This window comes from Pseudoduganella sp. GW821-FHT11H04 (genome assembly GCF_058807935.1).
This window is the reverse complement of the sequence record NZ_JBXARE010000008.1, coordinates 223,811-276,083: the sequence shown is the minus strand read 5'-3', so window position 1 is coordinate 276,083 and position 52,273 is coordinate 223,811. Positions and strand designations below refer to the sequence as shown.

At 61.5% G+C, this 52,273-nt stretch carries 56 protein-coding genes (1 of these 56 only partly in view); 20 read left to right on the top strand and 36 right to left on the bottom strand.

The window, feature by feature from the left end; translation table 11 throughout:
* Window positions 1–86: 86 nt before the first annotated feature.
* From AC1RTP_RS19215 to hemC, 9 genes are all read right to left on the bottom strand, one after another.
* Complete coding sequence (locus tag AC1RTP_RS19215; protein ID WP_498609540.1) at window positions 87–2,141, bottom strand: NAD(+) synthase; 2,055 nt, start codon at window positions 2,139–2,141, stop codon at window positions 87–89.
* 65 nt (window positions 2,142–2,206) lie between these two features.
* Complete coding sequence (locus AC1RTP_RS19210) at window positions 2,207–3,331, bottom strand: GNAT family N-acetyltransferase (RefSeq protein WP_498609538.1); 1,125 nt, start codon at window positions 3,329–3,331, stop codon at window positions 2,207–2,209.
* A 13-nt stretch (window positions 3,332–3,344) separates the two neighbouring features.
* Complete coding sequence (locus AC1RTP_RS19205) at window positions 3,345–3,584, bottom strand: hypothetical protein (protein WP_498609536.1); 240 nt, start codon at window positions 3,582–3,584, stop codon at window positions 3,345–3,347.
* Between the two features lie 153 nt (window positions 3,585–3,737).
* Window positions 3,738–4,253 (bottom strand): hypothetical protein, encoded by a 516-nt coding sequence (locus AC1RTP_RS19200; protein ID WP_498609534.1) that lies wholly within the window; start codon window positions 4,251–4,253, stop codon window positions 3,738–3,740.
* 161 nt (window positions 4,254–4,414) lie between these two features.
* Entirely contained in the window at window positions 4,415–4,951 is a 537-nt protein-coding gene (ppa, locus tag AC1RTP_RS19195) for an inorganic diphosphatase (RefSeq protein WP_498609533.1), read from the bottom strand.
* 84 nt (window positions 4,952–5,035) lie between these two features.
* Window positions 5,036–6,232 (bottom strand): heme biosynthesis protein HemY, encoded by a 1,197-nt coding sequence (locus tag AC1RTP_RS19190; protein WP_498609531.1) that lies wholly within the window; start codon window positions 6,230–6,232, stop codon window positions 5,036–5,038.
* Window positions 6,232–7,404, bottom strand: a complete 1,173-nt coding sequence (locus AC1RTP_RS19185; protein WP_498609530.1) for a uroporphyrinogen-III C-methyltransferase — start codon at window positions 7,402–7,404, stop codon at window positions 6,232–6,234. Before AC1RTP_RS19185 ends, AC1RTP_RS19190 begins: the two co-directional genes overlap by 1 nt.
* A complete protein-coding gene (locus AC1RTP_RS19180) occupies window positions 7,401–8,165 on the bottom strand; it encodes a uroporphyrinogen-III synthase (protein WP_498609528.1) in 765 nt (254 codons plus the stop codon). Before AC1RTP_RS19180 ends, AC1RTP_RS19185 begins: the two co-directional genes overlap by 4 nt.
* A 94-nt stretch (window positions 8,166–8,259) precedes the next feature.
* Entirely contained in the window at window positions 8,260–9,243 is a 984-nt protein-coding gene (gene hemC / locus AC1RTP_RS19175; protein WP_498609526.1) for a hydroxymethylbilane synthase, read from the bottom strand.
* Between the two features lie 167 nt (window positions 9,244–9,410).
* Here hemC and ppc point away from each other — a divergent pair, with 167 nt between their 5' ends.
* Window positions 9,411–12,230 carry a phosphoenolpyruvate carboxylase gene (gene ppc, locus AC1RTP_RS19170; protein ID WP_498609524.1) on the top strand — a complete coding sequence of 940 codons (2,820 nt, stop codon included), beginning with the start codon at window positions 9,411–9,413 and terminating at the stop codon, window positions 12,228–12,230.
* Window positions 12,231–12,326: 96 nt separating this feature from the next.
* Complete coding sequence (locus tag AC1RTP_RS19165; RefSeq protein ID WP_498609522.1) at window positions 12,327–12,953, top strand: head GIN domain-containing protein; 627 nt, start codon at window positions 12,327–12,329, stop codon at window positions 12,951–12,953.
* Here the strand turns inward: AC1RTP_RS19165 and AC1RTP_RS19160 are convergent.
* Entirely contained in the window at window positions 12,937–13,608 is a 672-nt protein-coding gene (locus AC1RTP_RS19160) for a GNAT family N-acetyltransferase (protein ID WP_498609520.1), read from the bottom strand. The two genes, AC1RTP_RS19165 and AC1RTP_RS19160, sit on opposite strands and share 17 nt — an antisense overlap.
* A 10-nt stretch (window positions 13,609–13,618) precedes the next feature.
* Between AC1RTP_RS19160 and AC1RTP_RS19155 the strand changes: the two genes are divergently transcribed.
* The 3 genes from AC1RTP_RS19155 to AC1RTP_RS19145 all read left to right on the top strand — a co-directional run bounded on the left by AC1RTP_RS19155 (window position 13,619) and on the right by AC1RTP_RS19145 (window position 16,262).
* A complete protein-coding gene (locus tag AC1RTP_RS19155) occupies window positions 13,619–13,960 on the top strand; it encodes a zinc ribbon domain-containing protein YjdM (RefSeq protein WP_498609518.1) in 342 nt (113 codons plus the stop codon).
* A gap of 77 nt (window positions 13,961–14,037) precedes the next feature.
* Entirely contained in the window at window positions 14,038–15,147 is a 1,110-nt protein-coding gene (locus AC1RTP_RS19150) for an HAF repeat-containing protein (RefSeq protein WP_498609516.1), read from the top strand.
* Complete coding sequence (locus tag AC1RTP_RS19145) at window positions 15,144–16,262, top strand: HAF repeat-containing protein (RefSeq protein ID WP_498609514.1); 1,119 nt, start codon at window positions 15,144–15,146, stop codon at window positions 16,260–16,262. The genes AC1RTP_RS19150 and AC1RTP_RS19145 overlap by 4 nt, the downstream gene beginning before the upstream one ends.
* An 81-nt stretch (window positions 16,263–16,343) precedes the next feature.
* On the opposite strand, the gene rpoD is transcribed toward AC1RTP_RS19145, so the two are convergent.
* Window positions 16,344–18,809: an RNA polymerase sigma factor RpoD gene (rpoD, locus tag AC1RTP_RS19140; protein ID WP_498609512.1), complete on the bottom strand. Its 2,466-nt coding sequence runs from the start codon at window positions 18,807–18,809 to the stop codon at window positions 16,344–16,346.
* 347 nt (window positions 18,810–19,156) lie between these two features.
* On the opposite strand from rpoD, the gene AC1RTP_RS19135 reads away from it, so the two are divergent.
* Complete coding sequence (locus AC1RTP_RS19135; protein WP_498609510.1) at window positions 19,157–19,624, top strand: ProQ/FINO family protein; 468 nt, start codon at window positions 19,157–19,159, stop codon at window positions 19,622–19,624.
* Window positions 19,624–20,268 (top strand): 3'-5' exonuclease, encoded by a 645-nt coding sequence (locus AC1RTP_RS19130; RefSeq protein ID WP_498609508.1) that lies wholly within the window; start codon window positions 19,624–19,626, stop codon window positions 20,266–20,268. The genes AC1RTP_RS19135 and AC1RTP_RS19130 overlap by 1 nt, the downstream gene beginning before the upstream one ends.
* Here the strand turns inward: AC1RTP_RS19130 and AC1RTP_RS19125 are convergent.
* On the bottom strand, window positions 20,243–21,655 hold the full coding sequence (locus tag AC1RTP_RS19125) for an aminotransferase-like domain-containing protein (RefSeq protein WP_498609507.1): 1,413 nt from the start codon (window positions 21,653–21,655) through the stop codon (window positions 20,243–20,245). The genes AC1RTP_RS19130 and AC1RTP_RS19125 overlap by 26 nt on opposite strands.
* A 91-nt stretch (window positions 21,656–21,746) precedes the next feature.
* Between AC1RTP_RS19125 and AC1RTP_RS19120 the strand changes: the two genes are divergently transcribed.
* Both AC1RTP_RS19120 and AC1RTP_RS19115 read left to right on the top strand, forming a co-directional pair.
* Entirely contained in the window at window positions 21,747–22,457 is a 711-nt protein-coding gene (locus tag AC1RTP_RS19120) for a c-type cytochrome (RefSeq protein ID WP_498609505.1), read from the top strand.
* Window positions 22,454–23,737 (top strand): c-type cytochrome, encoded by a 1,284-nt coding sequence (locus tag AC1RTP_RS19115; RefSeq protein WP_498609503.1) that lies wholly within the window; start codon window positions 22,454–22,456, stop codon window positions 23,735–23,737. Before AC1RTP_RS19120 ends, AC1RTP_RS19115 begins: the two co-directional genes overlap by 4 nt.
* 129 nt (window positions 23,738–23,866) lie before the next feature.
* On the opposite strand, the gene AC1RTP_RS19110 is transcribed toward AC1RTP_RS19115, so the two are convergent.
* Together AC1RTP_RS19110 and AC1RTP_RS19105 are read right to left on the bottom strand one after the other, a co-directional pair.
* Window positions 23,867–24,979, bottom strand: a complete 1,113-nt coding sequence (locus tag AC1RTP_RS19110; protein WP_498609502.1) for a type IV pilus twitching motility protein PilT — start codon at window positions 24,977–24,979, stop codon at window positions 23,867–23,869.
* A 77-nt stretch (window positions 24,980–25,056) separates the two neighbouring features.
* Window positions 25,057–25,692 (bottom strand): class I SAM-dependent rRNA methyltransferase, encoded by a 636-nt coding sequence (locus tag AC1RTP_RS19105; RefSeq protein ID WP_498609500.1) that lies wholly within the window; start codon window positions 25,690–25,692, stop codon window positions 25,057–25,059.
* 146 nt (window positions 25,693–25,838) lie between these two features.
* On the opposite strand from AC1RTP_RS19105, the gene AC1RTP_RS19100 reads away from it, so the two are divergent.
* A complete protein-coding gene (locus AC1RTP_RS19100; RefSeq protein WP_498609499.1) occupies window positions 25,839–26,609 on the top strand; it encodes a head GIN domain-containing protein in 771 nt (256 codons plus the stop codon).
* Window positions 26,610–26,643: 34 nt separating this feature from the next.
* Here AC1RTP_RS19100 and AC1RTP_RS19095 read toward each other — a convergent pair whose 3' ends face one another.
* From AC1RTP_RS19095 to AC1RTP_RS19070, 6 genes are all read right to left on the bottom strand, one after another.
* Window positions 26,644–27,711, bottom strand: coding sequence for an Rpn family recombination-promoting nuclease/putative transposase (locus AC1RTP_RS19095; protein WP_498609497.1), 1,068 nt, complete (start codon window positions 27,709–27,711; stop codon window positions 26,644–26,646).
* Between the two features lie 89 nt (window positions 27,712–27,800).
* Entirely contained in the window at window positions 27,801–30,035 is a 2,235-nt protein-coding gene (locus AC1RTP_RS19090; RefSeq protein ID WP_498609496.1) for a TonB-dependent receptor, read from the bottom strand.
* 9 nt (window positions 30,036–30,044) lie between these two features.
* Window positions 30,045–30,431: a YcnI family protein gene (locus AC1RTP_RS19085; RefSeq protein WP_498609494.1), complete on the bottom strand. Its 387-nt coding sequence runs from the start codon at window positions 30,429–30,431 to the stop codon at window positions 30,045–30,047.
* Window positions 30,432–30,443: 12 nt separating this feature from the next.
* Complete coding sequence (locus AC1RTP_RS19080; protein WP_498609492.1) at window positions 30,444–30,893, bottom strand: copper chaperone PCu(A)C; 450 nt, start codon at window positions 30,891–30,893, stop codon at window positions 30,444–30,446.
* Window positions 30,894–30,927: 34 nt separating this feature from the next.
* A complete protein-coding gene (locus tag AC1RTP_RS19075) occupies window positions 30,928–31,332 on the bottom strand; it encodes a DUF2946 domain-containing protein (RefSeq protein ID WP_498609490.1) in 405 nt (134 codons plus the stop codon).
* 21 nt (window positions 31,333–31,353) lie between these two features.
* A complete protein-coding gene (locus tag AC1RTP_RS19070) occupies window positions 31,354–31,998 on the bottom strand; it encodes a M48 family metalloprotease (protein WP_498609488.1) in 645 nt (214 codons plus the stop codon).
* Window positions 31,999–32,068: 70 nt separating this feature from the next.
* On the opposite strand from AC1RTP_RS19070, the gene AC1RTP_RS19065 reads away from it, so the two are divergent.
* Window positions 32,069–32,938, top strand: a complete 870-nt coding sequence (locus tag AC1RTP_RS19065) for a lysozyme inhibitor LprI family protein (protein ID WP_498609487.1) — start codon at window positions 32,069–32,071, stop codon at window positions 32,936–32,938.
* A gap of 21 nt (window positions 32,939–32,959) precedes the next feature.
* Here the strand turns inward: AC1RTP_RS19065 and AC1RTP_RS19060 are convergent, their stop codons facing one another.
* Window positions 32,960–33,496 carry a YaeQ family protein gene (locus AC1RTP_RS19060; RefSeq protein WP_498609485.1) on the bottom strand — a complete coding sequence of 179 codons (537 nt, stop codon included), beginning with the start codon at window positions 33,494–33,496 and terminating at the stop codon, window positions 32,960–32,962.
* A 6-nt stretch (window positions 33,497–33,502) separates the two neighbouring features.
* Window positions 33,503–34,372 carry a formyltetrahydrofolate deformylase gene (gene purU, locus AC1RTP_RS19055; RefSeq protein WP_498609483.1) on the bottom strand — a complete coding sequence of 290 codons (870 nt, stop codon included), beginning with the start codon at window positions 34,370–34,372 and terminating at the stop codon, window positions 33,503–33,505.
* A 103-nt stretch (window positions 34,373–34,475) separates the two neighbouring features.
* Here purU and AC1RTP_RS19050 point away from each other — a divergent pair, with 103 nt between their 5' ends.
* The 3 genes from AC1RTP_RS19050 (at window position 34,476) to AC1RTP_RS19040 (ending at window position 36,514) form a co-directional block, all read left to right on the top strand.
* On the top strand, window positions 34,476–35,486 hold the full coding sequence (locus tag AC1RTP_RS19050) for an NADP-dependent oxidoreductase (protein ID WP_498609482.1): 1,011 nt from the start codon (window positions 34,476–34,478) through the stop codon (window positions 35,484–35,486).
* Between the two features lie 57 nt (window positions 35,487–35,543).
* Complete coding sequence (locus AC1RTP_RS19045; RefSeq protein ID WP_498609480.1) at window positions 35,544–36,089, top strand: hemerythrin domain-containing protein; 546 nt, start codon at window positions 35,544–35,546, stop codon at window positions 36,087–36,089.
* Between the two features lie 119 nt (window positions 36,090–36,208).
* Complete coding sequence (locus AC1RTP_RS19040; protein WP_498609479.1) at window positions 36,209–36,514, top strand: KGG domain-containing protein; 306 nt, start codon at window positions 36,209–36,211, stop codon at window positions 36,512–36,514.
* Between the two features lie 18 nt (window positions 36,515–36,532).
* On the opposite strand, the gene AC1RTP_RS19035 is transcribed toward AC1RTP_RS19040, so the two are convergent.
* From AC1RTP_RS19035 to modA, 8 genes are all read right to left on the bottom strand, one after another.
* Window positions 36,533–37,528, bottom strand: coding sequence for an alpha/beta fold hydrolase (locus tag AC1RTP_RS19035; protein WP_498609477.1), 996 nt, complete (start codon window positions 37,526–37,528; stop codon window positions 36,533–36,535).
* On the bottom strand, window positions 37,518–38,537 hold the full coding sequence (locus tag AC1RTP_RS19030) for a hypothetical protein (protein ID WP_498609475.1): 1,020 nt from the start codon (window positions 38,535–38,537) through the stop codon (window positions 37,518–37,520). The genes AC1RTP_RS19035 and AC1RTP_RS19030 overlap by 11 nt, the downstream gene beginning before the upstream one ends.
* A 1-nt stretch (window position 38,538) precedes the next feature.
* Window positions 38,539–40,737 (bottom strand): FAD-binding protein, encoded by a 2,199-nt coding sequence (locus AC1RTP_RS19025; protein WP_498609473.1) that lies wholly within the window; start codon window positions 40,735–40,737, stop codon window positions 38,539–38,541.
* 4 nt (window positions 40,738–40,741) lie between these two features.
* On the bottom strand, window positions 40,742–41,104 hold the full coding sequence (locus AC1RTP_RS19020; RefSeq protein WP_498609471.1) for a DUF805 domain-containing protein: 363 nt from the start codon (window positions 41,102–41,104) through the stop codon (window positions 40,742–40,744).
* A gap of 76 nt (window positions 41,105–41,180) precedes the next feature.
* Window positions 41,181–41,981, bottom strand: coding sequence for a TOBE domain-containing protein (locus AC1RTP_RS19015; protein ID WP_498609469.1), 801 nt, complete (start codon window positions 41,979–41,981; stop codon window positions 41,181–41,183).
* Window positions 41,974–42,654, bottom strand: coding sequence for a sulfate/molybdate ABC transporter ATP-binding protein (locus AC1RTP_RS19010; protein ID WP_498609467.1), 681 nt, complete (start codon window positions 42,652–42,654; stop codon window positions 41,974–41,976). Before AC1RTP_RS19010 ends, AC1RTP_RS19015 begins: the two co-directional genes overlap by 8 nt.
* Window positions 42,651–43,325 carry a molybdate ABC transporter permease subunit gene (gene modB / locus AC1RTP_RS19005; RefSeq protein ID WP_498609465.1) on the bottom strand — a complete coding sequence of 225 codons (675 nt, stop codon included), beginning with the start codon at window positions 43,323–43,325 and terminating at the stop codon, window positions 42,651–42,653. The genes AC1RTP_RS19010 and modB overlap by 4 nt, the downstream gene beginning before the upstream one ends.
* A 3-nt stretch (window positions 43,326–43,328) precedes the next feature.
* Complete coding sequence (gene modA / locus AC1RTP_RS19000) at window positions 43,329–44,063, bottom strand: molybdate ABC transporter substrate-binding protein (RefSeq protein WP_498609464.1); 735 nt, start codon at window positions 44,061–44,063, stop codon at window positions 43,329–43,331.
* 87 nt (window positions 44,064–44,150) lie between these two features.
* Between modA and cydP the strand changes: the two genes are divergently transcribed.
* From cydP to AC1RTP_RS18975, 5 genes are all read left to right on the top strand, one after another.
* Complete coding sequence (cydP, locus tag AC1RTP_RS18995) at window positions 44,151–44,363, top strand: cytochrome oxidase putative small subunit CydP (RefSeq protein ID WP_498609463.1); 213 nt, start codon at window positions 44,151–44,153, stop codon at window positions 44,361–44,363.
* Window positions 44,347–45,903 carry a cytochrome ubiquinol oxidase subunit I gene (locus tag AC1RTP_RS18990; protein ID WP_498609552.1) on the top strand — a complete coding sequence of 519 codons (1,557 nt, stop codon included), beginning with the start codon at window positions 44,347–44,349 and terminating at the stop codon, window positions 45,901–45,903. Before cydP ends, AC1RTP_RS18990 begins: the two co-directional genes overlap by 17 nt.
* The gene (gene cydB, locus AC1RTP_RS18985) at window positions 45,900–47,042 is read left to right on the top strand and encodes a cytochrome d ubiquinol oxidase subunit II (protein WP_498609462.1); all 1,143 of its coding nucleotides are present in this window, start codon (window positions 45,900–45,902) and stop codon (window positions 47,040–47,042) included. The genes AC1RTP_RS18990 and cydB overlap by 4 nt, the downstream gene beginning before the upstream one ends.
* A gap of 12 nt (window positions 47,043–47,054) precedes the next feature.
* The gene (gene cydX, locus AC1RTP_RS18980; RefSeq protein WP_498609460.1) at window positions 47,055–47,207 is read left to right on the top strand and encodes a cytochrome bd-I oxidase subunit CydX; all 153 of its coding nucleotides are present in this window, start codon (window positions 47,055–47,057) and stop codon (window positions 47,205–47,207) included.
* An 84-nt stretch (window positions 47,208–47,291) separates the two neighbouring features.
* Window positions 47,292–48,176, top strand: coding sequence for a PhzF family phenazine biosynthesis protein (locus tag AC1RTP_RS18975; RefSeq protein ID WP_498609457.1), 885 nt, complete (start codon window positions 47,292–47,294; stop codon window positions 48,174–48,176).
* Here the strand turns inward: AC1RTP_RS18975 and AC1RTP_RS18970 are convergent.
* Window positions 48,160–49,008, bottom strand: coding sequence for a Kelch repeat-containing protein (locus AC1RTP_RS18970; RefSeq protein WP_498609456.1), 849 nt, complete (start codon window positions 49,006–49,008; stop codon window positions 48,160–48,162). The genes AC1RTP_RS18975 and AC1RTP_RS18970 overlap by 17 nt on opposite strands.
* A 166-nt stretch (window positions 49,009–49,174) precedes the next feature.
* Entirely contained in the window at window positions 49,175–50,068 is an 894-nt protein-coding gene (locus tag AC1RTP_RS18965) for an endonuclease (RefSeq protein WP_498609454.1), read from the bottom strand.
* Between the two features lie 26 nt (window positions 50,069–50,094).
* Between AC1RTP_RS18965 and AC1RTP_RS18960 the strand changes: the two genes are divergently transcribed.
* Window positions 50,095–50,595 (top strand): YgjP-like metallopeptidase domain-containing protein, encoded by a 501-nt coding sequence (locus AC1RTP_RS18960; RefSeq protein ID WP_498609453.1) that lies wholly within the window; start codon window positions 50,095–50,097, stop codon window positions 50,593–50,595.
* On the opposite strand, the gene AC1RTP_RS18955 is transcribed toward AC1RTP_RS18960, so the two are convergent.
* The 4 genes from AC1RTP_RS18955 to AC1RTP_RS18940 all read right to left on the bottom strand — a co-directional run.
* Window positions 50,592–51,128 carry an LOG family protein gene (locus AC1RTP_RS18955; RefSeq protein ID WP_498609451.1) on the bottom strand — a complete coding sequence of 179 codons (537 nt, stop codon included), beginning with the start codon at window positions 51,126–51,128 and terminating at the stop codon, window positions 50,592–50,594. The genes AC1RTP_RS18960 and AC1RTP_RS18955 overlap by 4 nt on opposite strands.
* A complete protein-coding gene (locus AC1RTP_RS18950) occupies window positions 51,125–51,790 on the bottom strand; it encodes a TetR/AcrR family transcriptional regulator (protein ID WP_498609449.1) in 666 nt (221 codons plus the stop codon). Before AC1RTP_RS18950 ends, AC1RTP_RS18955 begins: the two co-directional genes overlap by 4 nt.
* Before the next feature lie 58 nt (window positions 51,791–51,848).
* The gene (locus AC1RTP_RS18945) at window positions 51,849–52,196 is read right to left on the bottom strand and encodes a phasin family protein (protein WP_498609447.1); all 348 of its coding nucleotides are present in this window, start codon (window positions 52,194–52,196) and stop codon (window positions 51,849–51,851) included.
* 61 nt (window positions 52,197–52,257) lie between these two features.
* On the bottom strand, window positions 52,258–52,273 hold the 3' end of the coding sequence (locus AC1RTP_RS18940) for an EAL domain-containing protein (RefSeq protein ID WP_498609445.1). The gene runs 3,608 nt beyond the window's last position; only the last 16 of its 3,624 coding nucleotides appear in the window; its start codon lies beyond the right edge, outside the window; it ends in the stop codon at window positions 52,258–52,260.

Here is a 52,273-nt window from a genome sequence, read left to right as displayed (position 1 = left end):
ATCTTCCTCCTGCTTTCCCTTTCCTGCCCGCTCATCGCTTTTCTGGCACTGGAGGGGAGGCGTCCATTTCATTCTCCTTATTGTGATTAGGCGTCGGGCACGGTCTTCAGGTTTTCCAGCCAGGCAGTCGCTTCCGAGTCGCTCGGTGCACGCCAGTCGCCGCGCGGCGACAGCGAACCGCCCGAGCCGACTTTAGGCGCGTTCGGCACGCAGCTGCGCTTGAACTGGGAAGTCTGGAAGAAACGCTTGAGGAAAATGCCCAGGTTGCGTTTGATGTCTTTCAGATCGTACTGGTTGCGCACCACGTGCTCGTCTTCCGGCCACAAGCCAGCCTCGCGGTCACGCCAGGCATGGTAGGACAGGAAGGCCACCTTGGACGGCGAGAAGCCGAAGCGCAGCGTGTAGTACAGGTTAAAGTCCTGCAGCTCGTACGGGCCGATAAAGTCCTGCGTGACTTGCGCCGGCGCGGTGTCGCCGGCCTTGCCGGGCACCAGCTCAGGGCTGATTTCAGTATTCACCACGGCCAACAGCACGCTGGAATTCACGTCGCCGAACTGCTCGCTCTCGGCCACCCAGCGCACCAGGTGGGTGATCAGTGTCTTGGGTACGCTGGCGTTCACGTTGTAGTGCGACATATGGTCGCCCACGCCGTAAGTGCACCAGCCCAGCGCCAGTTCGCTCAAGTCGCCGGTGCCGATCACGATGCCGTTGTGGTGGTTCGCCATGCGGAACAGGTGGCTGGTGCGCTCGCCCGCTTGCACGTTCTCGAAAGTGACGTCGTAATCTTCCTTGCCCTCGCTGTACGGGTGGCCGATGTCCTTCAACATCTGGATGCAGCTTGGCCGGATATCGACTTCCAGCGCTGTGCAGCCGACGAATTCCATCAGCGCGCGCGCCTGGTCCAGCGTGCGGGTGCTGGTGGCAAAGCCCGGCATGGTCGCTGCAATGATATTGGTGCGCGGCAGGCCAAGGCGGTCCATGGCTTTCGCGCAAACCAGCAGCGCATGGGTCGAATCCAGGCCGCCAGAAACGCCGATCACCACATTCTTGATGCCGGACGAGGACAGGCGCTGCACCAGCGCGCTGACCTGGATGTTATAGACCTCGTTGCAGCGCTTGTCGCGCAGCTGCGGGTTGGATGGCACGTAAGGGAAGCGCGCGACATTGCGTTCCAGCGGCAGCACGCGGTGCATTGGCAGTTCGACCGGGAAGCGCACGGTGCGGAACTGCGACACTTCCGCCTTGTGGCGGCGCGTGGACTGGCCGAAAGTCGTGGTGCGCATGCGCTCGCGCGACATGCGTTCCAGGTCCACGTCGGCGAAGACCATATGCGATTCTTCGGCAAAGCGCTCCGATTCGGCCAGCATTTCGCCGTTCTCGTAAATCAGCGCCTGGCCATCCCAGGCCAGGTCCGTGGTCGACTCGCCGCTGCCGGCGGAGGAATACAAGTAGGCCGCGATGCAGCGCGCCGACTGCTGGCCGACCAACTGGTGGCGGTAGTCGGACTTGCCGACCAGGATATTCGAAGCCGAAAGGTTGACCAGCACCGTGGCGCCGGCCAGCGCTGCGAAAGACGAAGGCGGGATCGGCACCCACACGTCCTCGCAAATCTCGATATGGAATTTGAACAGCGGCAGGTTTTCCAGCTCGAACAGCTGGTTGACGCCGAAAGGCACGCGCTGGCCGAGCAAGGTCATTTCATTGGAAATCGCCTCATCAGCCGCGCTGAACTGGCGCGCTTCGTAGAATTCGCCGTAGTTGGGCAGGTAGGACTTCGGCACCACGCCGCGAATCACGCCGCCCGATACCACGATCGCGCAATTGAACAGCTGGTGGTCGACGCGCAGCGGTGCGCCCACGACCAGTGCCGATGGAATGCGGCTCGACGCCTCCACCACGGACTGCAAGCTATCGAGCACGGCGTCCAGCAGTGCGCGCTGGTGGAAAAGGTCGTCGCAGGAATAAGCCGACAGGCCCAGTTCCGGGAACGCCACCAGCACCGCGCCCTTGCCTGCCGCCTGCTCCGCCAATTCAATCGTCTGCGCCGCGTTAAACAGCGGATCAGCCACCCGGCAGCGCGGCACGCCGACTGCTACACGAGCGAAATCATGGTGGTACAGATTGTGGAAGGAGTGCGACATAGCTCATCCAGGCCATTGGTGATGGCGAAGATTTTAACATCGCCATGGATTATCTGCGATGCGCATCAAGACTCTTGCCTGAATGGAGAACGGCTTTCGAGACCTTCCGCGTATTCATCGATCGCCACCGTCTCCCGCTCAAGGAAATCGGCAATCGCATCCGCGAACGAACCATTGGCGATCCAGTGCGCCGACCAGGTACGGGTTGGCGTGAGGCCTCGCGCCATTTTGTGTTCGCCCTGCGCCCCACCCTCGAACTTCTTCAGGCCATGTTCGATGCAGTATTTGATCGACTGCAGATAGCAGGTTTCGAAATGCAGGCCGGAGACAAATTTCGTGCAGCCCCAATAACGCCCATACACTGTATCGCCGCCCACCAGGTTCAGCGCCGCCGCTATCGGCTGCCCTTCGCGTGAAGCGACGATCAGCAGCAACGCGTCGGGCGAATCATGCAGCATCTGCTCAAAGAACTTCAGCGACAGATAAGGGCTGGAAAAATGTTCGTGATAAGTCCGCGTATAGCAATCGTAAAAGAAGCGCAGCAACTCGGCCGGGATCTCCGCACCGCGGAGGTGCTGGAACGTCACACCGGCATCGCGCACGCGCCGGCTATCCTGCTTCAGCTTCTTGCGCTTTTCATGTTTCAGCGAAGCCTGGAAATCTTCCAGGCTGCCAAAGCCCTGGTTCTCCCAATGGAACTGGACGCCCTCACGAATCATGTAGCCTGCATCGACCAGGGCGGCCTTGCTCTCTTCATCGGGGTAAAGGATGTGGAGCGACGATACGTCCATCTCCTTTGCCACCTGGAGCGCCGCCTGCGCCAGAAGCAAGCGATGCTCCTGCGTTTCGCCGAGCAGCCGCGCACCCGTCACCGGCGTAAACGGAATGGACGACAGCAGCTTAGGATAGTAGTCCAGGCCATGCCGAAGGAAGGCTTCCGCCCAGGCATGGTCAAACACGTACTCCCCTCGCGAATGCGTTTTGAGGTAAAGCAGCATACCGCCCATCAGCCGCGAATCTTCGCGCAACACAAGGAAATGCTGTGTCCAGCCAGTCTTCGGCGTCGCGCAGCCGGTATCGTGCAGCGCCTGTATGAACTCATACTTTGTAGTCGGATTGTCCCCGGCAAGCTGGTTCCAGCGAGCCGCATCGTTCGGATCCAAAGAACTGACAAGGAAGATTTCTAACACGGGGCGCTGGTCCTCACAGGAAGGTCAAGTCCAGGCCAAGCGTCCTGCAAAGGGCAAAGGTGACGAGCCCCAGGCCCAGGAGCGATAGCACGAAGATTGCGGTCACTTTGCCGCTCGCGCGTAGCACCGCGCGCCCCTCCAGCGCCTTCTCCTTTTGACCTTGATCGTAATGCCACTTAATGGCGAAGAACATGCCCGTGCCGAGCACGAGAAACTTGAACGTAAATAGAGCTACAGGGATCCATTCCATCATTTTGCGTATTTCCAGGCTATTACCAGACACTATCCTGACGCATACTACTTGAAATCGATTTGCATGCATTGGGACAAATTGTCCCAGTTGAAAGCCATACAAGAATAAAACCTGCCAAGCTGGTTGCCGCGATTGGCCAAGTCGAGCGACCTGTTAGAGCCCACCAGTTCCGTCCCCTTCGGAATTGGCTGGCGCGACTGCGTGCCTGGCAAAGGACTCAGGCTTTACGATCAGAACCACGGCGAGAGCGAGTTGAAAGGCGATAACGGCCATGTCCACCTTCGCATCCAAATTGAACGCCTCGATAGCCGGAGTCACGGTTGTCACGGCCACCATGCGAAAGATATACCACGCAACCGTTGGCAATGTTTTCACAAGCAGCCATAGTCCAAGCAAACAGGCACCCACGCGGGCGATCTCGAAGCTGCCAGCAGAAATCACATTTCGATGACTCGTTCGTGGTAAGAGGCGATGGGCCACCGTCATCGGTAGGACCCAGAGAAAAATCGCTCCGATTAGATAAGCACCCGCGATGACAATTCCCACGCCCTTTGGCGCCCCCTCCGGCATCGAAGTGCTAAAGAAGGTAACAATGGTGCCGACGCTCATTAGCCCCAACCAAAAGGCGAACAGTCGAACGCCAAGTCCTACGAGTTGTTGCGGTGTCATGTTGTGAGCTCTACCGTCTTAATTATTGGTGGTTATCAATATAACATTGATAGACTGCGGCGAATAAATTGCGAACTCCTATTGCGCCGCGGGCGAAGTTCGCAAAAAATAGGCGAAAAAAAAAGCACCCCGCAGGATGCTTTCTTTGATCAGGCTTGGGATCAGCCTTCTTGCTTGGCGGCTTGTGCCACGCCGTGCATGATTTCCTTCTTGGCTTCTTCCGGGCCGTACCAGCCGTCAACCTTGACCCACTTGCCTGGCTCCAGGTCTTTGTAGTGCTCGAAGAAGTGCTGGATCTGCTGCAGGCGCAGGTCTTGCAGGTCTTCCGGCTTCTGCCAGTGCTTGTAGATCGGCAGGATCTTGTCGACTGGAACGGCCAGCACTTTCGCGTCTTCACCGGATTCGTCGGTCATCTTCAGCACGCCGATAGCGCGGCAACGCACTACCACGCCTGGGATCAGCGGGAATGGGGTGATGACCAGGACGTCAACCGGGTCGCCGTCGTTGGACAGGGTGTTAGGGATGTAACCGTAGTTGCATGGGTAGTGCATGGCGGTGCCCATGAAACGGTCGACGAAGATGGCGCCGGATTCTTTGTCCACTTCGTACTTGATCGGATCCGCGTTCATTGGGATCTCGATAATGACGTTGAAATCGTTCGGCAAGTCTTTGCCGGCCGGTACTTTATTCAGGCTCATGATTTTCCTCGGGTTAATGCTTTTTTGGACAGTCTAACCTTGCAATTATAGCGAAGTGCGCGCCGTTTGTGCGGCGCAGCACTATCACAAAATAGTTGCCAAGGCGCACTGACGATAGTGGTTCGCCGCTTCTTCAGGCTGGGTCAGCGCTTCATGCAACTGTGCCAGCTTGAGGTGGGATTCGCGCACCATGCGCGCTTCGGAGGCATCGGACAGGGCTTGTTCCAGGTAGCGCTGGGCCTTGCCCCACAGTTTCTGCTTCAGGCACAGGGAACCCAGGGTGAGCGCCAGTTCCGCGTCGTTCGGGCGCTCGCGCACCCAGCCTTCGCAATGCTCGATCTGCACCAGCAGCGCGGCCGAACCGACCGGCGCGGCAGCGTCGCGGTAGGCGCGCAGCACGCGTTCATCCCAGTTGGCGGCCAGCGATTCTTCGCAGACCACGCGGGCTTCGTCGTGCAGGCCGCGCGCATTGAGGGCGGTGGCGGCGCGGCAGGCGACGTACGGCTTGAGGCGGTCGGCCGATGGAATGGTGGCCCAAACGCGCTGCAGCGATTCCGCATCGTGCGAGTTATCGGACAGCAGGTCGTCATAGGCCAGTTCGCGCAGGCGCGCGGACAGGGCTGGATGCAGGGCTTTGTGCTTGTCCAGCAGGCGCACCAGGCGCAGCACTTCCGGCCAGTTCTTGGCTTGCTGCTCGGCCTTCAGCGACCATTGCAGGGCGTGGATATGGCGGGTGCCGCTGGCATTCAGTTCACGCACGGCTTCCAGCGCCGCTTCCGGCTGGTGATCGTCGACCAGCAGTTCGGTCATGGTCATCAGGCGCGCGGTTTTCATGCTGTTGTCGCTGGCGATGCGGGCCAGCCACTGGTCGCGGCGGGCTTGCTGGCGCATGCGGTGGGCGGCACGGGCGCCGATCAGCGCCGCCACGCCGGCGTTTTCCGGCAATTCGGCGGCGCGCAGTGCGGCCTTCTCGGCGTGGCCGAAGCGGCCTTCGAACAGGGCCTTCAGCGCGTCGCGCAGGCCCTTGTTGCCGTCGCGTTCACGCTTGTTCTGGCGGTAGGCGGCCACTTTGCGCGGCATATTGACCGTGGCGTTGAATGCGCGCGCCAGGAAATACACCACCATGAACAGGGCCGCCAGCAGCACCAGGAAGAAGTTCAGCGACAGGTCGACCCGGTACGGCGGGTAGAACAGCACTACGTTGCCAGGGTTGAAGCGAGCCGTCACGGCGATACCGATGGCCGCGGCCATCATTACAACGAGCCAGATAAAGAGACGCATTATGGCTTCGCCTTGTAGTTACGTACCGCATTCAGGCTGTCTGCCAGCGTCGGCATTTCGATCGACAGGTTGCTGCCTTGCAGTTGGCGCAGCATTTGCTGTGCGGTCTTGGTCTGGCTGGTCTTGGCGTCGAAATACTTGGTCAGGGTTTCCTGGGCGGCCAGCAGGTCGGCGCGGAAGGCGGCTTCGTTACGCGACAACAGGGCCATGCGGGCGTTAAGCAGGCGCAGTTTCAGGTTCTCGCGCACGAAGAACGATTCTTCCGGGGCCAGCATGATGGCGTCCGGGGTATCGACGCGGCGCACACGGATCAGGGTCGAGACTTCCGACCACATATCGCTGCTCCACTCCTGCCAGACGTTTTTCACACGAGAGCCCCAGCTGTCCTGGTCTTCGACGACTGGCGCGGATGTGGCATCCTTGCCGGCGCCTTTGGCCTTGGTCTTGGCAGGCGCCGCGGCTTTACGCTCCGGCGCGGCCGGCGGGGTTGGCTTGGCGTCGGACATCATCGGCAGGCCATCGACCTGGGCGATCACGTTATCCAGGCGCACAGCCAGGCCGACCGAGTCGACGTTCGGCAGCGCCTTCAGCTTATCGATGTCCTTGGCGATAGCGCGGCGGATGGTGATGAATTGCGGCTTGTCGGAACGGGACAGGCTGCGGTCGGCGTTCTGCAGGGCGATCAGGGCGCCCGGCACGTTGCCGGCCAGTTGCAGCTGCTGGCTCGCGGTGGACAGCACTTGCTCGATTTCAGCCAGCGCCCACTCGTCGCGGTTCTTCGACATGTCCTGGTACAGCTGCTCCAGCGCCAGCTGCTGCGCTTGCGCCTCCTGCTGGCGGTTTTCCAGCACGCCTACTTTGAGCTGGATTTCCTTAGCGGTTTCCTGCACGCTCTTCGCGAGCTGGCTGGTCTGGCCATTCAGGGAGTCGCCCTGCTGCAGGCGGCGCGCCATCTCTTCACGCAGGCGGAACACCTGGTTCTTCGAATAAAAGGCTTGCGCTGCCAGCAGGATGCCGAGCACCACCACCGCGATCATCAGCGGCTGGCGCAGGGTATCGCGCTCCGGTGCCGGCGGGTTCGCTGGCGCAGCGGGAGTGGTGGTTGGAGTCTCGACGGCCGGAGCGGCCGGCGTCGTTGGCAAGTTATCAGTTTGGTTAGGCAAATCGTTCATGGACGTGATTGTAACGCGGCGAGCACCCGTTCGTCGCCTGATCCTGTCAGGGTCACATTCTGGAATCCCAACTCCCTTGCCGTCTCGGCGATCCGGGAATGGGGGACGATCAGGTGATGATGTTGCATGGTTGCAACGATTGTCAACTTGTTTAATTCATTTAACAGACCGGCAAGACCGCGCAGGGCTTCGGAACTTGTGATGATCCAGTCGGCGCCGTCGTCTGCGAGCGCGGTCAGACGGGCCGCCAAGTCAGGCGTCAGCACCGGAACGGCGCGGCGGTAGGCTGGCAGGACGGTGACTTTGGCACCGGCGGAGCGGAAGGAGTCGGCCATCAGCTCACGGCCCGACTCGCCGCGCACGATCAAGACCTTGGCGCCGCGCAGGGCTGGCAGGTCCAGCGCTTGCAGCAGGTGTTCGGTATCGCTGTGGGTCGGATCGACCGGGCTGGCAATTTGACTCGCCGGAACGCCCTTAGCGATCAGCGCCAGGCGGCTGCCCTCTCCCACAACAGCAGCCCGCAGGCCGATAGGCCAGGCAGGAATGTGCGCGAAGGCCGCATCAATTGCATTGGGCGATACGAAGGCAACGAGTTGATAGCCGGCCAAGTCAGCCAAGCCCGCACGCAGAGGTGCCTGGTCAGGCAGCGGCGATATCACCAACAGCGAAAGCACATCGACCTCGCGACCGAGCGCACGGATACGGCCAGCCAGTGGCTCAGCCTGGGCGATGGGGCGGGTAAGGACGACTCTTCTTGGCATTTAAACGCAGCGAAAGGCCGAGCCCGTGTCAACCAAAGAGCCTGACCCCAAGGTTGACACGGACTCGGCCGGGCGGTTGGCTTGCATGCCTGACTTAGGCCGAGGGGGCGGCGTTGGGCGTCATGCCTTCGGCTTGCTCAGCCTGGCAGACGGCAAGGATGGACTCGGCGTCCTGGGCGCGCAACTGCTCGGCGACTTGGGCGCCGAGGGACTCGCCATCGGTGGCGGCGCCAGTGATTTCGGCGCGGGCGACGCGGGTGCCGTCGGGGGTGGCGACCATGGCGCGCAGGTGCATCTGGCCGCCGTCGACGGTGGCGAAGGCTGCCAGCGGGACTTGGCAGGAGCCGCCGAATACTTTGGATACTTTGCGTTCGGCTGCTACGGCTTGCGCGGTCGGCAGGTCGTTCAGCGGTGCGAGGATGGCTTTCAGGTCCAGGCCATCCTTACGTTCGGCGATTTCGATCGCCATTGCGCCCTGCCCTGCGGCCGGCAGCGAATCTTCCGGCGCCAGCAGGGATTTGATGCGCTGCGGCAGGCCAAGGCGTTTCAGGCCGGCGGCGGCCAGGATAATCGCCGCGTAATCGCCGCGATCCAGCTTGCCCAGGCGGGTGTCCAGGTTGCCGCGCAGTGGCTTGATCACCAGGTGCGGGTAGCGCGCCGAGATCAGGGCCTGGCGACGCAGGCTGCTGGTGCCGACGATCGCGCCGGCTGGCAGGTCCGCCAGCGAGGCATAGTCGTTGGAAACGAAGGCGTCGCGCGGGTCTTCACGTTCCAGCACCGCTGCCAGGGCGAAGCCTTCCGGCAGTTCCATCGGTACATCTTTCAGCGAATGGACGGCCAAATCAGCGCGGCCCTCTTCCATCGCGACCTCCAATTCCTTCACAAAAAGGCCCTTGCCGCCCACCTTGGACAGGGCGCGATCAAGGATCTGGTCACCCCGGGTTGTCATGCCCAAGATCTCAATGCTGCACTGCGGATATAATTGAGACAAGCGCGCGCGAACGTGTTCGGCTTGCCACATGGCGAGGCGGCTTTCGCGCGATGCGATGACCAATTTGGAAGGGTGCTGTTGGGCCATTTCGGGAGTATTCAAAACCAGTATTCTTTCGCTGTTGCTAGCGCTAACCCGGCGTTCACCAGTGTATTGCGCATGATGAGGACCACAAATTCTAGCATGCGCGCCCCTATGCAGACTGCGGCCACAAGCCTTTTGCACGACCATTCTTATCTTTTGACTGATTAACTATGGCAAATCAAGTAAGTGCAACAGACGATGTAAACCAGAGCGCCGATAAAGACGCGCCGTTGAAAGAAGACATCCGCCTGCTGGGCCGCCTCCTGGGCGACGTCCTGCGGGAACAGGAAGGAGAGGAAGTATTTGCCGTTGTAGAAACCATTCGCCAGACGGCCGTCCGCTTCCGCCGTGAAGCCGATGCCGGCGCCGCCAAGGAATTGGACGGCATGCTGAAGATACTGACCCGCGAGCAGACCATTACGGTGGTGCGCGCCTTCTCCTACTTCTCCCACCTGGCCAATATTGCGGAAGACCAGCACCACATCCGCCGCCGCCGCGCCCACTTGCTGGCCGGCTCGGCTCCGCAACGTGGCAGCATCAGCTTTGCACTCGACAAGCTGAAAGAATCCGGCGTCGAACTGGACACCGTGACCAGCTTCTTCAAGGAAGCCTTGATTTCCCCCGTCCTGACCGCCCACCCGACCGAGGTGCAGCGCAAGTCCATCCTGGACGCGGAACACGATATCGCCCGCCTGCTGGCCCAGCGCGACCTGCCGCTGACGCCGAAAGAGCGCAGCGCCAACCTGCACATGCTGCGCGCCCGTATAGCGACGCTGTGGCAGACTCGCATGCTGCGCTACTCCAAGCTGACCGTGGCCGACGAAATCGACAACGCCCTGTCCTACTACCGCATCACCTTCCTGCGCGAACTGCCGGCGCTGTACGACGATATCGAGACCGAGATCGCCGAGCATTTCGGCCCGAAAGCGCCTGCCATCGACGCTTCGTACGTGCAGATGGGCAGCTGGATCGGCGGTGACCGCGACGGCAACCCGAACGTCAACGCCGGCACCATGCAGCACGCACTGGAGCGCCAGGCCACCACCATCCTCGACTTCTACCTCGACGAAGCCCACGCCTTGGGCGCCGAGCTGTCGGTGTCGACCCTGATGATTGGTTGCTCGCCGGCGCTGCAAGCCCTGTCCGATGCGTCGACCGACACTTCCGACCACCGCAGCGACGAGCCTTACCGCCGCGCCCTGATCGGCATCTACGCCCGCCTGGCCGCCACCGCGCGCGCCCTGGGTGCGACCAACATCCTGCGCAAGGAAGTCGGCCACGCCGAGCCTTATCCGTGCCCGGCCGATTTCTCGGCAGACCTGCAGGTGCTGATCGAGTCGCTGGATGCCAACCACGGCTCCGTGCTGGCCCGCCCGCGCCTGACCACCCTCAAGCGCGCGGCCGACATCTTCGGCTTCCACCTGGCGTCGCTCGACATGCGCCAGTCGTCCGACATCCACGAACGTGTGCTGGCCGAGCTGTTTGCCAAGTCCGGCGTGCAGGCCGACTACTCGGCGCTGGATGAAGATGCCAAGGTCAAGCTGCTGCTGTCTGAGCTGTCGCAGCCACGCCTGCTGTATTCGCCGTACATCGAATACTCCGAAGAGACCACCTCCGAGCTGACCATCCTGCGCACGGCGCGCGACATCCGCCAGCGTTACGGCAAGCGTGCGATCCGCAACTACATCATCTCGCACACCGAGACCGTGTCCGACCTGCTGGAAGTGTTCGTGCTGCAGCAGGAAACCGGCCTGCTGCGCCAGGGCGCCGACGGCGAGCGTACTTCGGACCTGATGGTGATCCCGCTGTTCGAGACCATCCCCGACCTGCAGCGCGCGGCCGGCATCATGGAAACCCTGATGGCCGTGCCTATGGTGCAGAAGCTGATCGCCAAGCAAGGCCAGATCCAGGAAGTCATGCTGGGCTACTCCGATTCCAACAAGGACGGCGGCTTCATGACCTCCAACTGGGAGCTGTATAAAGCCGAACTGGCCCTGGTGGAAATCTTCGCCAAGGCCGGCGTCAAGCTGCGCCTGTTCCACGGCCGCGGCGGTACCGTTGGCCGTGGCGGCGGTCCAAGCTACGAGGCGATCCTGGCGCAGCCGAAAGGCACCGTCAACGGCCAACTGCGCTTGACAGAACAGGGCGAGATCATCGCCTCCAAGTTCTCCAACGCCGAAATCGGCCGCCGCAACCTGGAGCTGCTGGTCTGCTCGACCCTGGAAGCGAGCCTGATGCCGCAGCCGGCCGACGCCTGCCACGGCCCGCGCCTGGCCGGTTTCGAAAAGGCGATGGCGGAAATCTCGGAGCTGGCTTACAAGGCTTACCGCAACCTGGTGTACGAAACCCCGGGCTTCACCGACTACTTCTTCGCGGCCACCCCGATTGCGGAAATCGCGGAGCTGAACCTCGGTTCGCGTCCGGCTTCCCGTAAGTCGACCCGTCGCATCGAAGATTTGCGCGCCATTCCTTGGGGCTTCAGCTGGGGCCAGTGCCGCCTGCTGCTGCCTGGCTGGTACGGTTTCGGCTCCGCCATCGGCGCCTGGATCGCGGCCGGAGACAAGGACGAACGTACCGCCCAGCTGCGCGACATGTTCCAGCACTGGCCGTTCTTCGCCACCCTGCTCTCCAATATGGACATGGTGCTGGCCAAGACCGACCTGGCGATCGCTTCGCGCTACGCCGAGCTGGTGACGGACAAGGAACTGCGTGAGCGCATCTTCAAGCGCATCACCGAGGAGTACCACCAGACACTCGGCTGCCTGGAGTCGATCACCGGCACCCATGACCGCCTGGCAGGCAACCCGCTGCTGGCGCGTTCCATCACCAACCGCTTCCCTTACCTCGATCCGCTGAACCACTTGCAGGTTGAGCTGATCAAGCGCCGCCGCGCGCTGGGTAACGAGGAAGACAGGCTCGATCCGCGCGTCAACCGCGGCATCCACCTGTCCATCAACGGCGTCGCAGCAGGCCTGCGCAACACCGGCTAAACGCCCCTGGCGAACGGGCCCGGAAAAATTCCGGGCCCGCTTAGCAAAAATACCATTCTTGCGTCATAATCATGCGCTCCAATATGAGGAGATCGTATGTTCCGCCTGACGCTGTTAGCTGCACTGCTGCTGCCCTCCCTCGCCCTGGCTGAAGACCAGGTCCGCAAGTTCGATACCTTCTACGGTATCAATGTCAAAGGCCCGATCAGCGTCTACGTCGACGTCGGCAAGACACAGTCCGTTATCGTGAGCGGCCATAAGGACTACATCAACAAAGTCCGGACCGTCGTCGAAGGTGGCGTACTACGTGTGATCTACGACAAGGATGACAAAGGCTCAATCAACGTCAAGGAAGGCGACAAAATTACGGTCACCGTGCCGGCGCTGACCAGCTTCCGGGTGCTGGGTGCCGGAGAGTCGCGCGTCACCAACATCAACGGCGAACGCATCGACATCAGCTTCGAAGGCGCCGGCGCACTGTACGCCAGCGGCAAAGTCAAACTGCTGCGCATGAAAGGACAAGGCGTTGGCCAGGCCGATCTCAAGGACCTGAAAACCGAACGCGCCGACGTCAACTTCACCGGCATGGGCGATATCAGCCTTTATGCCAGCGACACCCTGAACCTGATTGTTGAGGGCATGGGCAACTTCACTTATTACGGCAATCCGAAGCACGTCAACAAATCGGCAACAGGCATAGGCAAAATCAGCCCAGGCAAATAAGCCGCGCGTGGGGCAACTCGCGCGTGGCCACGTAGCCCATCGAACGGTACAGCCCCTGCGCGCGGGAATTGGCCGCACCCACGTGCAGCATCGGGCGCACGCCCTGCTGCTGCATGCCGTACATGATGTATTCCATCAGCTGCCGCGCATAGCCGCGCCCCGTAAAGTCGGGGTGGGTGCAAACAGCGCTCACCTCGCGCAGGTGGCCCAGGTCCATGCGCTCCCCGCTCAGCGCCACCAGCCTGCCGCCTTCATCGTGGATGCCGGCATACGTGCCCATCTCGCCGGTGCGCGGGCGGAAGTAGCCCGGGAACGCGATATTCGTCAGCGCCACCATCGCCGGATCGTCGGCCGCCAGCACGCGGATCGCGGCGGCATCGGGCGCCGCAACTGGACCGCCTTCGTAGACCATTTGCAGCACACCCGATAGCGGCTGCAAAGCCCAGCCCGCGGGCAGCGACGGCATCGCGCCGAGAAAATAATAACCATCGCCTACATCGGCCAGGTCTTGCGCCGACAGGGGAACGCCCTGCTCCGCGACCGCACAAAACGGCGCCACGTCGGCCGGATAACGCCGGGCCGGGCCTGCCTGAATGCTAAAATATTGCTGCGCGGAGGTCAGCGCAGCCCAAATCGGGTTTTCCAATTCCTGCATACGAGTTCCAATGTCTAATTTCCCAGCCTGCCCAAAATGCCAATCCGAGTATACCTACGAAGACGGCGATAACTATGTTTGCCCTGAATGCGCCCACGAGTGGCCAAAACAGGCCGCCGAAGCAGCCGGCGAAACCGCGCGCGTCTACAAGGACGCCGTCGGCGCCATCCTGCAAGATGGAGACACCGTCACCGTGATCAAGGACCTGAAACCAAAAGGCTCGGGCGGCGTGATCAAGCAAGGCACCAAAGTAAAGAACATCCGCCTGGTCGACAGCGACCACGATATCGACTGCAAGATCGAAGGCTTCGGCGCCATGAGCCTGAAATCGGAGTTCGTACGTAAAGTTTAATCATTACAATTTGAGAATATTTTTTACTAATTCTCAGATATAGTCTTCGGAATAATTCTTATTTACGGAGACTGCCGATGAAACCTGCTTCGCTTGCACTGGCCTTCGCACTGGCCCTGCCCTTCGCCTCCACCCACGCCAAAGGCCCGATGGGGGAATCAAGAACAGAGTCCAGTACGATGACGGGCATCAACGCAGCAGGTGAATGGGTCGGTGAAATCAAGGACGTAGATGGCCGCCGCCGCGCCATCCTGATGTCGCAAGGCCGCCATATCGAAATCGGCACCCTGGGCGGCAGCGACAGCACCGCCAACGCCATCAATAACCAGGGCGTCGTCACCGGCGGCGCACTTACCGCCAGCAACGCATGGCACGCCTTCCGCTACGACGAAGCCCTGGGCATTCGCGACCTGGGCACGCTGGGCGGCAGCAGCAGCGTCGGCACCGCAATCAATCAATCCGGCCACATTGTCGGCTATGCGGACACCACAGAGGGCGATTACCACGCCTTCGTCGACACCGGCATCACGATGCTGGACCTGGGCACCTTGGGCGGCAAGAACAGCTACGCCACCGCCATCAACAGCGACGGCTATGTGGTCGGCGCCGCGCAGCTGCCGAATGGCTACCGCCGCGCCTTCCTGTACAAGCCGGGCAGCGGCATGATGGAACTGCCTACGCTGGGCGGCCGCATCAGCGTAGCAACCGCTGTGAACGACCACGGCATTGTGGTCGGCGCGTCCGAGATGCCGAACGGCGCATGGCACGCCTTCATGTACGAGAACGGCCGCATCATCGACCTGGGCGCCATGATTGCCCGCGGCTCCAGCTTCGCCAACGGTATCAATAGCCATGGCGATATTGTCGGCACTGTGAAAATCAAAGACCACGACGCCCCGCATACCTTCATCTACAAGAATGGCCGGATGCAAGTGCGCTCGGCCTTCGGCGGCCTTTACGTGACGCGCGACATCACCGAAGAGGGCAAGGTAATCGGTTCCAACTTCACCGGCCATCAACTGAAATCCGGCACCGTCGAATCGGACACTGCGAAAAGGGGCATCTCGCCAGTTGACTGGCTGACCTTCGGCTTCCTCGCCATCCTGGCCGCGGCAGGTGCGTACAAAATGCGCGACCGTATCCGTAAAGGTGTCGACTACAGCAGCAAGATGCTGTCGCTGGCATGATGCGCAGCGCCTTCCGTGTCATCGCGCTGGCGGCAGCGCTTTCCGCCGGCGCAGCCCACGCCGGCCCGTTTGGCGGCTCGATGTCCGAATCCATCGTCGCCAAGGACATGAACCAGTCCGGCGACACTGTCCTCGAATCGATCACCGGCTACGGCGCCCGGCAGGCCTTCCTGCGCTCGGGCGGCCAGCGCTACGACATCGGCACCTTCGGCGGTGAAGAAAGCACGGCCGCCGCGATCAACGGCGCCGGCGTCGTCACCGGATCCGCCCAGGCAGCGGACTACACCTGGCACGCCTACCGTTTCGACAAGCGCAATGGACTGCGCGAACTCGACACGCTGGGCGGCGCCAGCAGCGCCGGTACCGCGATCAATGAGCAAGGCCACATCGTCGGCCACGCCGATACCTATGACGGCGCCTACCACGCCTTCATCGACACCGGCATCACCATGCTCGACCTGGGCACCTTCGGCGGCAAGAACAGCTACGCACTGGGCATCAACGCCCACGACATCGTGGTGGGCGCCGCCGACCGCGCCAACGGCTTCCGCCGCGCCTTCATGTACAAGCCCGGCATCGGCAAGATCGAGATCCCGGACGTCGGCGACCGCCACAGCGTTGCCATGGCCGTCAACGACCACGGCGTCGTAGTCGGCACCATGCAAATGCCCGACCGCAGCTGGCACGCCTTCAGCTACGACGGCGTACGAACGGTGGATCTTGGCGTCATGATGAACCGCGGGAACAGCTTCGCCACCGCCATCAACAACAATGGCGACATCGTCGGCAACGTCCGCGTCTGGGGCCGCGACGCCCCCCTCGCCTTCGTGTACAGCAAGGGCCAGATGCAAGTGCGCGACAACTTCGGCCGCTTCGACCTCGCCCGGCGCATTACCGACGACGGCCAGATCATCGGCGCCGGCAGCATGGCCAAGCAAATGCGCGCCGCCCGCGTTGCCCACAACAAGCTGGAATCGATCGGCTGGCCAGCACCAGTGGACATGATGACCTACGCCCTGCTCGCGGTATTGGCCACGTACTTCCTCTACAAAATCCGCGAACACCTGCGCGAAGGGATCGATTTCAGCAAACGCCTGATGCTATCCATCGCATAAAAGAAAAAAGGGGACGTACCCCTTTTTCAGGTACGTCCCCCTTCGCACAGCCCTTTAAGAAAAGGGGTACGCCCCCTTTATTTACTTCTCCGTCAGGAACGTTTTCAGCTTGTCCGAACGCGAAGGCTGGCGCAGCTTGCTCATTGCCTTGGCTTCGATCTGGCGGATACGTTCGCGGGTCACGTCGAACTGCTTGCCCACTTCTTCCAGGGTGTGGTCGTTCGACATCTCGACGCCGTAACGCATGCGCAGCACCTTGGCTTCGCGCGGGGTCAGGGAGTCCAGCACTTCCTTGATCACGTTGCGCATCGAAGCGTGCAGCGCAGCGTCCAGCGGCGCCAGCGTGGTGTTGTCTTCGATGAAGTCGCCCAGTTGGGAATCGCCGTCCTCGCCCATCGGGGTTTCCATGGAAATCGGCTCTTTGGCGATCTTCATGATCTCGCGGACTTTGGACTCCGGCATTTCCATCTTTTGCGCCAGGGTTGCCATATCCGGCTCGGAACCGGTTTCCTGCATGATCTGGCGCGAGATGCGGTTCATCTTGTTGATGGTCTCGATCATGTGCACCGGCACGCGGATGGTACGGGCCATGTCCGCGATGGAACGGGTGATCGCCTGGCGGATCCACCAGGTCGCATAGGTCGAGAACTTGTAGCCGCGACGGTATTCGAACTTGTCCACCGCCTTCAGCAGGCCGATATTGCCTTCCTGGATCAGGTCCAGGAACTGCAGGCCGCGGTTGATGTACTTCTTCGCGATCGAGATCACCAGACGCAGGTTGGCCACGGTCATTTCGCGCTTCGCGGTACGCGCGCGCTTTTCGCCGGCAGCCATCTGCTTGTTGATCTTGCGCAGGTCGGCCAGCGGCAGCGCCACGCGCTCCTGCAGGTCGATCATCTTGTTCTGCAGTTCCTTGATGGCCGGGACGTTACGGCCCAGCACCGCGCTGTACGGATAACCGGCCGACACTTCGCCGTCCACCCAATCCAGGTTGGTTTCGTTGCCCGGGAAGACCTTGATGAAGTGGGCGCGCGGCATGCCGCAGCGGTTCACGCACAGTTCCAGCACAGCGCGCTCGATCGAACGCACTTGCTCCATCTGGCCGCGCAGGGTGTCGCACAGCTTTTCAACCACTTTCGCGGTGAAGCGGATGCCCAGCAGCTCGTTGGAGATGATGTCCTGCGCCTTCAGGTAAGCGGCATTGCCGTAGGCGGCCTTGCGCATCTTGTCGAACTGGGTCGAGATCAGGGCGAACTTGGCCAGCGCGTCATCTTTCAGCTGCGCCAGCTGCTCGGTCGAATAGCCGGCGGCGCCGCCGTTGACGTCGCCGTCTTCTTCCTCTTCGTCCAGGTCTTCTTCGTCTTCATCATCATCGGAAGCGGCGGCAGGAACCTTGACTGGCGCCGGAGTCGGCGCGTCTTCGTTCAGGTCCACGAAGCCGTCCACCACGTCGTCCACCTTCATTTCGTCTTTTTCGATCTTCTCGGCCAGGGCCAGGATCTCGGAAATGGTGGTCGGGCAGGCGGAAATTGCCTGGATCATGTCGCGCAAGCCGCCTTCGATACGCTTGGCGATCTCGATCTCGCCTTCGCGGGTCAGCAGCGCCACGGCGCCCATTTCACGCATATACATGCGGACCGGGTCGGTGGTACGGCCGAAATCGGAATCGACGGTCGACAGTGCGGTGGCGGCAGCGGCTTCCACTTCGTCGTCGCTGGCGGCGGTCGGCACGTTATCGGACAGCAGCAGCGCTTCCGCATCCGGCGCGCGCTCGTACACGGCGATGCCCATGTCGTTGAAGGTCGCGATGATGCCTTCGATCGCTTCCGGATCGACGATGTTTTCCGGCAGGTGGTCGTTGATCTCGGCGTAAGTCAGGTAGCCGCGGTCCTTGCCAAGGTTGATCAGGTTCTTGAACTGGGTGCGGCGCTTTTCCAGCTCCTCCGCGTTGGCGCCTTCGGCCATGCCGAAAGCGTCGATGCCCTTGGCCTTGCGTTCGCGCGCCTTGGACGCGGCCTTCAGTTCGGCGCGTTCCACGGCGTTCAGCGCCGCCACTTCATCGTTTTCTGGGGTGAATTCGCTTGGCTTGCGGCCACGGCGGCCCGGCACCTTCACTTGCGGCAGCAGGTAGCCGGAAGTATCGATCGATGCCAGCACGGCGGCGTCGCGCACTTCGGTCACGGCGGCTGGGCCGGTGGTCACGGTCACAGGCGCTGGTTCAGCGGCCTTCGGCTTGCGGCCGCGCTTTGCCGGGGCAGGAGCCGGCGCCTCTTCGGCGACAACGGCCAGCGACACCGGCTTCGCAGCGGCGGTCTTGCGGGCGCGGGTCTTCACGACCGGTTCGTCGGTCACTTCCACCGGCGCTTCGGCGGCCGGCACAGAGGCCAGGCGGCGCGACTTCTTCACTACCGTGACTTTGCCTGCTTCCTCTTGAGCATTGTCGATCACATAGGAAAGGCTGGTTTTCGGCACGGCCAGCGGAGCGCTGGTGGTGGCAGATCCAGTGGATTTCTTGGCGGACAACGTCAGGGTCTTAGGTTTCGTCATTCAATATCTCTCTGCGCGCGCCCGAAGGTGCGCTTGGTCGAAGGCGTTTCAGGGATGATCGGGAAAAGAAAAAGCCCGCTTGACCGGGCTCGATTCCGATGATTCAGTGATTAGAGAGGGCACATGCCCTGGAACTGGTCTACACAGGGCGGCGCAGCCCCGGCCGAAAACTCTTTACCAAACTGAATTCGCACCGTCCTGCATTTGGTGCGTCTGTCATTATACAAGCATTCGTGCTGCACTGCACTCATTAAATCGATATCAAAACAACATCATGAGCCAAAAGACAATGCTCTGAAGGGTCGCCTCGTGGTATGCTGGCGGCTCTTGATTAACCTACGATGTCGATGAACACTAGCACTACCCCTCAGCCGCCGGCCGAAGACCAAGCCGCCGCACCTGCCGCCCCAAATTCCGCACGCGCCCTGCTCAAGCAATTGCAGCAACAGTTTGCCCCGTTCCGCGACAGCCTGCCGCTGTCGATCGGTATCGACAAGCAGCTGATCGCCGTCCAGCCGGAACTTAACCGCAAGCTGATGCGCGCCGCCCTTGGCATCCATACTTCCTCCCAGCGCTACCTGCGCGCGATGGAAAAAGCCACTGTGCGCTTCAACCTGGATGGCAGCACCGGCGCTGAAGTCACCGACGAACACCGCAAGCACGCCAAGGAAACCCTGGCGGAGCGCCAAAAGAAAGAAATGGAACGCCGCAAGGCCGAACGCGCCGCCGAGCGCGAAGCCGCTGCTGCCGTGGAAGCCGACCGCCGCCGCGCGGAGAAGCTGCAGGCACTGACCGCCAAGTTCTCCAAGAAGTAATGAGCGACGCGCCGGAAGCCGTCCCCGAGCTGCCGCCGTATGATGGCATCTCGCTGGCCGACGTCCGGCTTGTAAAAACCGCTGCCGATGCGGAGGCTGCGCAAGCGGCCTTGCTGGCGGCGGATGCTATCGGTTTCGACACCGAATCCAAACCCACTTTCGTCAAGGGCGAAAGCTCGGACGGCCCGCACCTGATCCAGTTTGCCGATGATCGGAAAGCCTGGTTGTTCCAGGTGGGCGACAACTTTCCTCACCTGGCTGCGGTCAAAGCGATCCTTGAATCGGATATGACGCTGAAAATTGGCTTTGGCTTGTCGGATGACGTCAAGCGCGTGCGGGCGAAGCTGGGGATTGAGCCGCTGAAGGTGGTCGACCTGGGCGTGGTGCTGCGCGTGCCGGGGCAGAAGAATGACCTGGGCGCAAAAAGCGCGGTCGCCAAATATTTCGGCCAGACGCTGACCAAGTCGAAGAAGATTTCCACCACCAACTGGGCTACGCCGCGCCTGAACGAAAAGCAGATCCTTTACGCAGCGGATGATGCGCAGGTCGCCTTGCGCGTGTACCGTCGCTGGATCGGCATTGGCAACGTGCTGCCGCCTATCAAGCCCCCCAAGCGCCCTAAACCCGGCAAATCTGGGCTTTAACCAGCATGCCGAGGACGGCCACCGCCCCCTCATCCCACACCTGCCCGTAATTCAGCCGAATACAATTCCGGAACTCGCGCTTGGCGCTGAATATCGGACCTGGCGCGATACTGATGCCGCGAGCCAGCGCCTGGCGGTGCAACTCCAGCGCATCCACCGACTCCGGCAACACCACCCATAGGAAGTAACCTCCCTGCGGCTGCGTCACCCGCGTCCCCGCCGGGAAATGCTCCTCGATCGCCGCCAGCATCCGCCGCTGCTGCCCCGCCAACGCCCCGCGCAGCTGCCGCAAATGCCGCTCATACCCGCCCTGCCCCAGATACTCCGCCAGCGCCAGTTGCGAAGGCATCGCCGCCGCCAACGACGTAGTGAGCTTCAACCTCTCCACCTGCCGCGAATAACGTCCCGCCGCCGCCCAGCCCACGCGAAACCCCGGCGCCAGGCACTTCGAAAACGAACTGCAATGCATGACCAGGCCCTTGCTATCGAAGCGCTTGGCCAACGCCGGCCGCAGCGCACCGAAATACAGCTCGCCATACACATCGTCTTCAATCAACGGCACCTCATGCGCCGCCAGCAAATCGACCAACGCCTGCTTTTTCTCAGGCGGCATCAGGCTACCGAGAGGATTCTGGAAGCTCGTCATCAGCCAGCAGGCACGCGGTTTATGCTGTTCTAAAGCCGCCGCAAGCGCACCAAGCTCGATGCCCTCGCGCGGATGCGTCGCCACCTCCACCGCCTTCAGCCCGATGCGCTCCAGCGCCTGCAAAGCCGCGTAAAAACTCGGCGACTCAACCAGCACCGTGTCGCCCGGCCGCGCCACCGCTTGCAGGCAAAGGTTCAACGCCTCGAGCGCGCCATTGGTGATCACGATATCGTCCGGCGCCACCTGCACGCCATCGAGCTGATAGCGCAAAGCGATCTGCCGCCGCAATTCCGCATTCCCCGGCGACAGGTCAGCCACCGTGCTCCAGGGATCAATATGGCGCATGCTCGAAGCGACCGCACGTCCCAGCTTATCGAGCGGGAATAGCAATGGACTTGGGAAAGCCGAACCAAAAGGCACGATATCTGGCGCGCGGCTGGCTTCCAGCACCTGGAAAACGAGCTCGCTGACATCGACCATGGTGGACGCGGCATCGGGCCGCGACACCTCAGGCTCCGGCGTCGCCACAACGCGCCGCGCAGCCACGTAATAGCCCGAACGAGGACGCGACTCGATCAAGCCGCGCGCCTCCAGCTGGTAGTAAGCCTGGAACACCGTGGACGGACTCACGCCGCGCCGCTCCTGCTGCTGGCGCACGGAGGGCAGCTTCTCGCCCGGCCGCAACACGCCAGCCGCCATCAAGCCTGCCAGCTCGTCGGCCAGCGCTTCATACAGCTTCAATCTGATACCCTCGTTCCATGGCTATTCTGAGCCTGTTATTCTTGGCCTTGCAGGCGTATCCTTAACGCACCACAAGAAAAACGGATTCATCATGCGAATTCTCTCACGCATTTTGCCGCTTGGCGCCCTGCTGCTGGCAGGCCCCGTACTGGCGGCCGCCCCAGGCCAGTTGAAAGACACCATTGAGCAGCGCGTCGCCGCCTGCGTCGCCTGCCACAAAGCCAATGAACAAGGCGACGCCTTCTTCCCCCGCATCGCCGGCAAGCCTGCCGGCTACCTGTACAACCAGCTGTTGAACTTCAAGGAAGGAAGGCGCCAGTACCCGATGATGACCTATATGGTCGAACAACTGCCTGACGCCTACCTGCGCGAGATCGCACAATACTTCTCCGAACAGCACGCCCCCTATCCGCCGCCGGCGCCTAGCAGCGCCACGGCGCAAATGATTGAACGAGGCCGCGTGCTTGTGCACCAAGGCGACCCATCGCGCAAAGTGCCCGCCTGCATATCCTGCCATGGCGACACCATGACCGGCGTGGATCCTGCCATCCCCGGACTGATTGGCCTGCCGCGCGACTACATCAACGCGCAATTCGGCACATGGCGCAACAAGAAGCGCAAGGCGCACGCGCCCGACTGCATGGCCGACGTGGCAAACCGCCTGAGTGAAGCCGACGTCGCCGCGGTCTCCGGCTGGCTCGCAGCGCAACCGGCAGATGCCAACATGCGCCCGGCCGCCTCCCTGCCCAAGCCACTGCCGATGGAATGCGGCGGCATCCCCAAACAGAAGAACGAACAATGAACCGCAACGCCAAAATCGCCATCGCCGTGCCGCTGCTGCTGATCGTTGCAGCCGTCGGCTTCATCTGGCCCAAGCACGACACCGGCCCGGCGCCAAGCGCCGCCTCGCAAAACATGCCGGCCGCCGAAAAGATCGCACGCGGCGCCTACCTGGCCAAGGCAGCCGACTGCATGGCCTGCCACACCACGCGCGACGGCGCCGCCTTCGCCGGCGGCCGCGCCCTGCAAACACCGTTCGGCAACGTGGTCTCGCCAAACATCACCGCCGACAAGGAAACCGACATCGGCAACTGGACTGCCGACGACTTCTGGAACGCCCTGCACAACGGCAAAGCCAAGGATGGCCGCCTGCTCTATCCGGCCTTCCCGTACACGAATTACACAGCGATGACGCGCGACGATTCCGACGCGATGTACGCCTACTTCCAGACCATCACGCCAGTGAAGCAGGCCAGCCAGCCGCACACCCTGCGCTTCCCATATAACCAGCAAACCATGCTCGCCGTATGGCGCGCGCTCTACTTCAAACCCGCCGTGTACACGCCAGACACCAGCAAATCCGCGGAATGGAACCGCGGCGCCTACCTGGTGCAAGGCCCCGGCCACTGCATCGCCTGCCACAGTGAACGCAATGCACTCGGCGCCAGCGACAACAGCCTGTCCGGCGGCCTGATTCCTGTGCTGGGGTGGTACGCCCCCTCGCTCACCTCCGACCGCGAAGCAGGCCTCGGTGGATGGGACATGAAAGACATTACCGATTTGCTGAAAACCGGCATCTCACAACGCGCCACCGTGTTCGGACCGATGGCGGAAGTGGTACGCGAAAGCCTGCAGCACTTGAGCGACGAAGACGCCCGCGCCATGGCCGTGTATCTGAAATCGCTTCCGAACGACAGCGGCAAGCGCGCCCCGTACAAACGCTCCGAAGAACCGGAAGCAGCCGCCTGGCTGGCCGTCGGCGAAAAGATCTACCGCAGCCAATGCATGGACTGCCACGGCGAAAAAGGCGAAGGCATCGCCCCGCACTACCCGCCGCTGAACGGCAACCGAGCCCTGACGATGGACGAAGCAGTCAACCCGATCCGCATCGTCTTAAACGGAGGCTTCGCCCCCGGCACAGCAGGCAACCTGCGCCCATACGGCATGCCGCCGTTCAGTCACTCACTGAATGATGTAGAAGTAGCGCAAGTAGTGTCCTACCTGCGAGGAGCATGGGACAACAACGCCCCACCAGTGGAAAGCCAGACTGTCAACCGCCTCCGCAACGTCCCATTGGAATAACTACGGATCAGCCCGTGTCACACCATGGGGTCACACCCTAAGTGTGACACGAGCCCAAGCGTGTTACGGTCGAGGCCGTGTCACATTCGGGGTGTGACCCCAAGGTGTGACACAGGCTCGGCTGTGGGATTACAGCATGTCGGCGAAGCCGAGGCGGTCGGTGGTGGCGTGGCGGGCGTCTTCGATGCTGACTTTTTTCTCGGCCAGCAGCTTGCGCAGGCATTCGTTCATGGTGTAACAACCTGGGGCGGCTTTGCGTTCCATGACGTTGCGCAACTCGGCTACGCTGCCGCTTTCGATGACGGCGGCTACTTCCGGGTTGACGGTCAGGCTTTCGGTGGCGAGGTAGTAGCGGTCGCCGTCCAGCGCCGGCATCAGGGCCTGGCACAATACGCCGCGCAGGGCGTGCGCCAAGGCCTGGCGCTGCGGTTCGGTATTGCCCAGCAGGCGGATCATCTTTTGCAGGCCGAGCTCGGTCGAGCGGGCGTGCAAGGAAGCCAGCACCAGCGGACCGGATTCGGCCAGCGCCAGCGCTTCATGGGCGGTTTCGGCATCGCGGATCTCGCCGATCACGATCACGTCCGGACGTTCGCGCAGCGCGTCCTTGGCGCCTAGGTCGAAGGTTTCAACGTCGCCGTCGAAGCCTACTTCACGCTGGGTGATCACGCATTTGCGCTGTGGGATCAGGGTCTCGACCGGGTCTTCGATAGTGATGATGTGGCCGGAACGGTTCTTGTTGATGTCGTCCAGCATGGAGGCGATGGTGGTCGACTTGCCTTGGCAGGTGTCGCCAATGATCAGCACCAGGCCGCTGGACAGTTGTGCAAACTTCTCTTCCGCCGGGCGCAGGCCCAGGCTCGACAGCACCAACGGCTCTTTCGGGAAGCGGCGGATCACGCAGCCCAGGCGTTTCTTGCCCTGGAAGCTGAAGCAGTTGGCGCGGATGCGGGCGGTGTGCAGGTCGATCGCGCGGTCGAAGGCGCGGTCCTGGATGCGTTCGCGCCAGTTCGGCTCGACCACTTCAAAGAATTCTTCCAGTTCTTCGCGCGTAATCGGCGAATCGGTCACAGCCACCAGGCCCTTTGGCTGGCGCAGCAGCAAAGGGCTGTTCTGGTGGATCAGGATGTCGGAAAAGACCAGTTTGGAGTTCAGCAGGTGCAGGATTTGCTCGACGAGGGTGCCAAAGACCGGGTGGTCTTCGTTCTCGATATACGTCAGGGTGCGAATTTGCGAGGTTTCCATATTGCCTGTGCTCTCCATTGGGTTCGCATGATTCTATTTCATTGCCATAGGGAAGGTAAGTGGCTGGTGAACAACATTTATTTCGGATATTCAAATCCAGTGCGGATATCGTAGGGGAAACTGCGGCCGCGCTCGGTAACCGTCAGGCGCTGAGGAGGCTCTTCACCCGCCAGTACGCGGGATTTCACGTGCAGGCCCTCGCCTTCACGAATCAGCTTATCGGCCCGTTCATAAACATTCTGGCAACCGGTTTCGGCGATCAGTGCCTGCACAATGCCGATTTTCCAGGCTTCCACCGCAGCGGACTGGAACTGGCACACCAGGTAGCCGTCTTTGCCACCGTAGCTTTGCACCAGCAGGCCGGATAAGCCGTCCTCGTCGCCGGTGACGATGGTCACCAGTTCATCCGGACGGGCCGATTGCAGGGAATGCATGCGGCGCGAAATGGCGGCACGCACGCGGCGTTTCACCATGGCGTGGTCGATCGGCTCGTCTTCGCGCAGGGTCCAGACGCGGGCGGCAATCTGCGATTTGGCGTTATAAGCGGCGCGCGCCAGGAATTTGCGGGAGGAAGTGACCACTGTCGCGGTTGCGCCAGGCTTGTTTTTCTCCGCAGGACGCCCGTCCACGCGCTCGACGGCGGACAGGTAAATATAGGGGTCGCCGGCAAGGATGGACTGCTCCTTGCCCTGTTTGATGATGATTGTAAGCATAGGCGAGATGATACAGGACCAGCGTCCAGCCCCCGGGATTTGCATTCTGTTCCCCCGTGGGAGCATCCTGTCGCTTAGCGCGGGCGCGTTGACGGCGCGATGGGTACGATTCAACCATCGAAAAATGATTCAAATAGGAGAACACGATGAAAATGTCTGCTGCAGTGCGCAACGCCCTGATCGCCGCTTCCGTATTTGCTGCCGCCGCCCCAGTCGCGATGGTTTCCGCTTCGCCGCTGGGCTGGTTCGCCGGCGAGCGGGTGCAGGGCAGTGGCAATATCATCAAGCAGGCACGCGAAGTATCCAACTTCAACGCCCTCGGCCTGGGCTTGCCGGGCGCGGTGGAAGTCCGCATCGGCAGCACCGAGAGCGTCTCCATCGAGTCGGATGATAATATCCTGCCCCTGATCGAAACCGTGGTGGAAGAAGGCACCCTGAAAATCCGCCCTGCCCGCCGCAACCTGCAACTGGATACCAAGCACCTGAAAGTGGTCGTCACGGCCAAGAAGCTTGAGCGTATTGCCGTCGGCGGTTCCGGCTCAGTTGATGCGGAGGGGTTGCGCGGCAGCCAACTGTCCTTCGACGTCGGCGGCTCGGGCTCCATTAACCTGCGCAATATCGAAGGCCAGTCCGTTTCGGTCTCCCTGGGCGGCAGCGGCAACCTGAAAGCGACCGGATCGACCGACAAGCTGAAGGTATCGATCGGCGGCTCCGGCAAGGTCAGCACCGGCCAGTTGGCAACCCGCGAAGCAGCGGTCAGCATCGGCGGCTCGGGCCAGGCGGTGGTGTGGGCCAAGCAGGCGCTGACCGTCAGTGTGGCCGGCTCGGGTGATGTCAGCTATTACGGCGACCCGCAGGTGACCAAGAACGTTATGGGCTCCGGCAACGTCAAACGCCTGGCAGGCGCACCGAACTGAACCAAGTCTTCCTCCGGCCCGTGTCGCTTCGGCTTCACGGGCCATCTTCCTTAAGCATTTCGTTCAGCTTTTCGCCGGCAATCAGCTTATCTAGCCAAATTTCAAGCTGGCTAACGTTTGCATTTGCTATCTTCTCGGTTGCACCTTGCTCTAACTTGTAGTGGTCACTTGCTTTGTTGAGCACCTCCCTGAGTGCGTCAATGCGACCTTCTTGCAGCCCTTCTTGCAGCCCTTCTTGCAGCCCTTCTTGTAGCCCTTCTTGTAGCCCTTCTTTCAGCCCTTCTTGCAGCCCTGCTTGCCGCCCCGCTTGCAACCCCTCCGCCTCGCCTTTCCGCCTCGCCTCCGCCAACTCCTTGACTATCAGTTGTACCCTGGGGTCGTCCTTCCAAACCAAATAAGTTGACATGATGAACTTGTGAATCAATTCACGCTCCTCTTCGGAAAACGTCGGTCGCGTTTTCATCTCAGCACTTTCACTCATGATGACCTCCTGTTCGACGCCAAATTTTGCAAGCCGTTCACTGGCGATCTGTAACACATCCTTACGGAGTTCTTCGCTCGCCAATGACCAGTCAAGCAGCGCTTCCTGCGATCGAATCACTTCTGCTAACGAGGCGGCGCGGGCCAGGCGAATAACGTCCCCAACAATGGAATCAACAGCAGATTCTTCATCAATCAAGAAAAACACCTCGCCTGGCATCAACGGTTTCAACCATTCAGGCCCCTGCACTTGGGTCCTGCGCCATTTTCGGCGCCCCGAATACACTACGACCGGCAAAAGATTCAAAAGTTCCGACAATTTATGCTGCGTACAAAGCTCTTGGGATAAAAGGCCTGTGTAGACATTTATCCGTTGGTTCATTTGCGGATCAACCGTGGACTGAAATTCCAGCAATAAATAGAACAAGAAATCCTTGCCATAAACTCGCCAGACCATGTCTGCAATACGCTGGCGCTCTGAATTGCTGACAAAGCTGCAGTTCAACCGATCGAATCCCTCGGCCGCTCCCGCAGGGCAATTCGGTACCAATCCAAGCAGAGCACGCACCAGTTCAGGATGGCCAAACATGCGCTTGAATGCAGAATCGTGTTGGGTTGGCATGCTTCGATTTTAAGAAGCTGGGGCGAGAGCGCTTTGGCGCAGCGCAAAGGAAAACGCCCCGGCTAGCGGGGCGTTTGAGGGAGCTTACGTTAGAGATCGAACTTGAGGTCGGCGCTGACGGTGCGCTGGGCGTAGGGGTGGAAGGCCCAGTACTTCTCGTTGTTCAAGTTGTCGATGCCGACCGATGCGGTCCATTGGCGGTTGAAGCGGTAACGCAGGCGGACGTCGGCGACCAGGTAATCCGATACGCCCATATACGTCGAGCCATTCGGATCGCTGTTATCGAGCGTGCCGTATTGCTTTCCGCTGTAACGCACGCCGAACGTGCCCGTCCAGTGCTCGCCAACGTGGTATGACGCCAAGGCATTCGCGCGCCATTTCGGCACACGCGGCTGACGCTTGCCGACGCTGGAAGGCATGGCGTCGTTCGACACGATCCTGGAGTCCGCATAAGTCAGGCTGCTTTGCAAGGACAGTCCATGCGTCAGCACGTCATCCGTCTGCTGCGACAATTCCAGACCTCGCGTGCGAATCTTGCCGACGTTCTGCACTGTGTTCACGGTCGCGGTCAGCGGCTGCGAATACAGTGCGTTGCGAGTACTCTCGCCGAACACTGTAGCGCGCACGCTGCCTTTCGCAGTCATATGCTCCGCCGTCAGTTCGCTGGTCCACGACTTCTCGGCACGCAAGTTCGGATCAGTGTTGATGATCTTGTCGTCGACGATCGAGCCTTGGAACAACTCCGCCGCCGTTGGATTACGCACCGCGCGGCCAGCCGAGGCCTTCAGCATCCAGGCATCGTCGGCACGCCACGCCAGCGCGGCCTTCGGTGACCACGCTTGCTCGCGGCGGTCGCTGAACGGCAGCAGCTTGTTCGCTGCGGAGGAAATTTCACCGCCGTACGCACGCCAGGTTTCATGACGCAGGCCCAGCGTGGCCTTCCACTCCTGGGACAGGCGCCAGGTATCCTGCGCATACAGGCTCTCCAGGCGTGTATTGCCGTTGAATGTAGACACGTGCGTGCCGCCCTCGCCCGCAACCCAATCGGCTACGCTGGTCACATGCGTCCGCAGTTGAGCGTTCTCGCGCTGGGCGCCGAACTCCACCTGGTGCGCCGCGCCAGCACGCCAATTGCCGCGCAGCGCCAGCGTATTCCAGCCACTGCCGCCCATATCGGTCAGGTTACCCCGCCCGCCTCCGGTCGGCACGCGCGCCACGTCGCGCGAATAATCGTAGACGCTGCCTGCGATTTCCCAATTGAAGCTCTCGCGACCGTGCGTCTTCAGCGACAGGCCATGCATCACGTGCTCAAGGTCCGAGCGAGCGCCGGCAAAATCCGAAGGCAGCAAGGTAAAGCGCTTGCCGCCGATATTGATAGCGCCGCTCGTCACGGAATTGCCGGAAGCATCGCGTAAATAGGATTCGACATTGCGCACCGCATCGTTCTGCCACCAGCCAAGCGTATAGCTGGCGCGCAGCGTCGGCGAGATGTCGTAAGCCAGCTTCGCCTTGGCGTGGTCCTGCACAGTATTCACCTGGTTCGTGCTGCCCAGGATGTACCAATCCTTGCCCGCCGGATTATGGTCGGCCACTGCGCCGGTCACCGGCACTCCGGTCGCCTCGCCCGGCTTTGCAGTCACGCCGGCGGAGAGCAGTTTGTTGGCGAAGGCAATCGGCTGGCCGTTGCTGTCCAGTCGCGACAGGTCGAACCACCACGACAGCGCACCAGCGCGGTCGCCCAGCGAAGCGCTGAACTGGCGGCCGGTATGGCGCGAATGGCTCGCATACTGGTCGAAGCCCTGTCCGACCCACGACAGCTTGGCATGCGCCTCCAGCTTGCTCGGCATGCGCGTTTGGTAGTCCACCACGGCGCCGACCGAATTGCCGGCATACGCTGCGGAAAATGGCCCATACAACACATCGACGCGTTCGATTTCCTCAGGCGTCACCATGCCCCAACGCGGCGTATAGGTTGCGCCATTGCCCAGCGGGTTGGACAGCAAGATGCCGTCCGCATACACCAGCGAACGCGCACTATTGCCCGTGCCCGAAGCGCGGCTGGCCAGCACCGCGTGGTCGTAATCGCCGATGAAGCGCTTGCGCACGTTCAGGCTCGGCAGGTATTTCAGCGCATCTTCGCTGTCGAAAGCGTTGATGCGGTCTTCCACCTGGGCGCCGGTAATGCCTTCGATGGTGGCCGGGATCTGCGTCGGCAAGGAAGTCGGGCGGCCGCCTTTGATGGTCACCACGTGGTCCGCATGCGCCGGGCAGGCGAAGCCAATCGCCGCCAGCATCGCGGCCAGCGGTTTAAGTTGCAATTTCACGTTGCCCCCTTAGCGCGTTTCGAGCGTGATTTCCCAGTTCGCGCTGCCAACCTGGCAGGACTGGACGATCTTGAACACATGGCTGCCCGCAGCCGGCAGTTTGCCGAACATGACGAATTCATCGTAGAAGTCGTCTGGCAACGGCCCGCCGCGCCAGGTCAGGCTGTCGGGCGTACGCTCGATAATCCAGCCAGCCTTGGGCATCGGGTGCATTGCCCCAAAGCCTTCCGGCAGGCGGATGCTGACCGCCGTGGTGGCGCTGCCGTTGCAGCCGTGGCCGAGGCGGAACACCAATTTCTGGTAGCTCGCCGCCGGGGCGGATTTTTGCTCAAGCGAGACGTGCGCGTGCGCCGACGCAGCCGCCAGCAGTGCTGCGGCCATCAGGATTTTTTTCATGGTGTCGGCTCCTTAGCGGTGTTTCGGAGGCGAATAGGTCAGCGGCTTGACCGGCACTTGCACTTCCACCGTCTCGCGCATCTTGTTCTTTTTCTCGAACACCAACGTCATGGGCACGGTTTCGCCGGCCCTCATCTGGCGCTTCAAGTCCATCATCATGATGTGGTAGCCGCCGGAGGCCAGCGCCACCGGCTTGCCCGCCTGGAGGTCGATGAAGTCAACGGCCGACATCATCATGCGGTCGCCCTTCATCGACATCTGGTGGATTTCAACGATGCCTGCTGCAGGGGTGCTGACTTCGACCAGGCGCACGTCCTGGGTGGAGACCAGCTCCATGAATGCGCCGGTAGCCTGTGCGGCTGGAACGGTGGCGCGAATCCATGGCTCGCGGACGGAAACCTGGGCCGCTGCGGTGGCGGCCATTGCGATCGACACTGCGAACGCGAAGAACTGCTTTTTCATTATTCACTCCTTGATTCGTTAATTGGGGACGAGATCAGGCGAATGCAGGCGGTCCTCGCGGATTGGACGCCGACCACACCGGCAAAGGTTGTGGCGACTGGTAGAACAGCGTTGGGCGCAGCGTGGCGCCATCGAGGGGCAAATTCAGCGCCATGTCCGACGGCGGCAGGCCGAACGAACCAGCGTGCGGCAAACAGTAGGAGCAGTCTTCCATGTCCATATTGGCCATGGCTTGCGCCTTGCTGCTGCGGTCCGTCGCTGCGGCAAAGGTAGCCGCATCGAGTTCGCCAATGCCAGTAACGCGGGTGCCGTCGTTCAGGCAAATCTCCCAAGTGCGGGGCTTGCCGTTCACCGCATGCGAAATCGCCGGCGCGAGCGCGTTCATCAGGATGGCGAAGCACGCGATCCAGATCCAGCGCAGTCGGGTTGACGATTTCATTTGCATGGCGGGCATTATAGCTTAGCGGCCCGCTTCCAGCTTGGCGGCCAACTCGCGCGCCACCCTCGCCCGCAGCGAGGGGGCGGGATGGGTGATCGAGCCGAAATTGGGCGAGTTGCTATGCCTTTCCAGCTTGCGGAAGAAGCGCGCCAGGTCGGACGGTTTCCAGCCGGCGCGCGCTGCAAGGCGCATTCCTTCGCGGTCGGACTCCTCTTCCTGGAGCGCATCGAAGGCCGCAAGCTTGCGCATCAAGCCCGTATTGTTGTCGGTGGCGTCTTCCAGCTCCTCGTAGGGACGCGTGGCCCAATGCGGCTCCAGCCTGATCGCTTCCTCATGCTCTCGAAGATTATGCAGCAGGACTGCATGGCAGATCTCATGCGCCACCAGCATCGCAATCTCGGCATCGTTCAGCTCCAGCCGGTCGACGTATGGAGCTGCGATCAGCAGCTTGCCGCCCGCCAGTGCAAATGCATTTTCTTCCGCATCGGAGGTCGTGTGCAGCTCCCAAGCCCAACCCGCGGAGTCCGGATAATCGCGCTTGGCCTGCTCGATCAGCGGCCAAGCGATAACAGCCACCCGCTTCGCGAAGCGCTCATTGTCATCCAGCCGGTAAGAGGCGCGCAGGCCAGACAGGTGCTTGTCGTAGATTTTAGCGGCGCCCGCCATGACCTGCTCCTGCGTGACCGCCTGCGCCGCACCTTGGACGATAAGTAAAAAAGCAATAAGATAGCGCACCATGATCGCCACATTTTGCCACCGATTCGCCACTACGCTGCTGTTTTCCGCAGCCCTTCCCGCCGCCGCGGCCAGCTTTGACTGCACCAAGGCTGGCACCGACGTCGAAAAAGTCATCTGCACAGACGCAACCCTTTCCAGCCTGGATGAAAAGCTGGCTGCAGTCTATCGTGATGCCAATGCAGCCACTGGAGGCCTGATAAGGAACGACCAGCGCGACTGGGCCAAATCGCGCGCCGATTGCGAACAGCAAGAACAGACAAGCCAATGCCTGATGGATGCATACAAGATGCGCATCGAAGCGCTGTCGAAGGTCAGTGCCGCGGTACGCAATCCAGCGCTACGCATCGGCCTCGACAACAAGAAAGGCCCCTATCGCATTGACGCCGTCGTCTTCGGGCCGGGTTTGCAGGGTAACGCCCTGATCTACATTTCGCGCAAAGGCGACAACAAAGCGCCGCAAATACTGCAAACCTATCTGGTCGCGGATAATGTGGGGGCTAGGGTCGAAGACTACAATCACGACGGCATCATGGACATAGCCCTGCACAACGGTCCTTACCTGAACAGCTGGGAGTATTACCTGGGCACTAAAACCGGTACTTTTGTCCCCAGCGAGGAACTCGCCAAGCTGGAACAAGATGCAACGGACGGCCTGGAACTATCAGACAATGGCGAGATCCGCGTGGCGCACCACGAAGGCCCGGACAAAACCTTCCTGGCAATTTACAAAATGGTCGGAAACAAGCCTGTCATCCAGAGCAAGGAAACGACGGACGGGTACTCCGACCAGAAACGCATCTTCACCACGTACGAGACTTACCGCGACGGCAAGCTCGTAAAGTCCGCTACCAAGGTCGAGCGCCGCTAAGCGCAGCAGCGCCGCCCGGTCTTAGGCCTTCCAGACCTCGCGTGGAATTTCCACGGTAGTGGTGCCGTCGGTCAGCCAGATCTGGCCGTCCTGGATCGTGCATTGCAGCTGCATGGAGCGCTGCGCCATTTTCTCCAGCTGGGCGCTGGCTTCAGCGTCGATGTTCACCACGCTGACGTTCTTGGCGCGGTCAACTTTATTGGCCAGCTGCTTCCACCACACATGGGAAGCGGAGCTGTAGGAGTACACCATCACCTTATCGGAGCGGCCGGCGGCCTTCAGGATGCGGCGCTCGTCCGGCTGGCCGACTTCGATCCACAGCTGGATCGCGCCGGTCAGGTCCATCTGCCACAGGTCCGGTTCCTCGGTATCGGAAATGCCCTTGGCGTTCACCAGCGCCTCGTCGGCGTGGATGGCGAAGGCCACAATGCGCACCATCAGGCGTTCATCCGTTTCGGACGGATGGCGCGCCAGGGTCAGCATATGCGTTGCGTAGTAGTTGCGGTCCATGTCCGCGATGGACAGTTCCGCTTTGTAGATCGTAGATTTCAGTGCCATTACTTATTATTTGAAGATTACAGTCCGGTGGCCGTTCAGCAGGATACGATGCTCAACGAACCATTTCACAGCGCGCGCCAGCACCACGCATTCCACGTCGCGGCCAATTGCGGTCAGCGCATCGGAACCCATGGAGTGATCGACACGCTCCACATCCTGCTCGATGATCGGGCCTTCATCCAGGTCGCCGGTCACGAAGTGGGCGGTGGCGCCGATCAGCTTCACGCCGCGCTTGTGCGCCTGCGCATACGGCTTGGCGCCCTTGAAGCTAGGCAGGAAGGAGTGGTGGATATTGATCGCCTTCCCTTTCAGGCGGCCGCACATCGATGGCGACAGGATTTGCATGTAGCGCGCCAGCACCACCAGGTCCACCTGGTGCATTTCCATCAGCTCCGCAACGCGCGCTTCCTGCGCCAGCTTGGCCGATTCAGGTGCGCCAGCCGTCAGCGGCAGGTGGTGGAACGGGATATTGTAGCTGGCCGCCAGCTGGTAGAAGTCCATGTGGTTGGACACGATGGCCGGAATTTCGACCGGCAGCAGCCCGCTCTTGTAGCGGAACAGCAGGTCGTTCAGGCAGTGGCCAATCTTGGAGACCATCAGCATCACGCGCGGCTTGGCGTGCGCATCGTGCAGCGCCCATTCCATGCCCATGCTCGCCCCCACCTTCGCGAAATCCTCGCGCAGCACAGCATCGCTGACCGCCGCATCCTCGCGCGCAAAGTGCACGCGCATGAAGAAGCGTTGCGTTTCCGCGTCACCAAATTGGGCGGAATCGATGATATTGCAGCCATGCTCGGCCAGGAATCCGGATACGCGATGAACGATGCCGCGTTGATCGTGGCAGGAGAGCGTGAGGATGTATTCTGGGTGAGTCATGGCACTTTCAGGTCATGGGCGGGACAGTATTGTCGCATGAACATTGCCACGGCTGCCAAAATACGGAATAGAATGACCGTACTATTTCTAAAAAGGAGTGAAAATGGAGAACACCCAGTTCCGCCTCGCCGCCCGCCCGGTCGGCCTGCCTAAGGATAGCGACTGGCAAATCACCAAGGAGCCAGTGCGCGAACTGGCCGACGGCGAGGTGCTGATCAAGACGCACTACCTCTCGCTCGACCCCGCCATGCGCGGCTGGATGAACGACGCCAAATCCTATATCCGCCCAGTCGGCATCGGCGAAGTCATGCGCGCCGGCGGCCTGGGTGAAGTCATTGCCTCCAAGTCCCCGCGCTTTGCCGTGGGCGACCAGGTTGGCGGCGGCTTTGGCGTGCAGCAGTACTGGATCGGCGCCGCCGACGACCGCCACGCCGGCCTGCACAAGATTGACACCCGCCTGGCCCCGGCCACCACCTGGCTCAACACCCTCGGCATGCCAGGCATGACCGCCTACTTTGGCCTGATCGAAGTGGGGATGCCGAAAGCCGGTGAAACCGTGGTCGTCTCCGGCGCGGCCGGCGCCGTCGGCCAGACCGTCGGCCAGGTGGCCAAACAGCTCGGCTGCCGCGTGGTCGGCATTGCCGGCGGCACAGCCAAATGCGACTGGGTGGTCAATGAGCTTGGCTTCGACGCCTGCATCGACTACAAGGGCGGCGACGTACGCGCCGGCCTGAAGGAACACTGTCCAAATGGCGTTGACGTATACTTCGACAACGTTGGTGGCGACATCCTCGACATCGTTCTCACGCGCATCAACATGAAGGCCCGCATCGTGATCTGCGGCGCAATTTCGCAGTACAACAACACGACGCCGGTCAAAGGACCAGCCAACTACCTGTCCCTGCTGGTCAACCGCGCGCGCATGGAAGGTATGGTCGTGTTCGACTACGCCGACCGCTACCACGTGGCCGTTGCCGCGCTCGGCAAATGGCTGCAGGAAGGCAAGATCAAGAGCCGGGAAGACGTGGTGCAAGGCATCGAAAAATTCCCGCAGGCGCTGGCCATGCTGTTCGAAGGCAAGAACTTCGGCAAGCTGGTGCTGCAAGTCGCCTGAGCGCCCTTCCCTGCGGCTCCTTCTGTGCGGCCCAACCGACGCATTGAAGGAGTCATCATGAACCCGCAAAACCAGAACGCCACGGCGAAGGATGCCGTGGCGCTACTCACCGCCGACCACGACAAGGTCAAAAAACTCTTCCAGGAATTCGACAAATGCGATGCCTCGCACCAGGGCCTGAAGCACGACCTGGCGCAGCAGATCTGCATGGACTTGACCATCCACGCCACCATCGAGGAAGAAATCTTCTACCCCGCCGTGCGCGCCGAAACGGGCGAGCAAGACCAGGTGGATGAGGCGCTGGAAGAACACGGCTCCATCAAGGAGCTGGTGGAGCACATCCGCGGCATGGCCGTCGGCGCCAGCGAACTCGATAGCACAGTGCAGAAATTGCGCGAATGCGTCGATCACCACGTCCGCGAGGAAGAACAGGAAATGTTCCCAGCCATGCGGCAAAGCGATGCCGACCTCTCCAGCCTGCGCGAACAGCTGCAAGACCGTAAGGAAGAACTGGAACACGACTTCGGCGCGCAGCCGGTACGCGGCAACAATACCGAGGAAGCGGAAGGCGAACGTTCGGCCACCGGCCAGGCAGGCTCCTGAAGCGAAAAAAAGTTTGAACTTTATTGAACACCTTCCCTCAAAGCCCAGGTAGCAGCCACGAGGCTGCTAGCGGCCCGGGCCCGCGCCCGGAATCTTGGGCACATTGAGGGAGGTGGATCATGGCGACACAGGACGAGCAGGTCAGGGCCGGCAACGGCAAGCGTGGCTTCGCAGCGATGGACAAGGAAACCCAGCGCCTGATTGCCAGCAAGGGCGGCCAGGCCGCGCACCAGAAAGGCACGGCGCATGAATTCACTTCGGAAGAGGCGCGCCGGGCCGGACAAAAAGGCGGCGAAGTGGTCAGCCGCAACCGCGAACACATGGCCGAGATCGGGCGCAAGGGGGGCGAAAGCCGGCAAACCGCCCGCAGCGGCAACCGGCAGGGAGGCAAGCCCGGAGCGGACGAGCCGGACGAAGCGGGCTAACGCCACGCCCAGCCCGGATCAGCGCCGCGCGTCCCGCAGGATGCCCGCAAGGGCTTCCTGGAACAGTTCCGGCTCCTCGATCTGCGGAATATGCCCGGCACGCGGAATGCGTACCAGCTTGGCGCCGGGAACAAGGCGCTGCAGGTGCTCAGCCTGCGACAGGGGCGTGATCGTATCGGTCTCGCCCCACAGCAAGGTCACCGGCCAGTTGATGCGGCCATAGGCGTCCGGAAAGTCGCTTGCGGCATGCCCCCGGCGCGCCAGCAACTCCGGCAGCCAGGCGGCAACGTGCTTGTAGCTGCCTTCCAGTACCAGGGGTTGGCGGTAGATCTGCTGCCAGGCGAGCGTGGCTTTATCTTTTTCACTGACAAAACTTTTCAGCAAGATCTCCGTGTACTCGGGCTTGGTCAGGAAACCCGCCGCCAAGGGCTGGCCGACCCAACGCCAGCGCAGAACGGACTGGAGCATGCTGTCGCTGCCGTCGGCTTGCGAGCTGTCCAGTCCCAGCGCCGCGTCGACCAGCACCAGGGACAGCACCCTGCCCTCGTCCGGATTTGACAGCAAGGCTTCCATCAGCGGCGCCGCACCGAAGGAATGCGCGACGAACACGGCGCGGCGGATGCCGGCATTATCGAGGGCCGTGCGCAGCCGGGCGGCCTGCTTCTGCTTGTCGTATTCGCCGTTGACCGGCGGGATCGAATAACCGAAGGGCGGCATGTCGAGCGCAATGGCCTGGTAGCCGGCCTTGTTGGCCGTTTCCATCGACGCACGCCAGGTCTCGCTCCACGAACCCGTGCCATGCAGGAAGACCACGGTCGGCGCGTCGCGGTTGCCGGAACGCTGCATGAAAATGCGCGCATCACCGGCGTCCACGTATTCACCGCCCTGTGGCGCCAGTTCTTCGCGCTTGCCGTTCTGGCGTGCGTCCGCCTGGCGCACGACGGAAATACCCCACGCGGCCGCGCTGCCGGCCAGGACCAGCAGTACGACGGCCAGCAAACGCTTAATAGTCATACACGTGCTCTACTTCCACGCCCTGGCGCGGCGCGTCAACCAGGTAGCGTGACAGCGCGGCGACCGGCAGCACCAGCGCGACCCGTCTTCGTCCAGGCTCGGTCAGGATAGGCTGGTCGAACAGCACACGGCTGTCCGACGGCGCCGCCGTGCCATGGCCGCGCGTCAGCACCGTCACCAGGATCACGCCGCTGTTGCCTGCGATGTCCTGCAACTGCACATCCTGCAGTCCAAGCTTGGTTGCGGCCAGGCGGAAGTCGTAATAGCGCGGCAGCTCCAGCACGGCGCGGCCATCATCCAGCATGCGCAGCAACTTGACGTTAGGCAGGTCGGCCAGGTCGTACGGCTCATGGTCTGCGACGACTTGCGTCGTCATCAGGGCAGGCTCGTAGGCTGCACTGGTGGCGAGCTTGATCAACTTGCCGTAGGCTGCCTTGATCAGGTACTCAGTGGTCAGGGCATAGCGGCGCTCCAGCTTGCGCAGCATGTCGGAGCCGAACAGCGGCGTATCCGCCCATAGGCCTTTCAGCTTGCCTGCAAAATCGTACAGGTACCACGGCTCCTTGCGAATGAAGTCGACGTAATCCTGCGCCACGCGCGCGCCGTATTCATCTTCCGGCGTCAGGCCGGAGGCGGTGGCCCAGCTGATGCGGCCCAGCGTGTTTTCATACATTGAACGCAAGCCGTATTCCACCGTGGTGCTGCTGCCGATCACGCCGATCATCACATGGTAGCCAGCGTTGCTCGGGTACTTGGCGCGCACCTGCTCCTCGGTCACCGCCGCATAGCTGGTCCAGATCTGGCCCACATGCCCCAGGAAAGGAAAGCCGTGCGCCGGATGCTGTTTCACATACCGCGCATATTCGGCCGGGCTATGCACCAGGAACCATTCCGGGTACGTCAGGAAGGTTTGCTCCACGCTGCGCCGCTGTTCCGGCGCAATGGGGCTCTCCGCTGCGCTGGTCAGGCAGGCAAGCAGCAGGCTTAAAGCCAGCAAGAGTTTGCGCATGTCACACCCGTTTGAAGGCCATCAGGACATTTGCCGACGGATCGCCATCCTGCACGATGCGGTCGCCCGTGTGTTCAAAACCCGCCGCTTCCACGCGCTTGATCCAGTCATCCACCGAAGCGAAGAAGCGCAGCTCGGACGCGTTGTTCGCCCACGGCTCGCCCAAGCCCGCGTTGAACACGCAATGCGCCAGGCTGACGAAATCGTCCATGGTGCGGTCTTTCACATCGTGGTCGCGCACGACGAAGTAGCCGCCGGGGCGCACGATATTCGCCACCGATTCCAGGAACGGCGCCAGCTTCTGCGGCTCCATATGGTGCAGGCCGACGAAGCAGCTCACGAGGTCCGCGCTTTGCGCCGGCAAATCGATTGGGGCGTAATCCTTCATCTGCACGAAGTTGCCGACCTGCAGCAGGCCGCCGCGTTCCACGATATCGACCGGCGAATAGCCCGGCGCCTTGTCGTGCACCAGGGTCACCTTGCCATTCAGCTTGAGGTGCTTGCGCAGCGCTTTGACGTAGCGGCCGGTGGTGCCGATTTCCACGTAATCCTTGAGCGGCTTGTCGCCCAGCAGGCGCTTGGCCTGGCTGCCCATTTCCTCTTTCTGCACCACCAGGGACGGCAGCGCATAGCGCAGCAGCGACAGCGGCGGCGAAATGCCCGGCAGGCCGGCCTGCACGGCGCGGTAGATGGCTTCCTCGTCGTGATTCTCGCTGGTCGCCTTGCGGATCAGGGTGTGGAAACGGTCTTCCGGGAACAGGTTGAAGATGTTCTGCAGGAAGGCATAGAACTTGTCCGCTTCGCGCTCGCTGCCGTACACGGAGTGGAACAGCGAACGGCGTGCAGCCTCGCCTTCCGCGTTCAGGTTCAGGGTCGGCGCATAGTATTTATCCCACAGCGCGCCGCGCAGGCGGTATTCAGGATCGAGCTCGCGTTTCAGCGCAAACAGCTCTTTCGCACGCGGGTAGGCGCGGTGGAATTGCTCGTGCGTGCCGTGCAGCTGGTACGGCAGGTAGTAAGTACCGCCGCATTCCAGCACCGCGTCGATCAGCTCGCGCGTCCACACGCCCACGCGTTCACGCGCGTTGTCGCGGGTGCGCTGCTTGTGGTACAGCACAAAGGCGAAGGTTTCCCCGCGCGCCCACGCCAGCAAAGTGCCCGGATCGGACAGCGCATGGCGGATCGAGATATTGATCATATTGACCTTGTGCTTGGCCAGGATGGCCGACATCTTCGGCACGAATTCCGGCAAGCGTTCGCAAGGCACAAAGTACTCCTGCAGCACATAGGTGCGTTCCTTGCGGCCCAAAGGCTCCAGTTCCGCCGTGTCGTAGCCTGCTTCGTAATTGCGCCAGTGGACCTTCTTCTTCCAGAACAGCAGCGGGTCGAGCAAATATTCGCGGCGCCATTTACCGAACGGCGATTCGGACACCGACCAGAGGAAATACAGCTCCGCCAAATAGCGGCGGTTCAGCGGCTGCAGGCGCGGCGTATCGGCCGGCAGGTCGGTCTCGGTCCAGGTGACGGCGCGCGCCCGGTTGTACTGGGGCGGGTACAGGTCGGCGTTGTGGAAGGTGATTTCCTTGCGGCCGCGCACATTCACATCGAACCAGGCCGGATAATCCTTGGTGGTCATTTTCACGCTGCTGCGCTGCACGCGGGTGTTCGGCACCAGCTCCAGCTCCGCCTCGGCGATGATGCCGATCGCACCGTAGCCGCCGATGGCTGCGTAAAACAATTCGCTATTCTTCTGCGGACTGGCTTCGCGCACTTCGCCGTTGGCCAGCACCAGCGTGATGGACCGCACGGACAGAACCACCGGGCCCAGGCCCATGTAGCGCCCATGCGCATTGACCGACAGCGCCCCGCCCACGGTGAAGTTGGCGTAGGTCTGCATGATCTTCACCGCCAGTCCATGCGGGTCGACAAAGCGCTGGATATCGCACCAGCGGATGCCGGCCTGCACGCGGATCAGGCGATCGGCAGGCGAGAATTCGAGCACGCGGTTCATGCCGCGCAAGTCCAGGTGCAGGCTGCCCGGGCTGGCCGTGTGCCCGCCCATGCTGAAATGGCCGCCGCCAATGGAAATCGGCAGCGAAGTCTTACGCAAGGCATCCTGCAAGTCCGCCGTGGTGGACGGCGTTGCTACCGCGTAGACATTGATCGGGTTGAGCTGGGTGACGTCGTTTACGGTTGGCATAGGCTTACTTTGCGATGTTCACTTGCAGATAATCGTGGCGCGACAGCGGGTCTTCGCCGTAACGGTTCTTGCCCTCGCCGCCGCGGCGGAACACGAGGAGCAGCACCCAGAGCGGGCCCAGGACGGGAATCAGGAGCAGCAGGAGGCTCAGGCCGGAGCGGCCGATATCGTGCATGCGCTGGGTGGACACGGCGAGCGCGCCCCAGGTGAAGGCCAGCGCGAACAGCGCGGCGCCGGGATCGCCCATCAGCTCATAGGCCAGCATGCCGAAGGCAAGACAAGGCAGTCCGAGCATGACGATGCGGGAAAACCAGGTGCGACGATTGATGCGCCCCTGGCTAAGAAAGAATTTTGCAAGCAGTTCCATTTCGGCTTCCTAAAGGACAGGCGCAAGCCCGAAGCCGATTAGCTTAGCAAAACCCTAGTTTGTTTCCTACAGGAATTTATATCGGAACACCAATAATTACACTTGACGCCTTGAACAAAGCTGTGGCCTCCATGCCCACTTCGAGCTCCATGGACTGTTCGCTGTCGCGCGTGACGGTGGCCGCAACGGTGCCGCCGCCAGGCAAGGCGATGGTGATTTCGGAGTTCACGGCGCCAGGCTGCACGCGGCAAATCGTGCCGCGCAGCTGGTTTCGCGCCGACAGTTTGCCGGTCTCGCCGACAGCCAGAATAATCGACGAAGCCTTGACCAGTGCGAACGCTTCTCCACCTTCACGCAGGCCCAGGCTTTCCGTGCTCTCGTGTGTGATGATTGCAACAATCTCCTGCCCGCCAACGATGCGCAACAGGATTTCGTCGTTCACTGCACCGGGCTTGATTGCCGCCACAGTGCCTGAAAATTGATTGCGCGCGCTGGTTTTCATTTTCATTGTTTGCAACAGGAGGTAATCATCTGCCAATCCTTGCGACTGGCGGGTCAGGTGTTTCATGAACACGCTATGCTCATATTCGATGCGGCGGAAGTTCGCTACCAGTTGCGCACCGCGCTCGGTCAGCCGCGTGCCGCCGCCGCCCTTGCCACCCGCCGAACGTTCCAGCAGCGGCTCGCCGGCCAGGTTGTTCATGGCGTCGATGGCGTCCCAAGCGGCTTTGTAGCTCATGCCGATTGCCTTGGCCCCTTGCGTGATCGAGCCGTGTTCGGCGATGCTGGCCAATAGCTCCACGCGTTGGTGGCCGCCGAAGCTTTCGCCATCGAGCGTGATCCAGACTTCGCCTTGCAGCGCTACTTGCTTACCCATTGCTTCCCTCCGTGGCCACGCGGCCGTCCGCCATCGTCAATACATGGCCGCCGAAAGTAGCGGCATCATCGGGATCGTGCGTAATCAGCAGCATCGGGATATCGAGCCGCCGCTGCAACGCATCGAGTTCGGCGCGCATGCGCACGCGCAGCGCCGGATCCAGCGCAGCAAAGGGTTCGTCGAGCAGCAGCGCACTTGGTTCGGCCACAAGCGCACGCGCCAGCGCCACCCGCTGCCGCTGGCCGCCGGACAGTTCCGCCGGCTTCTGGTGCGCCACCTCGGCCAGCCCGAAGGCTTCCAGCCAATAACGCACCGCTTCCGGCTCGTGGCGTGGCGCCGGATTAAACCAGCCGCGCTGCAAGCCAAAGCCAATGTTCTGCCGCACGTTCAGGTGCGGGAATAGTGCATAGTCCTGGAACAGATAGCCCACACGTCGCGCGCGCGCCGGCACATCGATGCCGCTGCTGCCGTCAAACAGCTTGCGCCCGTCGAGTTCAATCAGGCCGCTGTCCGGCCGAGACAGGCCGGCAATCGCCTTCATCATCTGGCTCTTGCCGGCGCCGGAAGCGCCATAAATCACCACGCGCTTGCTATCGGACTCAAACTGCGCATCGAGCTGGAACTTGCGCGCCCCGGCTAACAGCGCCTTGCGGATATTGACCCGGATCGTCATACCGCCCCCTGTGAACGATTCGGCACCAGGCGATTGGCAACTACCAGCACGACGATGCAGGTAACCGAAGTAATAAGCACCAGCAGATTGGCCGTATCGTCCTGCCCCGCCTGCACCGCCTCATAGACCGCAATTGACAGCGTCTGCGTCTTGCCCGGAATGCTGCCTGCCACCATCAGCGTGGCGCCGAATTCTCCCATCGAACGCGCGAACGCCAGCAAGGTGCCGGCCAATACGCCGCGCCAGGCGAGCGGCAAACTGATTCGCAGGAACACGCCAATCGGTGGGACGCCCAGCACGCGCGCGGCCTGCTCCAGCTGCGTGTCCACGGCTTCGAAAGCAGATCGCGCGCCTTTCAGCACGAGCGGGAAAGCCACGACTGCCGCGGCAATCACTGCGCCCTGCCAGGTGAAAATCAAGTTGATGCCAAAATGCTGTTGCAGCCAATGCCCGATCGGGCCATTGCGGCCGATCAGCACCAGCAGGTAATAGCCCAGCACCGTCGGCGGCATTACCATCGGCAGCGTAAGCAAGGCATCAAGCAAGTCGCGCCCAAAGAATCGTCCCCGCGCGAGCAAATAGCCAAAGCCGACGCCCAGCACAAGGTCAATCAAGGTAGCCCACAAGGCCACTTTCAGTGACAATCCAAGGGCAATCAGCGCAGCATCCATAAATCAGGGCTTGCCGAAACCGTGACGGGCAAGGATGGCCTGGCCGCCGGCCGACATGATGAAGTCCGCAAACGCACGCCCGCCAGCGGCATTTGGCGCCTCCTTGATCACAGCCAGCGGATAAGTGATCGGCGTGACGGTTGATACAGCCATCACCGAGCGCACTTTATCGGCCTGGGAGGCCACATCCGTCTGGTAGACAAAGCCCGCCTCCACTTCGCCGCGCGCGACATAGTCCAGCGCCTGGCGCACATTGGTGGCGAAAACGAATTTCTGCTCCAGCGCCGCCCACTGACCGGCCTTTTCCAGCGCAGCCTTGGTGTAACGGCCGACCGGCACACTGGCCGGGTTGCCAGTCGTCAGGCGCTTGACGCCAGGCTGCCCCAGGTCTGCCAGGGTGCTCAATTGCAGCGTGCTCTGGGCGGGAACCGCAACCACCAGGCGGTTGCTGGCGAAATCACGGCGGCTGCCCGGCGCGACATGGGCCTGCGCCTTGTCCATCGCATCCTGGTCGGCGGATGCGAATACGTCGACGGGAGCTCCCTTGGCGATTTGTGCCACCAGCGCGTCCGACGCGCCGAAATTCAGTAATACTTTGTCGCCAGGGTGGGCGGCTTCGTAGGCAGATGCTGCCTCACGGAAAGCATTGTTAAGGCTTGCAGCTGCGGATACAGTGATATCTGCGGCAGAGGCAACACCAGCAGCGCATAACAGCAATACAGCAGTGAAACGTTTCATCAGCTTCCCTTTCTAAAAGCGCAATATACTCAATTATACAGCGCAAGGATTCGGGTTGTATAAGCCCGGGAAATACCTGGAATTGAAATGAAACTTCCCCGCCATCGCAGCCTGGCCTTAGCGATCTCACTGGCGCTCTTCGTCAAGATCGTGCTGCTGTATTTGCTGTGGCACTTCTTCTTTTCACATCCACTGGCCAGGAAGATGCGGATGCCGACCTCCCAGGTCGAAAGTCATCTTCTCGCCGCCCCCGCGCCCACCACTCCACTTCAAGAGGTGAATGATGGCCCCCGTCGATGAAGTCGTCGCCCTGTCCCGGCTGCAGTTCGGGCTCACCGCGCTTTACCATTTCCTCTTTGTCCCGCTGACACTGGGGTTGTCGTGGATCCTGGTCATCATGGAATCGGTCTATGTGATGACCGGCCGCGAGATTTACCGCGACATGACCAGATTCTGGGGCAAGCTGTTCGGCATTAACTTCGCCATGGGCGTCACAACCGGCATCACGCTGGAATTCCAGTTCGGCACCAACTGGGCCTACTACTCGCACTACGTGGGCGACATCTTCGGTACGCCGCTGGCGATTGAAGGCATGATGGCCTTCTTCCTCGAATCCACTTTTGTCGGCTTGTTCTTTTTCGGCTGGCAGCGACTGTCGAAAGTGCAGCACTTAAGCGTGACCTTCCTTGTGGCGCTGGGTTCCAGCCTGTCCGCGCTGTGGATCCTGATCGCCAATGGCTGGATGAACAACCCGGTCGGTGCGGAATTCAATGTCGACACCATGCGCATGGAGCTGACCAGCATCGCCGACGTCATTCTCAATCCCGTCGGCCAGGTCAAATTCGTGCACACCGTGGCGGCCGGCTACGTCACCGCCTCGATGTTCGTGCTTGGCATCTCGGCCTTCTACCTGCTCAAGGCGCGCGACGTGCCGTTCGCGCTGCGTTCTTTCGCCGTGGCCTCCGGTTTCGGACTGGCGTCCGCGCTTTCAGTGATCGTGCTGGGCGACGAATCGGGCTACACCGTGGGTGAAGTGAACAAGGTCAAGCTGGCCGCCATCGAAGCCGAATGGCACACCGAGCCGCCGCCGGCCGGCATCACCGTCTTCGGCCTGCCAAACGATGAAAAGGAACACACCGATTACGCGATCAAGATTCCTTACGTGATGGGGCTGATCGCTACCCGTTCCATCGACAAGCCGGTTATCGGCATCACGGATTTGAAAAAGCAGCACGAAGTCCGCATCCGCAACGGCATGAAATCCTACGCCGCGCTGATGCGCATCAAGTCCGGCGACAAATCGCAGGAAGCGTTTGCCGCATTCAAGGAACTGGAGAAAGACCTCGGCTACGGCCTCCTGCTGAAAAAGTACACGCCGAATGTGGTCGACGCCACCGAAGCGCAAATCAGGATGGCGGTCAACGACACCATTCCCAAGGTCGCACCGATGTTCTGGGCCTTCCGCGGCATGGTCGGCCTGGGGCTGTTGTTCCTGTTCATCTTCGGCGCCTCGTTCTATTTCCTGATCCGCAAGCGGCTGGCGCCGCAGCGCTGGCTGCTCAAGCTGGCCGTGGTGGCGATTCCGCTGCCCTGGGTGGCAGCGGAACTCGGCTGGATCGTCGCCGAATATGGCCGCCAGCCCTGGACGATTGCGGGCATCCTGCCGACGCATCTGTCGGCGTCCAGCATCCAGCCCTCAAGCCTGTATTTCAGCCTGGCCGGCTTCGCCCTGTTCTACACGGTGCTGCTGATTATTGAACTGAAGCTGATGTTCAAGTACGCCCGCCTGGGCCCAAGCGCCCTGCATACCGGCAAATACCATTGGGAGCAAAAACCATGATCTTCGATTACGAAACTTATAAAGTGATCTGGTGGTGCTTTGTCGCCGTGCTGCTGCTTGGATTTGCGCTGACCGATGGCTGGGACTTCGGCGTCGGCATGGCACTGCCCTTCCTCGGCAAAGACGATACCGAGCGCCGAATCATCATCAATACTATCGGCCCCACCTGGGAAGGCAACCAGACCTGGTTCATCACCGCTGGCGGCACGCTGTTCGCCGCCTGGCCGCTGGTATATGCCGCCGCGTTTTCCAGCCTGTACATCGCACTGATCGTGGCGCTATTCGCTTTGTTCTTCCGCCCCGTTGGCTTTGACTTCCGCAGCAAGGTTCCCGATCCGCGCTGGCGCAACGCCTGGGACTGGGGCTTGTTCATCGGCGGCTTCGTGCCACCGCTGATTTTCGGTGTTGGCATGGGCAATGTGCTGCAGGGGATTCCGTTCCGCTACGACGACTTGCTGCGCCTGGAATACACAGGCAATTTCTTCCAGCTGCTGAATCCATTCGGCCTGCTGGCCGGTGTGCTAGGAGTTTCCATGCTGGCCATGCATGGCGCCACTTTCCTGCATATGAAAACCGAAGGCGTGATCGCCGAACGCGCCCGGCGCATGGCCATGGCAGCGGCGGCGCTGACCATCGTGCTGTTCGCCATCGCTGGTATTTGGGTCGCGACTGCGCTCCCTGGCTACCGCATTACTGCCATGCCGGATGCCGGCACCGCCTTCGTGCCGCCCGCAAAAACAGTAGTCATGGCCGCCGGCGCCTGGATGGACAATTACGCGCGCTGGCCGATCACCTGGGCATTCCCCGCCGCCGCCATGATTGGCGCCTTGCTGGCGATTGCACTGAGCGCCGCACGCCGCACGCTATTAGCCCTCATCGCCAGCGGCATGAGCGTGGCCGGCATCCTGCTGACCGCAGGCGCCGCCATGTTCCCCTTCGTGTTGCCCTCGTCGCTGATGCCCTCGCACAGCCTGACTGCCTGGGACGCCACCTCAAGCCACAAAACACTGGCGGTGATGTTCTGGGTAGTGGTGGTTATGCTCCCGATCATTACGCTGTACACCAGTTGGGTGTATAGCGTCGTGCGGGGCAAGGTAACTGCAGCGCATATCCGCGAAAACGAACACTCTGTCTATTGAAAGGACAAAGCCATGTGGTATTTCACCTGGATCCTCGGCATCGGTTTCGCGCTGGCGGCAGCCATCATCAATGTGATGTGGCTGGAATCGAACTACTCATTTGGCGAGCGCAGCGAAGACGCGACCCGCGCCAGCTTCGAGTCCGCCCGCGATGCCGAAGTGTAGCGGTCATCGGGCCGGTACAGTGCCGGCCCTGTATTGTGCAAGTGTGGCTTTTTGCTCGCGGCCGCGACGCTTAGACTCGAAGGCATGAAAACCGTTCCCCTCAAAACTGTTGATGTGTTCACCAGTACACCCTTCCAGGGCAATCCGGTCGCCGTCGTACTCGACGCGTCCGGCCTCTCCAACGCGCAGATGCAGCAAATCGCCAGCTGGACCAACCTCTCGGAGACAACTTTCGTCCTTCCGGTGACGACAGCCGGTGCCGATTACCGTGTGCGAATCTTCACGCCCGGCAGCGAGCTGCCGTTTGCAGGCCATCCCACTATCGGTACCGCGCACGCCTTACTGGAAGCCGGCATGGTTGCCGCGCGTGACGGCGTCCTGGTCCAGCAATGCGAAGCGGGACTGGTGCAGCTGGCCGTGGGTGAATCCGATGGCGAGCAGTGGATTTCCTTCGACCTCCCTACCCCGACTTGCACCGCACTGGATGCCGCACAGGTCGACGAACTGCAAGCCATCCTCGGCATACCGCTGGCGCCCGGCGCTTCGCCATACCTGGTCGACGTCGGCGCACGCTGGGTGATCGCGCAGATGGGCAGCGCCGAAGCAGTGCTGGAATGCGCGCCGGATATGGCAAGGATGAAGGCGCAGGACATCAAAGGTCGCCACACCGGCGTGGTGATTTTCGGCCCGTACGCGCCGGGCGCCGGTGCGCAAATCGAAGTGCGTGCCTTCGCCCCGGCACACGGCGTCAACGAAGATCCAGTCTGCGGTAGTGGAAACGGCAGCCTTGCCGCCTACCTGCGCCACACCGGCCAGGCAGACGCTTTCGGTCGCGACTTTCTCGCGACACAAGGCGCCCGCCTTGGCCGCGCCGGCACAATCCGCTTATCGATCAGCGACGGACACATTCGTGTTGGCGGCCAGGCCATCACCTGCATCGATGGCTCGATCGCTACTGGCGGCGGATAATCCAGGCCTTCCGGGTTGGCGTTATCTCCTGGTCATAACCGCCAAGCACTAGCACCTCGCCGGACGGCAACGCAGTGGCGGTCCCGAACTGCCAGGATGCGCCAAGCGAACCACCTGTCCGCTCGAAATTGCGCGCCCCTGGCCGCCACACTTCGACCTCGCCGGCGCCGCCGGCAATCATGACTGAACCATCAGCCAGCACCACGGCGGATGACGGAATCTTGTAACGGGCAGACTGCAATGCTGGCCCCGCCGCAAACCTGTTCGTGGCAGGATCAAAAATTTCCGTACTCGCCAACTGCTGCCTTTCGTCGCCGCCAGCCGAACCGCCGATCACCAGCACCCTGCCGTCGCGCAGCGCTACTGCTGCATGCTTGTAGCGCGGGCTGGCCATGTCCGCTACAGCCTGGAACTTGCCGGTACGCGGATCGAACACCTCCGCCGAAGCGGTTGCTACACCTTTCGCCCGCAAACCGCCGGTCAGCAGCACACGCCCGTCGTCAAGGCGCACCGCCGCATGGCTGGTACGCGGCGTCGTCATTGCAGCGGCAGGCGCAAAACGCTTTGTCGGCGCATCGTAAATTTCCGCGCTCGCAACCGGCTGGTTCAATCCAGAAGCGCCGCCCGCAACAAGGATGCGCCCGTCGCCCAACGCCAGCACGGCCGGATCGAGCCGCGGCGCCAGCATCGGCGGACCTGCGATGAATGCGGCGCCATGCGGGTCGAAAATTTCCGTCGAAGCTGTTGCGCCACGCCCCGTCCAGCCCCCGGCCACCAGCAGGCCGCCGTCCGGCAAAGCCGCCGTGGCATGGCTCACGCGCGCCGTCCGCATTGGCGGCGCCGGCAGGAAACGCTTCTGTTGGATATCGTAGAACTCGTTTGAAGACTGCAGGGATTCGCAGCTGTTTGCGGCGCAGCCGCCAATGACCAGCAGCCGCCCATCGCCAACGAATGCCGCCTAGTGCACGGCGCGCGCCGTCGCCATTGGCTGTATCGGTTCAACCACCCACTGCGCCGCCAGGGCCGCAAACATCAGGATTGCCATTTCGAAGCTCCTCGATGCGTAAAGTACCCGACTGCAGCGGGCGCACGAGAATATTGTACACATCGATATCGAAACAGACTGTCGCCGCGCGCGGCTCGTCCACGCCGAGATAGCACCAGCGGTCGACGATGGCGCGCTGGCGCAGGCCGGCCGACTCTTCGACAATCGCCACCGCGCCGGTGAATGGCCAGCGCGTCACCCGCAAGGGTTCCAGCGCCAGCCGCACGCGCGCGGCGTGATCCGCAGCCGATTCCTCGCCGGTGCAGGCGCCCTTGCAGCGCATCACCTGGCGCGCAAAGCAGGGGCGGCCCGGCGTGCCCTTCTCCAGGCCCGTCGCTACAGTGCACAGTCCGCGCACATGCGCCACGTCGCGCAGGGTTTCGATGGCTGCCTTCTTGCTGCCAAACAGTCCATACAGCTGCTCGGCCAGTGCGAAATCGACATCGCGTGCAAAGACGACTTCCGGCGTATCGCCTGCCATGCTGATCGAGCACATTTCGCGCAATCGGCGCAGCTTTGAGTTGAAGACAGGCTGGTATTTTTTCACCAGCTCGGACTCGCGCAGCAAGGCGCCGATTTCTCCGCCCGTACGTTCAAAGTCGATGGTGGCGGACTTCGCCAGCATCTGCATCTCCTCCGCCGTGCGCATATGGGACAGCACCCGCGTGCGGATATTGACGCTCTTGCCGATGTAGAGCGGCTTACCGGCGGCATCGCGGAAGATATAAATACCCGGCAGCGAAGGCAAGGCATCGATGCATTCTCGGGGGATGTGGGCGGGATAGCTGAAGTTCAATACGGGGTCGCTGACCACCAGCAGTCCCACCGAATTGACGTGGGTGCGCATGCGCTCATGATACCATTCGGCCCGTCATGAAATACCTCAGCGCTTACTCAGAACAGACACTTTCGCAAGTCCGCCAGGTGATGGACCAGGGCCGCCTTGGCGAAGTGCTACTGCAACGTTATCCGAAAGCCCACGAAATCCGCAACGACCGTGCGCTGTACGACTACGTCCAGGATTTGCGCAACGAGTTCCTGCGCAATGCGGCGCCAATCGACAAAGTGGCCTTCGACAGCAAGATCCACGTGATCAACCACGCCCTCGGCCTGCACACCTCCGTGTCGCGCGTCCAGGGCGGCAAGCTGAAAGCCAAACACGAGATCCGTGTCGCAACGATGTTCAGGGACGTGCCGCTGGAATTCCTGCGGATGATCGCGGTGCACGAACTGGCCCACGTAAAAGAAAAACAACACGACAAGGCGTTCTACAAGCTGTGCACCTATATGGAGCCGAACTACCACCAATACGAGTTCGACACCCGCCTCTACCTGACGCACCTTGATGCGTCGGGCAAAAAGCTCTGGGCTTAAGCGCGCAGGCTTTGCACCAGGGCGGTTGGCGAGGCGTTCACACGCACCAGCGCCGCGTGCTGCGGCTTGATGAAGCCTTCGTCGCGGGCGTGGTCGATGAAACCAATCAGCTTGTCGTAGAAACCGTCCACGTTCAGCAGGCCGACCGGCTTGGCATGGATGCCCAGCTGCGACCAGGTCAGCATCTCGAACAGTTCTTCCAGCGTACCCATGCCGCCCGGCATGGCGATAAAGCCATCCGAAAGCTGCGCCATCATGGCTTTGCGTTCGTGCATATCCTTGACGATGAACTGGCGCGTCAGGCCCAGGTGGCCCACTTCACGCTCCATCAGCGCGGTCGGGATCACGCCGGTCACTTCGCCGCCGAGGCGCAGCACTTCGTCGGCGATCACACCCATCAGGCCCACATTGCCGCCGCCGTACACCAGCGCCAGGTTCTGCTCCACCAGCGCGGCGGCCAGCGCGCGCGCCTGTTCCGCGTAGCGCGGGGAGGCGCCGGCATTGGCGCCGCAATACACGCAAATCGATTTCATTTGAGCTTCTTAATGTATTCTTCGGACAGTTTCTGGAACAGCAGGCTGGTTTCGCCGCGCAGGTATGGCCCGATCTGGGACAGCACCTGGTAGCAGCCGCGCGCCAGCGCGTCAGCCATCGATTGCTGCTCGGAGTATTTGCGCGGGTTGCGCACGTATTCGTAAGAGAGCCAGTAAGTCGCCACCACCACCATATTCACCGACATCGCATCGATCGCCATATCGCTCGCTTCCAGCGAAGCTTCGCTGCGCAAGTCCAGGCAAAGGTTGCGCGCCACCTTGATCTTGTGGGCCAGCAGTTCCTTGAACTCCAGCTCCAGCTTGCGATTGCGCGACAGCAGGTCGTTCAGGTCGCGGTAGAAGAAGCGGTAGCGCCAGATCAGCTCAAACATCAGGTGCAGGTAAAGCCACACGTCTTCGATATTCGAACGACGTCCGCTCGGCACCTGCAGCATGCGCTCCGCCTCCGCCTTGAACTGGACAAAGATAGAGTTGACGATATCGTCTTTATTCCGGAAATGGTAATAGAGATTCCCCGGGGAGATATTCATCTCCTCGGCGATAACGGTGGTCGTGATATTGGGCTCGCCGAACTCGTTAAACAAGCGCAGCGAGAGTTCCAGGATGCGTTCGCGGGTTCGTCTTGGCGCTTTTTGTAGCATAACAGGGGGCTCTATTGATTCCCCTGCAAGGATATCACTATTAGAAGTTTTCCAGAAGTTACGCTTTTTTGGTTGTGGCCTTTTTGACGGGCTTTTTCACCATAGCCTTCAATTCTTCGACCTGGCGACTCAATTCTTCGACCCGGTCGATCAGGGCATTGATATCCTGCCGCATCGGCACGCCGATCGATTCCAGCGCTCGCGTCACCCGTTCCTCGAACACCTTTTCCAGCGAATTGACCGTTTCGCGCACATGGCCGACGCGATCGCCTTCGACTGCGCGGGCACGCTTTTGCAAATCGCTGAAGGCGCCCAGGCCGGCCTTCCAGATCTCCTGCGCCGATTCGCGTACTGCCTTGGTCAGCCGTTCTTCGCTTTCCTCAAACGATTTCGCTTTTTTACCCATGGCGGCGGCTCCTGTATTTTTTATGGAGCCATTGTATGCCGCACGCTCTAGAAACAGGCTTCTAATTGAGGTACTGC

Coding starts and splice junctions, on each gene's coding strand:
- AC1RTP_RS19215 (WP_498609540.1), bottom strand. CDS start 2,141: ATGTCGCACTCCTTCCACAATCTGTACCACCATGATTTCGCTCGTGTA.
- AC1RTP_RS19205 (WP_498609536.1), bottom strand. CDS start 3,584: ATGATGGAATGGATCCCTGTAGCTCTATTTACGTTCAAGTTTCTCGTG.
- AC1RTP_RS19200 (WP_498609534.1), bottom strand. CDS start 4,253: ATGACACCGCAACAACTCGTAGGACTTGGCGTTCGACTGTTCGCCTTT.
- ppa (WP_498609533.1), bottom strand. CDS start 4,951: ATGAGCCTGAATAAAGTACCGGCCGGCAAAGACTTGCCGAACGATTTC.
- AC1RTP_RS19190 (WP_498609531.1), bottom strand. CDS start 6,232: ATGCGTCTCTTTATCTGGCTCGTTGTAATGATGGCCGCGGCCATCGGT.
- AC1RTP_RS19185 (WP_498609530.1), bottom strand. CDS start 7,404: ATGAACGATTTGCCTAACCAAACTGATAACTTGCCAACGACGCCGGCC.
- AC1RTP_RS19180 (WP_498609528.1), bottom strand. CDS start 8,165: ATGCCAAGAAGAGTCGTCCTTACCCGCCCCATCGCCCAGGCTGAGCCA.
- hemC (WP_498609526.1), bottom strand. CDS start 9,243: ATGGCCCAACAGCACCCTTCCAAATTGGTCATCGCATCGCGCGAAAGC.
- ppc (WP_498609524.1), top strand. CDS start 9,411: ATGGCAAATCAAGTAAGTGCAACAGACGATGTAAACCAGAGCGCCGAT.
- AC1RTP_RS19165 (WP_498609522.1), top strand. CDS start 12,327: ATGTTCCGCCTGACGCTGTTAGCTGCACTGCTGCTGCCCTCCCTCGCC.
- AC1RTP_RS19160 (WP_498609520.1), bottom strand. CDS start 13,608: ATGCAGGAATTGGAAAACCCGATTTGGGCTGCGCTGACCTCCGCGCAG.
- AC1RTP_RS19155 (WP_498609518.1), top strand. CDS start 13,619: ATGTCTAATTTCCCAGCCTGCCCAAAATGCCAATCCGAGTATACCTAC.
- AC1RTP_RS19150 (WP_498609516.1), top strand. CDS start 14,038: ATGAAACCTGCTTCGCTTGCACTGGCCTTCGCACTGGCCCTGCCCTTC.
- AC1RTP_RS19145 (WP_498609514.1), top strand. CDS start 15,144: ATGATGCGCAGCGCCTTCCGTGTCATCGCGCTGGCGGCAGCGCTTTCC.
- rpoD (WP_498609512.1), bottom strand. CDS start 18,809: ATGACGAAACCTAAGACCCTGACGTTGTCCGCCAAGAAATCCACTGGA.
- AC1RTP_RS19135 (WP_498609510.1), top strand. CDS start 19,157: ATGAACACTAGCACTACCCCTCAGCCGCCGGCCGAAGACCAAGCCGCC.
- AC1RTP_RS19130 (WP_498609508.1), top strand. CDS start 19,624: ATGAGCGACGCGCCGGAAGCCGTCCCCGAGCTGCCGCCGTATGATGGC.
- AC1RTP_RS19120 (WP_498609505.1), top strand. CDS start 21,747: ATGCGAATTCTCTCACGCATTTTGCCGCTTGGCGCCCTGCTGCTGGCA.
- AC1RTP_RS19115 (WP_498609503.1), top strand. CDS start 22,454: ATGAACCGCAACGCCAAAATCGCCATCGCCGTGCCGCTGCTGCTGATC.
- AC1RTP_RS19110 (WP_498609502.1), bottom strand. CDS start 24,979: ATGGAAACCTCGCAAATTCGCACCCTGACGTATATCGAGAACGAAGAC.
- AC1RTP_RS19105 (WP_498609500.1), bottom strand. CDS start 25,692: ATGCTTACAATCATCATCAAACAGGGCAAGGAGCAGTCCATCCTTGCC.
- AC1RTP_RS19100 (WP_498609499.1), top strand. CDS start 25,839: ATGAAAATGTCTGCTGCAGTGCGCAACGCCCTGATCGCCGCTTCCGTA.
- AC1RTP_RS19095 (WP_498609497.1), bottom strand. CDS start 27,711: ATGCCAACCCAACACGATTCTGCATTCAAGCGCATGTTTGGCCATCCT.
- AC1RTP_RS19085 (WP_498609494.1), bottom strand. CDS start 30,431: ATGAAAAAAATCCTGATGGCCGCAGCACTGCTGGCGGCTGCGTCGGCG.
- AC1RTP_RS19080 (WP_498609492.1), bottom strand. CDS start 30,893: ATGAAAAAGCAGTTCTTCGCGTTCGCAGTGTCGATCGCAATGGCCGCC.
- AC1RTP_RS19075 (WP_498609490.1), bottom strand. CDS start 31,332: ATGAAATCGTCAACCCGACTGCGCTGGATCTGGATCGCGTGCTTCGCC.
- AC1RTP_RS19070 (WP_498609488.1), bottom strand. CDS start 31,998: ATGGCGGGCGCCGCTAAAATCTACGACAAGCACCTGTCTGGCCTGCGC.
- AC1RTP_RS19065 (WP_498609487.1), top strand. CDS start 32,069: ATGATCGCCACATTTTGCCACCGATTCGCCACTACGCTGCTGTTTTCC.
- AC1RTP_RS19060 (WP_498609485.1), bottom strand. CDS start 33,496: ATGGCACTGAAATCTACGATCTACAAAGCGGAACTGTCCATCGCGGAC.
- purU (WP_498609483.1), bottom strand. CDS start 34,372: ATGACTCACCCAGAATACATCCTCACGCTCTCCTGCCACGATCAACGC.
- AC1RTP_RS19050 (WP_498609482.1), top strand. CDS start 34,476: ATGGAGAACACCCAGTTCCGCCTCGCCGCCCGCCCGGTCGGCCTGCCT.
- AC1RTP_RS19045 (WP_498609480.1), top strand. CDS start 35,544: ATGAACCCGCAAAACCAGAACGCCACGGCGAAGGATGCCGTGGCGCTA.
- AC1RTP_RS19040 (WP_498609479.1), top strand. CDS start 36,209: ATGGCGACACAGGACGAGCAGGTCAGGGCCGGCAACGGCAAGCGTGGC.
- AC1RTP_RS19035 (WP_498609477.1), bottom strand. CDS start 37,528: ATGACTATTAAGCGTTTGCTGGCCGTCGTACTGCTGGTCCTGGCCGGC.
- AC1RTP_RS19030 (WP_498609475.1), bottom strand. CDS start 38,537: ATGCGCAAACTCTTGCTGGCTTTAAGCCTGCTGCTTGCCTGCCTGACC.
- AC1RTP_RS19025 (WP_498609473.1), bottom strand. CDS start 40,737: ATGCCAACCGTAAACGACGTCACCCAGCTCAACCCGATCAATGTCTAC.
- AC1RTP_RS19020 (WP_498609471.1), bottom strand. CDS start 41,104: ATGGAACTGCTTGCAAAATTCTTTCTTAGCCAGGGGCGCATCAATCGT.
- AC1RTP_RS19015 (WP_498609469.1), bottom strand. CDS start 41,981: ATGGGTAAGCAAGTAGCGCTGCAAGGCGAAGTCTGGATCACGCTCGAT.
- AC1RTP_RS19010 (WP_498609467.1), bottom strand. CDS start 42,654: ATGACGATCCGGGTCAATATCCGCAAGGCGCTGTTAGCCGGGGCGCGC.
- modB (WP_498609465.1), bottom strand. CDS start 43,325: ATGGATGCTGCGCTGATTGCCCTTGGATTGTCACTGAAAGTGGCCTTG.
- modA (WP_498609464.1), bottom strand. CDS start 44,063: ATGAAACGTTTCACTGCTGTATTGCTGTTATGCGCTGCTGGTGTTGCC.
- cydP (WP_498609463.1), top strand. CDS start 44,151: ATGAAACTTCCCCGCCATCGCAGCCTGGCCTTAGCGATCTCACTGGCG.
- AC1RTP_RS18990 (WP_498609552.1), top strand. CDS start 44,347: ATGGCCCCCGTCGATGAAGTCGTCGCCCTGTCCCGGCTGCAGTTCGGG.
- cydB (WP_498609462.1), top strand. CDS start 45,900: ATGATCTTCGATTACGAAACTTATAAAGTGATCTGGTGGTGCTTTGTC.
- cydX (WP_498609460.1), top strand. CDS start 47,055: ATGTGGTATTTCACCTGGATCCTCGGCATCGGTTTCGCGCTGGCGGCA.
- AC1RTP_RS18975 (WP_498609457.1), top strand. CDS start 47,292: ATGAAAACCGTTCCCCTCAAAACTGTTGATGTGTTCACCAGTACACCC.
- AC1RTP_RS18970 (WP_498609456.1), bottom strand. CDS start 49,008: ATGCGGACGGCGCGCGTGAGCCATGCCACGGCGGCTTTGCCGGACGGC.
- AC1RTP_RS18965 (WP_498609454.1), bottom strand. CDS start 50,068: ATGCGCACCCACGTCAATTCGGTGGGACTGCTGGTGGTCAGCGACCCC.
- AC1RTP_RS18960 (WP_498609453.1), top strand. CDS start 50,095: ATGAAATACCTCAGCGCTTACTCAGAACAGACACTTTCGCAAGTCCGC.
- AC1RTP_RS18955 (WP_498609451.1), bottom strand. CDS start 51,128: ATGAAATCGATTTGCGTGTATTGCGGCGCCAATGCCGGCGCCTCCCCG.
- AC1RTP_RS18950 (WP_498609449.1), bottom strand. CDS start 51,790: ATGCTACAAAAAGCGCCAAGACGAACCCGCGAACGCATCCTGGAACTC.
- AC1RTP_RS18945 (WP_498609447.1), bottom strand. CDS start 52,196: ATGGGTAAAAAAGCGAAATCGTTTGAGGAAAGCGAAGAACGGCTGACC.